This window comes from Streptomyces cinnamoneus, assembly GCF_014650495.1.
GTDB lineage: Bacteria > Actinomycetota > Actinomycetes > Streptomycetales > Streptomycetaceae > Streptomyces > Streptomyces cinnamoneus.
Genome location: NZ_BMVB01000026.1, coordinates 1 through 56,622, shown reverse-complemented (window position 1 = coordinate 56,622; position 56,622 = coordinate 1). Strand labels below are relative to the sequence as shown.

Sequence of the window (56,622 nt, the reverse complement as noted above, 5' to 3'; positions counted from 1 at the left end):
CCACGGCCCCGGCTTCCCGGAGGAACTGCTCAAGGAGGGCCCGAGCCGCTTCCGCACGGGCAGCAAGGACCGCGCGGGCAAGGGCCACGGCCTGGGCCTGACCATCGCCGCGGGCCAGGCCCGCGTCCTGGGCGCCCGCCTCACCTTCCGCAACGCCGACCCGGAGGTGGAGGAGGGCACCGGCGCCATCGCGGTGCTGTGGCTCCCGGAGTCCTCCCCGACGCGCACGGGCAGCTTCCCGATCATCCAGGTGCCGGACTAGCCGCCGGCCACGTCCGTACCGCTCACATCGGGTCGGCTCACATCGGGTCGACGCACTCGCCCCAGTCCTTGCCGAGGTCCAGCTGTTCGCGCTGCTGGGTCAGCGAGAACCAGTTGCCCGAGTCGTCGCGCAGGATGGCCTCGGTGCCGTACGGGCGCTCCTGCGGCTCCTGGAGGAACTCGACGCCCTTGGCCTTGAGCGCCTCGTAGTCGCGGCGCACGTCGTCGCTGCTGAGTACTCCGGCGCCCAGCACGCCCTTGGCGACCAGCTTCTTCACGGCCTCCGCCGACTCGGGGTCCAGGCCCGGCGGCCCGGGAGCCATCAGCGTCAGCTCGACGTCCGGCTGGTCCTTGGCGCCGACGGTGAGCCAGCGCATGCCCTTGTCGCCGCCCACGGTCATGTCCGTGCGGATCTCAAGGCCGAGCTTGTCGGTGTAGAAGTCCTTCGCCCGGTCCTGGTCGAGGACCCAGACGGTGGTGATCGCAATGCCCTTGATCATGATGCGCTCCGTACCGGTGGTGGGGTGCGCTTGCCGCACGACCACCGTAGGCACGCCTGCTGCCCCCCGGCTTCCCGAGGACACGGCTCTTTGAGGACACGACGAAGCCGGCGCACCGCCGTCAGGCGGTGCGCCGGCTTCGTGGCTCGCGGCTCGGACGACCGGCGTCAGAGGGTCTCGCCGTGGGCCTTCAGGAAGGCGACGGGCTCGACGGCGGTGCCGTAGTTCGGGGTGGTGCGGATCTCGAAGTGCAGGTGCGGGCCGGAGGAGTTACCGGTGGAGCCGGACAGGCCGATCAGCTGGCCGGTGGTCACGGTCTGGCCGATCGAGACCTTCACCTGCGACAGGTGGGCGTACTGCGAATACGTGTTGTCGCTGTGCTTGATCACGATGGCGTTGCCGTACGCCGGACCGTCACCGCCGCCGTTCGGGCCGGCCTTGACGACCGTACCGCCGTGCACGGCCTTCACGGACGTACCGGTGCCGACGACCAGGTCCTGGCCGCTGTGCTTGGCGGCCCACATCTTGCCGGAGATGCCGAAGGGCTGGCCGACCTGGTAGCCCTCGACCGGGGCGACCCAGGCGTCGGCGCGCTTGCGCGAAGCCTCGGCCTGCTTGCGGGCGTCCTCGGCACGCTTGGCGGCATCCCGCTTGGCCTGCTCGGCAGCGGCCTGCTTCTCCTGCTTCACCTTCTCCGCCACCTTCAGCTGGGTGGCGGCCTGAGCGTTCAGCGCGTCGTCCAGAGCGGCGACGGAAGCGAACGCGGGGAACCCGCCGACAGCAGCCGTGGTGTCGGCAGCGAGCGCGACCCCGGAACCGAGTGCGACCGAGGCACCGATGCCGGCGGCCACGAGGCCGGCGACGCGGGCACGAAGGACGGTCTTGCTCGTGTTACGGAAAGCGGTGCGCTTCGACATACGGATAAACCTCCAGGAAGGAACAGGTCCCGACCGCCGGCCGGGATCGCCATACCTTGGTAACCAGCGCTTCCCGCTCTTGCCAAGCAGCCCATTTACTAGTGCACGCAGTAGCCGGGGAGAGAATTCCGGGAACGGCCGCCCGGCCCCTCCCGTGGAATTCCGGGGAAATTCCCGAGATCGACTTTTCCGCTATCCGGCGTAGTAGTGGCGAATTGCTCTGTGCGCCACGTCACCGCGGAGGCCGGTCCGGACCCTGCATTCCGGGGTCGGAGACCCAAGATCGGCGGTACGCTCCGGACGGCAGATGCGTACGCACCGTGCGGGGGGTCTCGCAGTGAGCAACGATTTCGAGGACTTCGGGGACATAGAGCTGGCGGAGGCGGTACGGGCGATCCGCTCGGGCCTGACCCGCGCGGCCGCTGCCGGGGCCGGGGAGGACCTGGCCTTCGACGTCGGCGACATCGCGCTGGAGTTCACGGTCGAGCTGCGCCGCGACGCGAAGGCCGGCGGCAAGGTGAAGGCATGGATCGTCGAGGCGGGCGCGGACGCCTCGCGCGGCTCCGCCCGTACGCACAAGGTGGCCTTCACCCTGACTCCCAGGGACCGGCGCACCGGCGAGGGCTGGAAGGTCGGCAACGACCGGCCGGCGGGGCTGTCGGGGTTCGGCGTGGCACCGCCCGAGCAATGAGGTCCGTGGAGGACCGCCTGGTGGCGGTGATGGGCAGGCAGCAGGGCAGCGGGGTGCTGCTGACCCCGGAGCTGGTACTGACCAGTGCGCACATCCTGTCCGGCAACGACCGGGTGTGGGTCGTCGCGCCCGCCGGAAACGGCGGGATGTGCGACGTGGTGTGGTCGAGCGTGCTCTTCCAGTGCGACGCCGCGCTGCTGAAGGCCCGGTGGCCGATCGTCCCCGCCGACCGGCTGCCCCCGTTCCGCTGGGCGGCCCTCAGCGGGCAGCAGGCGGTGCGGGGCTGCACCGTCCTGGGCTTCCCGCAGGTCCAGCGGTACGGGGAGGAGGACGACCTGGAGGCCGTGCAGGTCCCGGGCACCCTGACGCCGCTGTCCGGCCGGATGCGGGGCCGGTACGTCCTGCAGGTCGACCACCCACCCGCGCACCGGCCCGACGGCTCGCCCTGGGCGGGCCTCTCCGGCGGCCCGCTGCTCGTCGGCCCCGTACTCCTCGGCATCGTCACCGAGGACGCCAGGGGCTGGAACCACTCGGCCATCGACGCCGTACCCGTCTCCCGCGTGCTGCGGGAGCCCGACTTCGTGCACGCCCTGCGACAGCACTGGCCGGACGCACCCGCGGTGGAAGCGCACAGCTCGCCGGACCCCCGGGATTTCGCCTACGAGCCGCTGTACGCCAAGGCCGTCAAGGCCCGCTACAGCCGCATGGAGGTCTTCGGCCTCGACGACCTCGGCACGAACGAGAACAGCTGGGACCTGGACACCGCGTACCTGAGCCTGGAGGCGCTGGCGGCACCGTCCGCCGAGCAGCGGGACGGCGGCACCCTCCCCGCCCCGCGGGCTCAGCGGATCGAGGACCTCCTGGGCACCCGCCCCCGGACAGTCCTGCGCGGCGAGGCCGGAGCCGGGAAGACGACGCTCGTGTGGTGGCTGGCCTCCCACGCCGCCTGCCGGACCATGCCGAAGCAGCTGAGCGAGCTGGACGGCCTGGTCCCCTTCGTGATCCCCATGCGCAGTCTGGCCGCCCAGGGCATCGCGAACCCCACCCCGGCCCAGCTGCCGACCATCGCGCAATTACCGGTGGACGCCGCGCCCGGCGGCTGGGCCGGCCGCGTCCTGGAGTCGGGCCGCGCCCTGCTCCTCGTCGACGGACTGGACGAGCTGCCCCGGGCCGACCGCGCAGTGGCCCGCAGGTGGCTCGCCGACCTGCTGCGCATGTATCCCCGGACCCGCTGCCTGGTCACGGTCCGCCCGCTCGCGGTCGAGCACGCATGGCTGCAGTCGGAGGGCTTCGAGGAACTGCAGCTCCTGCCCATGGGCAGCAGGGACATCCAGTCCTTCGTCGCCGCCTGGCACACGGCGGCGCGCCTGGAGTGCGGCGCGTATCCCGACGAGGGGCGCGCGGACCAGGAACGGGCCCGGCTCACCGCCCTCGAACGCGACCTCTCGCAGGAGTTCCTCCGCAACACCGGGCTGCGCGACCTGGCCCGTACGCCTCTGCTGTGCGCGGTCATCTGCGCCCTCCACCGCCGCCGCAGCGGCCTCCTGCCGCGCACGCGCTGGCAGCTCTACGACGCCGCCCTGTCGATGCTGCTGGGCAACAGGGACACGTACCGGCGCGTGGGTGCCCCCGAAGGCATATGCCTGACCATTGACGACGGCCGCCAGTTATTGCAGCGCATTGCCGTCTGGCTGGTACGGAACGGTCGCGCCGAACTCTCCGGGGAACAAGCCGTGCGTCAGCTGGAACTGGGCATGAACGGCCTGCGGCACGTCCGGGAACAGGGAACGGCGCGAGAGGTGCTGAGGCACCTCCTCAATCGCAGCGGGCTGCTCCAGGAGCGGGCCGCGGATTCCCTGCAATTCATTCACCGGACGTTCCAGGACTTTCTCGCGGCAAACGAATTCCGGGAGAACGACAGCCTGGACGAGTTGCTGGGGCACGCGGCGGAGGAGCAGTGGCAGGACGTCATCCGGCTGGTCATCGGGCACTGCGGACGCACGGAGGTGCGACGGGTCGTCGCGGGTCTGCTGGCGGCCGGCGGCGAGGCGAGTGAGCGCGAGTCGGCGTGGTCGCTGCGCACGCTGGCGGCCGAGTGCGCGATGAGCGCCGCCTATCTGGACGACGACCAGCACGAGGCGGTGTGGAAGGGGGTCGAGGCACTGGGGCCCCCGCTCTCCGAGGCGGAGGCTGACTTGCTGTCCTCACTGGGACCCGATGTGCTGCCTTGTCTGCCGGAGCCGACCGGGCTGGGCCACGTATCGGCCAGCGGGGTCGTGCAGGTGCTCGCCTCCCTGGGAAGCGCAGCGATTCCCCTGCTCAAGCGATACGCGCAGCACGAGTCGAGCATGGTCCGCGCCCGGATCGCCTATCAGTGGCAGCCTGCGAATGCCCGGGTCTTCGCGGAAGAGGTTCTCTCCTCCATGCGCCTCGACGACATCGGGCTCGACGTGGTGGATCACGAACAACTCTCCCTGCTGGCGGATCTCGGCCCCGTCGGCGCTCTGGTCATCTGGGGCAACCACTGCTCGGGCAGCCTCCGCCGGGCGCTCCGGGGCCGTTGTGTGCGGGAGATGGCCGTGGAGAACAACGCATCGCTCAGGACGCTGGAGTTTCTCGCCGACCATCCGGAGATGGAGGAGCTGTCGATCGAGTCGTGTCCCCTGCTGGGGGACATCTCCGCGCTGGCCGGCTCGGGCGTGCAGGTTCTCGGGCTGCACGCACCCTGCACCCACCTCCTGAAGGAGACGGCTCCGCTGCCGCGGGTCATCGCACTGAAGCTGCTGCTGCCCCCGGGCACCCTGATGGACGCCCGGCTCCTGACGGTCTTCCCCGGCCTGCGCGCGCTGACCCTCGACGTGGAGGGGGCCGAGGGGGACGTCGTACTCGACCTGACCGGCCACACCGGCCCGCTCCCCGCCGGCCGGCTGGCCATCGAGCCCTACCCCGGGGTGAAGCTGACCCTCCTCGGCGCCGACCGCTTCGGCGACGACCTGCACGTCAGAAGGCACCCGCCCGGCCTGTAGCGAAACGACACCGGCCCCGGTCCCCGTGGAAACTCCACGGGGACCGGGGCCGGTCCCTACCGCCTACGTACGGGCGCTACGGGCGCTGCGTGCCCTTACGCGTCCTTCGAGAGGTTCGGGCCCGCACCACCGGTGGCGGACTCGACCGGCGGGGTGTCCGGCAGGGCCGACTTCTCCTCGCCGCGGAAGGTGAACTTCTTCTCCTCGCCTTCGCCCTCCGTGCCGACGACCACGATGTGGCCCGGACGGAGCTCGCCGAAGAGGATCTTCTCGGACAGGATGTCCTCGATCTCGCGCTGGATGGTGCGGCGCAGCGGGCGGGCGCCCAGGATCGGGTCGTAGCCCTTCTTCGCCAGGAGCTGCTTGGCGTCCGCGCTGAGCTCGATGCCCATGTCGCGGTCCTTCAGCCGCTCGTCCACCTTGGCGATCATCAGGTCGACGATCTGGATGATGTCTTCCTGCGAGAGCTGGTGGAAGACCACCGTGTCGTCGACACGGTTGAGGAACTCGGGCCGGAAGTGCTGCTTGAGCTCTTCGTTGACCTTCGCCTTCATCCGCTCGTACCCGGTCTTGACGTCGCCCTGGGCGGCGAAGCCCAGGTTGAAGCCCTTGGAGATGTCCCGGGTGCCAAGGTTCGTCGTCATGATGATGACGGTGTTCTTGAAATCGACCACGCGGCCCTGGGAATCGGTCAGGCGACCGTCCTCCAGGATCTGCAGCAGCGAGTTGAAGATATCCGGGTGGGCCTTCTCGACCTCGTCGAAGAGGACCACGGAGAACGGCTTGCGGCGCACCTTCTCGGTGAGCTGGCCGCCCTCTTCGTAACCGACGTATCCGGGCGGGGAGCCGAACAGACGCGAGACGGTGTGCTTCTCGCTGAACTCCGACATGTCGAGGGAGATCAGCGCGTCCTCGTCGCCGAAGAGGAATTCGGCGAGCGTCTTGGACAGCTCGGTCTTACCGACACCGGACGGGCCGGCGAAGATGAACGATCCGCCGGGACGCTTCGGGTCCTTGAGGCCCGCACGGGTGCGCCGGATGGCCTGGGAGAGCGCCTTGATGGCGTCCTTCTGGCCGATGACGCGCTTGTGCAGCTCGTCCTCCATGCGCAGCAGGCGGGAGGACTCCTCCTCGGTCAGCTTGAAGACCGGGATGCCGGTGGCGGTGGCGAGGACCTCGGCGATCAGGTCGCCGTCGACCTCGGCGACGACGTCCATGTCGCCGGCCTTCCACTCCTTCTCCCGCTTGGCCTTGGCGGCCAGGAGCTGCTTCTCCTTGTCGCGGAGGGAGGCGGCCTTCTCGAAGTCCTGCGAGTCGATCGCGGACTCCTTCTCCCGGCGCACGTCGGCGATCTTCTCGTCGAACTCGCGGAGGTCCGGCGGCGCGGTCATCCGGCGGATGCGCATCCGGGAGCCGGCCTCGTCGATCAGGTCGATCGCCTTGTCCGGCAGGAAGCGGTCGGAGATGTAGCGGTCGGCGAGCGTGGCGGCCTGGACCAGCGCCTCGTCGGTGATGGAGACGCGGTGGTGGGCCTCGTAACGGTCGCGCAGACCCTTGAGGATCTCGATCGTGTGCGGCAGCGACGGCTCGGCGACCTGGATGGGCTGGAAGCGGCGCTCGAGGGCGGCGTCCTTCTCCAGGTGCTTGCGGTACTCGTCGAGCGTGGTGGCACCGATGGTCTGCAGCTCACCGCGGGCCAGCATCGGCTTCAGGATCGAAGCGGCGTCGATGGCACCTTCGGCGGCACCCGCACCGACCAGGGTGTGGAGCTCGTCGATGAACAGGATGATGTCGCCGCGGGTGCGGATCTCCTTGAGGACCTTCTTCAGGCGCTCTTCGAAGTCACCGCGGTAGCGGGAGCCGGCGACCAGGGCGCCGAGGTCGAGGGTGTAGAGGTGCTTGTCCTTGAGGGTCTCGGGCACCTCGCCCTTGACGATCGCCTGGGCCAGGCCCTCGACGACGGCGGTCTTGCCGACGCCGGGCTCGCCGATGAGGACCGGGTTGTTCTTGGTGCGGCGGGACAGCACCTGCATGACCCGCTCGATCTCCTTCTCGCGCCCGATGACCGGGTCGAGCTTGGATTCGCGGGCGGCCTGCGTGAGGTTGCGGCCGAACTGGTCCAGCACGAGCGAGGTCGAGGGGGTGCCCTCGGCGGGGCCACCGGCCGTGGCGGCTTCCTTGCCCTGGTAGCCGGAGAGCAGCTGGATGACCTGCTGCCGGACCCGGTTGAGGTCGGCGCCCAGCTTGACCAGGACCTGGGCCGCGACGCCCTCGCCCTCACGGATCAGGCCGAGCAGGATGTGCTCCGTGCCGATGTAGTTGTGGCCCAGCTGAAGGGCCTCGCGGAGCGAGAGCTCCAGCACCTTCTTGGCACGGGGGGTGAAGGGGATGTGGCCGGACGGAGCCTGCTGGCCCTGCCCGATGATCTCCTCCACCTGCTGGCGGACAGCCTCAAGCGAAATCCCGAGGCTCTCCAGGGCCTTAGCGGCGACACCCTCACCCTCGTGGATCAGCCCCAGGAGGATGTGCTCGGTGCCGATGTAGTTGTGGTTGAGCATCCGGGCTTCTTCCTGAGCCAGGACGACAACCCGCCGCGCGCGGTCGGTGAACCTCTCGAACATCGTTAATCGCTCCTCAGAGCGGTCAGGCAGTTAGGGGTCGGTCCCCTCCCTGTCCTTCCGCATGCTAGTCCCGTGGGACGGGACAGCTCATTCCAACTGCCGACATCCGTCCGGATCACCCCCGCGTCGGCGGGGAAACCTGCTGCCGAACAGCCGACATCTCCTCCAACCCGATGGTGGGAGACGATGTTCCCGCAGGCCAGGCATATACGCCCACCACCACTACGCCCACGGCGAACGCCCGCGTGCCCCGACACGCCCGCCCGCGGTCCCGCCACCACCCCCGGTGACGCGCCACTGGGCCCGCTATATCGCCTCTTCCCACGGGGAAGGTCCTACCCGTAGGCACCGGCACTCCATGCGGCGCGGGGACTTTCCCTCCGCTACGGGCGAACACCCTCGCGCCACCAGGAGCCCCTGTGCGCCCCTGACGTCTTATACGGAGCGTGCCCAACTATCAACGGTGCGTAACCTCTTGGGTCTTCCACAGTTGCACCGTTCATGACGGTAGCCCTCCCGTGCCCGTGCCGCCCCTCGGGCGATCCGACCCCGCCCGGGGACCAGCCCCGGGGCCCGCACCCGTGGCGCCGGTGGCGCCAGTGGTACGAGTGCGTCCTCGGCTGGCCGACCGCGCCGACCGCCTACCGGCGGCCGCCGGAGCTGATCACCGGGGTGCGGTTCGACGCGCTGGGGATGCCGGCCGAGGCGGGCTTCGCCGTGCTCGACCGGGTGGCCGCCACCGGGCCGGTCGCGCTGGACGGCCGCACCCGGACGATGTGGTTCCTGACCGCCGCGGGCAGCGCCGACGAGCTGCCGGGGCTGCTGGGCTGGCTGGAGTGGGGCGGCGTGGCCCTGGAGCTGACCGCGCGGGGCGCGGGCGGCCGGATCGTGGCGCCGGAGCCCCTGGACGGGGGCTTCTGGCCGCAGGGCGGCGACGGCGGGCCCGGCCGGGGGTGCGGAACGTCGCGGGCGTCACAGGGGCGCTACGACCCCCAGGAGGCCGCAGAGGCCGCAGAGGCCGTGTGGGTGCGGCCGCCGGAGCCGGGGCGCGACGTGGAGTCCACGCTGCCGGTGGCCGGCCTCGGGGGCGACGGCGGCGCCCCCGATCTCGTACGGCTGGTGGGCGCGGCGGCCACCGAGTGCCACCGGGCCCGGCTGCTGCGCGCCGGCGGGGCGCGCAGGGATCAGCCGCCGGGGAGTCGGCCGGAACGGCCGGGGGATCGGGCGAGAGATCCCGCAGGTGATCAGGCGTTGGCCTTCTCGTACGCCTCACGGATGTCGGCGGGGACGCGGCCGCGGTCGTTCACGTTGTAGCCGTTCTCCTTGGCCCACGCGCGGATCTTCGCGGTGTCGGGGCTGCCGGCGACGGCGGCACCGGCGCGGGCCTTCCCGCGGCCGCCGGTGGCGCGGCCACCCGTGCGACGGGCCGACTTCACGTAGTCCGCGAGCGCCTCGCGCAGCTTGTCCGCGTTGGCCGTGGTGAGGTCGATCTCGTAGGACTTGCCATCCAGGGCGAACGTCACCGTCTCGTCGGCCTCGCCGCCGTCGAGGTCATCGACAAGAAGGACCTGAACCTTCTGCGCCACGGGGGATTCCTTTCATCAGCGGAAAAGGGATTACGGAGGAATAGCAAACCGCCTTTCCCGGAAAAACACAAACCCCCCGGGAAGGTTCAGTCGGCCTTCAGCATGGGAACGATGGCTTCCGGGCCTGCACGATAGGGGCGCGATTCGGACATAGGGACCGCGCTCACAGATGCAGAAGCATCCGGCTGTTGCCAAGGGTGTTCGGCTTCACTCGTTCGAGCTCCAGGAACTCGGCAACGCCCTCGTCATAGGAACGCAGCAGCTCGCTGTAGACATCCCCGTCGACGGGGGTCTCTCCGATCTCCACGAAGCCGTGCTTCGTGAAGAAGTCGACTTCGAAGGTGAGGCAGAAAATGCGCCGCACCCCCAGCCAGCGTGCGGTCTGCAGCAGCTTGTCCAGTACCAGGTGGCCGATGCCACCGCCCTTGACGCCGGGGTCAACGGCGAGAGTGCGTACCTCCGCGAGGTCTTCCCACATCACGTGCAGCGCGCCGCATCCGATGACGGTACCGTCCTCGTCCCGCTCGGCGACCCAGAACTCCTGGATGTCCTCGTAAAGCGTCACGGTGGCTTTGTCGAGCAGGATGCGGTCGCGCGCGTAGGCGTTGATGAGCCGGCGGAGCGCGGGCACATCGCTGGTGCGGGCCCTGCGGACGGTGACGACTTTAGTGAGAGCGGACATGTCCGGACGCTATCGCCCCGGCGCTCCCTGGGGGTCGTCGGGCCCGTCGAGTTGCGCGACGCGGATGGCGTCGCGGAGGGCCTCGCGTTGTTCGGCCGACATCATGCCGAAGAAGGCGACGAGGGCGGCCGCGGGGTTGTCGCTGAGGGACCAAGCTTCGTTCATCAGTGCGGCCGAGTAGGCGGCCCGGTTGGAGACCGCCTCATATCGATAGGCGCGGCCTTCGGCTTCCCGCCGCAGCCAGCCCTTCTGATACAGGTTGTCCATTACGGTCATCACCGTGGTGTACGCGATGGACCGTTCCTGCTGAAGGTCTTCCAGGACTTCCCGAACGGTGACCGGTCGGTTCCACTCCCACACGCGCGTCATCACGGCGTCTTCCAGTTCACCCAGGCGTCGAACCACACGCGAATAATAGTGGGAGATGTCTTGAATGCCGGTTTATCGGCGCGCCCCGGCGCGGGCAAATCCCGGCGGCGAACCCATGACGGAACCGGCGGCGAAACGGCGGCGGACCGGGAGCCGGTGGGCGCAGCAAAAAGGGCGCACGCTCCGAGTAAATGCGCTCGGCCCGTACGCCCGGGTCCGGGGCCGGCGCACTCGCCGGGGCCCCGGGGGTGCCGTCGTCTCAGGCCCCGGTGGGCTTCGCCGCCTGCTCGGCGGCTTCGGCGCGGGCCAGTGCGGCGTCCACGAGGGCGTCCTCCTTGGCCTTGTTCGCACCGCCCTGGCTCTTGACGATCGTCACGACCAGCGCGATGAAGGCCGCCGCCATCACCACAGGCGGGACCAGCGCGGCGACATAGTCCATGGCCGTCGGCTCCTTCTGGATCGGGGATTGTGCCGTATTCGAGCGACCCGCCCAGATTACGCGCCCGCCGCTGCCCCGGAGCGGCCGGGTCAGGCGGGCCGGGCGGCGGCGAGACCCCGGGCGGCCGACGGCGGCGCGGGCTTGCGGCGGGGCGGGAAGACCTCGCCGGGGGTGGGGATCGGCCGGTCCGGGCGCGGCGACGACGGCTTCGGCTTGGGCTGCGGGGCCGCCGGGGGCGGCGCCGGTTTGTCGTCCGGCTTCGGGTCCGGCCCGGCGGTGCAGCCGCCCGGCAGGGCCATCAGGTGCGTGCGTGCCGGCGGGGGCGGGCACGCCGGGGGAACGGTGTCGGCCGCCCGGGCGGCGAGCCTGGCCCGCACCGCCTGCTCGGCCAGGTGCTCGCAGCGCGCCAGCAGGGCGCGGCGCCGGCTCGCCTCGACGCTGTCGTCCGCCTCGACCCCGTCGGCCGCCGCGGGTGCGCACAGCGAGCGCAGTGCGGCGAGGTCCTCGGCCCTCGGCCGGTAGCCCTCCGCGAGCGCGTCGCGCAGCCGCTGCACATAGCCGGACGCGGCGCCCGGCAGCGCCTCGCGGTAGCGGACGAGGTCGGTGAGCAGGAAGGCGCGCAACCGGGCGCCCTCCCGCCCGGCCTCGTCCACGTCCCGCGCGAGCCGCAGGCAGGCCCGCACCTCCGCCTCCCGGGCGGGGCCGGGCCGGGCGGGAACGGACTGGGGCCGGACTGCGATGTCGAGGGCACGACGCAGCACGCGCAGCTCGTCCGCGCTGAACGCCATGCCGCCGCGGGATCCATAGGGCGTGGGCATGGGCCGACTTTAAGTGCTAAGCGGACAAAATTCGCTCAGCATGCAATACCGGGCGCGGCGCCGGGGCCCTGACCGGCTCCCGAGGCCCTGACCGGTTCCCGGGGCCCTCAGTCCTCGCGGCGGCGCATTCCCAGGGCTATGGCTCCGGCCGAGAGGGCGGTGCCGGAGGTGGTGGCCAGGAGGAGGGTGCCGGACAGGGCGGCGGCCGGATGGCCGCGGGGGGTGGGCGCGGCGTCCGTCACCTCCACCCGGATCGGCGCGGAGTCGTTGCCCGGGTCCGGGTCGGGGTCCGGGTCGCCGTCGGGGTCGACGACGCGCACCCAGCCCTCGGCGTCCTCGACCTTCTCGTCGATGCGGACACGGAAGCGCAGCGTCTCGCGGTCGCCCGCCGCGAACTCCTCGCCGATGGTGCACAGGTACGTGCCGCTGTGCCCGGCGCTCTCGGCGCACCGCTGTCCGCCGTCGCGGGCCGGGTCCGGCGCCGCGGCCGAGACGATCGTGGTGCCCTCCGGGGCCGTGACCTCGTACGCCCGGCCTCCGGTCGCGGCCGGGCCGGGCCCGGCGTTGCGCACGCCGAGTTCGACGTCGACGGTCTCGCCGAGGTGGCCGGCGACGGGGTGCGCGATGGCCTGGTAGTCGGCGGTGCGCGGCGCGGCCTGCCCGGCATGGGCCTGAGCGGCCGTCAGGCCGAGGCCGGCCGTCAGCAAGACGGCGGCCGTGGCCGCCCGTTGCCGTATTCGTTTCATGCCCATCCGTCCCAGTCCCCATCGACCGCCCGGTCACGCCTGACAGCTGTCAGGACATCTTCGGGTGCGGGTTGGTTGCCCGGGGGCGGGGGAAAAGGATCTCCCCCGCCGCAACGGGTCAGCTCCGGGCCACGTTCCGCTCGTACACCAGCCGCAGGCCGATCAGCGTCAGCCACGGCTCGTGCTCGTCGATGACCGTGGCCTCGCCGAGCACCAGCGGCGCCAGACCGCCGGTGGCGATGACGGTGACGTCGTCGGGGTCGTCCGCCAGCTCGCGGGCCATGCGGCCCACGACGCCGTCGACCTGGCCGGCGAAGCCGTAGAGGATGCCGGACTGCATGGCCTCGACGGTGTTCTTGCCGATGACGCTGCGCGGACGCGCGATCTCGATCTTGCGGAGCTGGGCGCCGCGGACGCCCAGGGCCTCGGTCGAGATCTCGATGCCGGGGGCGATGACGCCGCCGACGTACTCGCCGCGCGCGCTGACCGCGTCGAACGTGGTCGCCGTGCCGAAGTCGACGACCACGCACGGCCCGCCGTAGAGCTCGACGGCCGCGACCGCGTTGATGATGCGGTCCGCGCCGACCTCCTTGGGGTTGTCCATGAGGATCGGCACGCCGGTCTTCACCCCCGGCTCGACGAGGATGGCGGGCACGTCGCCGTAGTAGCGGCGGGTCACCTCGCGCATCTCGTGCAGCACGGACGGCACGGTCGAGCAGATGCAGATGCCCTCGATGCCGTCGCCCAGCTCGTCGCCGAGCAGCGGGTGGCGGCCCATCAGCCCCTGCAGCAGCACGGCCAGTTCGTCCGCGGTGCGGCGCGGGTCGGTGGAGATGCGCCAGTGCTCGACGATGTCCTCGCCGTCGAACAGGCCGAGGACGGTCTGGGTGTTGCCGACGTCGATGGTGAGGAGCATCAGGGGGTCTCCTCGCGGAGGTCCAGGCCGATGTCCAGGATCGGGGAGGAGTGCGTGAGCGCGCCGACGGCCAGGTAGTCGACGCCGGTCTCGGCGTAGGCACGGGCGTTGGCCAGCGTCAGGCGGCCCGAGGACTCCAGCATCGCCCGGCCGGCGACGAGGGCGACGGCCTCGCGGGTCTGCTCGGGGGTGAAGTTGTCGAGCAGGATGAGGTCGGCGCCCGCGTCGAGGACCGGCTCGATCTGGTCGATGCGGTCCACCTCGACCTCGATCGGCACGTCCGGGAACTCCTGGCGCACGGCCTTGAACGCCTGGGCGACGCCGCCGGCGGCGATGACGTGGTTGTCCTTGACCAGCGCCGCGTCCGACAGCGACATGCGGTGGTTGACGCCGCCGCCGCAGCGGACCGCGTACTTCTCCAGCGCCCGCAGGCCGACCGTGGTCTTGCGGGTGTCGCGGACCGCCGCGCCGGTGCCCTCCAGAGCGTCCGCCCAGGCGCGGGTGGCGGTGGCGATGCCGGACAGGTGGCACAGGATGTTGAGCATGCTGCGCTCGCCGGTGAGCAGGTCGCGGGTGAGGGTGCGCACGGACAGCAGCTTCTGCCCGGCCTCGACCCGGTCGCCGTCCTCGACGTGCCGCTCGACCTCGAACTCGTCGGTGCACACCACGGACAGGATCGCCTCCGCGACGCGCAGGCCGGCGACGGTGCCGGCCTCGCGGGCGGTGAAGTCACCGGTGCAGACGGAGTCCTCGGGGATGGTGGCGAAGGTGGTGATGTCCTTGCCGCCGTCGAGGTCCTCCTCGATGGCCAGGTGCGCGAGGTCCTCGATCTGCAGCGGGTCGAGCCCGGCCTCGGCGATCAGGCGGGCGAGCTCCGGGTCGAGCCCGCACTCGAAGCCCTCCTCGCCGTACTCGCCGCCGGCGCAGCCGCAGGCGTCACCGCAGCCGCCGGCCGCCGCTTCCGCTTCCGCGGACTCCTGGCCGGACAGGCCGATCTGGTGCAGGGGGCGGTCGTCGTGGGTGCTCACGCTGTTCTCCTCGGGGGCGGCGGTGACGGGCGGGAAGGCGGCGGATCCGGTGGTGGAGACCGCAAGGGTACGGTCCGGGCGCAGCGCCACGAGGAGGTGACGGCGCCACTGGTCGTCCGCGCGCTCCAGGTGGTCCTCGCGCCAGTGGCAGCCGCGGGTCTCCTCGCGGCGCAGGGCGGCGGCGACGAGCACCTGGGCGACGAGCAGGAGGTTGGTGGTCTCCCACGCCTCGGTGCCGGGCTCCTCCGTCGTGGCCTCGCGCGCGATGCGGGCCAGCTCCTGTGCGGCGTGCTCCAGGCTCTTCCTGGAACGGAGCACGCCGGCACCGTTGGTCATGGTCTGCTGGATCGCGGCCCGCGCCTCGGGGTCGATCAGGAAGGCGGCCGCGCCGGCGCCCGCGGCCGGCTGGGCCGCGGCGCGGACGGGGGCGCCGTCCGCGGCCGGGGTGAGGTCCGCCGCGATGCGCTCGGCGAAGACGAGGCCCTCCAGCAGGGAGTTGGACGCCAGGCGGTTCGCGCCGTGCACGCCCGTGCAGGCCACTTCGCCGCACGCGTACAGGCCCGGCACCGTCGTGCGTCCGTGCAGGTCGGTGCGTACGCCGCCCGAGGCGTAGTGCGCGGCGGGGGCGACGGGGATGAGCTGGGTCACCGGGTCGATGCCGTGCGACCGGCAGGCGGCCAGGATCGTGGGGAAGCGCGTGGCCCACATCCGGGCGCCGAAGTGCCGCGCGTCCAGGTACATGTGCTCGGCGCCGCGCTCGCGCATGCGCCGCATGATGCCCTTGGCGACGATGTCGCGCGGCGCGAGCTCTGCCAGCTCGTGCGCGCCGACCATGAAGCGGTGGCCGTCGGCGTCGACGAGGTGGGCGCCCTCGCCGCGCACCGCCTCGGACACCAGCGGCTGCTGGCCCTTGGCGTCGGGGCCGAGCCACAGCACCGTCGGGTGGAACTGCACGAATTCGAGGTCGGAGACCTCGGCGCCGGCGCGCAGGGCCAGCGCCACGCCGTCGCCGGTGGAGACCGCCGGGTTGGTCGTCGCGGAGAACACCTGGCCCATGCCGCCGGTGGCCAGCACCACCGCGCCGGCCCGGACGGCGCCGACGCCGTCGTGCCGGCCCTCGCCCATGACGTGCAGCGAGACGCCGGCCGCGCGGCCGGTGGCGTCCTTGAGGAGGTCGAGGACGAGGGCGTGCTCGATCGTCTCGATGCCGGCGGCGCGCACGGCCTCGACGAGCGCGCGGGAGATCTCGGCGCCGGTGGCGTCACCACCCGCATGGGCGATGCGGCTGCGGTGGTGACCGCCCTCACGGGTCAGCAGGATCTCGCCGGAGTCGGCGTCGGTGTCGAAGCGGGCGCCCGTGCCGATGAGGCGGCGCACCGCGTCGGGGCCCTCGGTGACGAGGGTGCGCACGGCCTCCTCGGAGCAGAGGCCCGCGCCGGCGACGAGGGTGTCGTCCAGGTGCTGCTCGGGGGTGTCGCCCTCGCCGAGCGCGGCCGCTATGCCGCCCTGGGCCCAGCGCGTGGAGCCGTCGTCGAGCAGGGCCTTGGTGACGACGGTGACCTTCCGGCCGGCGGCGGCGCAGCGCAGCGCGACGGTGAGGCCGGCGACGCCGGAACCGATGACGACGACGTCGGCGTCGACCGACCAGCCGGGCCGGGGCGCGTTCAGTCGTATGCCGGTCATCGCCGCTCTCCGAAGGTCAGGTGGACGTTGTCGATCAGGCGGGTGGTGCCGACCCGGGCGGCGACGGCGAGGACGGCCTCCCCGCTGTGGTCGTCGGCGACCTCGGTGAAGTCCGCGGGGTCGACCAGGGCCAGGTAGTCGAGGACGACGGGCGGCTCCATGGCGGCCGCCGCGTCCAGGACCGCCCGGGCGGAGCGGCGCACCGCCGCCGGGCCGGCTTCGCGTGCCGCGGCGCCGGTCAGCAGGGCGCGCGAGAGCTCCAGCGCGGAGGCGCGGTCGGCGTCGGAGAGGTAGCGGTTGCGGCTGGAGAGGGCGAGGTTGTCGCCCTCGCGGACGGTGGGGACGCCCACGATCTCCACGGGGAAGTTGAGGTCGCGCGCCATGCGGCGGATCAGGGCCAGCTGCTGGGCGTCCTTCTGGCCGAACAGCGCGAGGTCCGGGCCGGTGAGGTGGAGCAGCTTGGCGACGACGGTGAGCACGCCGTCGAAGTGGCCGGGGCGCGAGGCGCCTTCGAGGCGCTCGCCCATGGGGCCCGCGGTGACGCGGACCTGGGGCTCGCCACCAGGGTAGACCTCGTCGGCGGCCGGGGCGAAGACGACGTCGGCGCCGGCTTGCTCGGCGAGGAGGACGTCGGCGTCGAGGGTGCGCGGGTAGCGGTCGAGGTCCTCGCCGGGGCCGAACTGCAGCGGGTTGACGAAGACGGTGACGACGACCTGCCCGTCCGGGCCGGCCAGCCGGCGCGCCTCGCGGACGAGCGTGGCGTGCCCTTCGTGCAGGGCGCCCATCGTCATGACGACGGCGCGGCGGCCCTGGCGCGGGAGGGCGTGCAGCTCCGCGGCGTCGCGGGCGAGCTGGGTGATCACTGGGTGCCTCCGTCCGCGAGGACGCCGAGGAGGTCCTCCGCCAGTTCGGGCTTGAGCAGGCCGTGCGCGAGGGCGCGGTCCGCGGTGGTCCGGGCCATCGCCAGGTAGCCGGCGACGGCCTGGGGGGCGTGGGCGCGCAGCTCGGCGACGTGCGCGGCGACCGTGCCGGCGTCACCGCGGGCCACCGGGCCGGTGAGGGCCGCGTCGCCGCTGCGCAGGGCGTTGTCGAGGGCGGCGCCCAGGAGCGGGCCGAGCATGCGGGCGGGGTGCTCGACCCCGGCCGTGCGCAGCAGCTCCATGCTCTGGGCGACGAGCGTGACGAGGTGGTTGGCGCCGATGGCGAGGGCCGCGTGGTAGAGCGGGCGGGCGCTCTCGGCGATCCACTCGGGCTCGCCGCCCATCTCGATGACCAGCGCCTCGGCGGCCAGCCGGAGCTCGTCGGGGGCGGTGACGCCGAAGGAGCAGCCGGCCAGCCGCTGGACGTCGACCGGGGTGCCGGTGAACGTCATCGCGGGGTGCAGGGCCAGCGGCAGGGCGCCGGCGCGGGTGGCCGGGTCGAGCACGGCCGCGCCGTGCCGGCCGGAGGTGTGCACCAGGAGCTGCCCGGGGCGCACGGCGCCGGTCTCGGCGAGGCCCGCGACCAGCCCGGGCAGGGCGTCGTCGGGCACGGTCAGCAGGACCAGCTCGGCGTGGGCCAGGACGTCGGCGGGGGCCATGACCGGCACGTCCGGCAGCATCGTGGCCGCCCGGCGCAGCGAGGCGTCGGAGACGCCGGAGACCGCTACCGGGCGGTGTCCGGCGAGCTGGAGCGAGGCTGCCAGGGCGGGGCCCACGCGGCCGGCGCCGACGACGCCGACGGTGAGCCGGGCAGGGCGGTCCTGAGGACTCCCGTGGTCGGGGGAGAGATGTGCGTTCACGCGGCGGGATGCCTTCCGTTCCAGTCCGCGGGGGTACCGGACGATTCCCTTGTCATGCTACGCGAGGCGGTCGCACGTCTCTCCTGGCCGTCCCCAGCCCTGTGGACAACGGGTCAGGCGCGGATCAGGCCCTGCCGGCGCTGGCCTCGCAGGGCCGCCGCCCACCGCCGGCGGCGGGTCGTGGTGCGCCCGCCGACGACGGCCTGGAAGCGGAGCCAGGTGCGGAGTTCACGGGCGGCCTGCAGGTCGCCGCTGCCCGGTGCGGGCGGGGCGCTCTCCTGGTGCTGGGCGAAACGGTAGAGATCGAGCATGTGCTGCTGGCTGGCGTTCATGTCCTCCACGGTGCGCCGCCGGCCGCACACTCTGCGCATGGATTGACGAGAGCCGTCAATCGACCGTCCGACCTGCGGAAAGGAAGGCACGATGAGCACATGAGCGTGATGATCGACATCGCGGGCCTGCCGCCCGAGCGCATCCTGTTCCGCCCCTCTCCGCTGGCGGAGCTGTGCACCGCGCTGCACGCCCTGGCCGAGCCGGGGCACCACCCCGGGCTGCACGGCTGGACGACCGCGACCAATGCCGCCCTCAAACCGGACCTCGCGGACCGGCTGTGCGAGGCGGACTTCCTGTGGACCTCCACGTTCTCGGACGTCAACATGCCGTTCGCGGCCCTGCCCGACACCCAGGGCATCCCCGGCAACACCCTCGCCGAGGACCTGGACATGCTGGACCGGCTCGACGACGAGGTCTTCGTCAACGCGGCGATGGAGATCTCCTGCTCCAGCCTCTACGCCCAGCCCGGGCCGTCGCCGCTGGTCGACGCCGGGGCGCGGGAGCACGCCCTGGAGCGCGCCACCGCCCGCGGGCCGAGGCAGCTGGAGTTCGCCAAGCGGCTGCTGGACGACCCGCCGGCCGTACGGGCCTGGCTGCGCCGCCTCTTCGAGGACTGCGCCGAGGCGTTCTTCAACGACGTCTGGCAGCGGGTGCGCGTCCAGCTCGCCGCCGACGCCCGGCACAAGACCGAGGTGCTGCGCCACAAGGGCCTGGCCGAGGCGCTGGGCCAGGTGTCGGCCGCGGTGTCCCTGTCGGAGGACGGGTCCCGGATCGTCGTCGACAAGCTCGGCAACGGCCGGACGACCGCGCTCGACCCGGCGATCGGCCAGGGCGTCACCTTCGTCCCGTCCTCGTTCGGCTGGCCCCACGTGTGGGTCCTGCACGCCCCGGGCTGGCGCCCGATGGTGCACTACCCGGTGGCCGCGCCCGAGCTGCCCGGCCCCGCCTCGCTGGACCTGCTCAAGCTGCGTCTGGAGGCCCTGTCCCACCCCTTGCGGATGCGCATGTGCCGCTTCCTGGCGCGGGCCAGCTACACCACGGGCGAGCTGGCGAGCGGCGTCGACATCACCCCGCCGGAGGTCTCCCGGCACATCGCGGTGCTGAAGAAGGCCGGGCTCGTCACCACGCGGCGGCGCGGCCGGTACGTCCTGCACCAGCTGGACCTGACCGTGGTGGCCCGGCTCGGCAGCGACTTCGTCGAAGGGGTGCTGCGCTGAGGCGCGCGGCAGCCCTGGTCAGGTCCTGTGGGAGGGGGTCCTAGCGGGCGGCCGGGCCGCCGCCACCGGCCCGGACGAGACCGCTCTCGTAGGCCATCACCACCACCTGCACCCGGTCCCGCAGCCCCAGCTTGGTGAGGATGCGCCCCACGTGCGTCTTGACCGTGGCCTCCGAGAGCACCAGCCGCGCCGCGATCTCGCCGTTGGACAGCCCCTGGGCCACCAGCAGCATGACCTCGCGCTCGCGGTCGGTGAGCCGGCCCAGCTCGGTGCCGGTCGGTTCGTTGCCGGTGCTCGGCAGCATCGGGGTGAAGCGGTCCAGCAGCCGGCGGGTGGTGCTGGGCGCCACCACCGCGTCGCCGCTGTGCACCGCCCGGATCGCGCCCAGCAGCTCCGCCGGCGGCACGTCCTTGAGCATGAAGCCGCTGGCGCCGACCTTGAGCGCCGAGAAGGCGTACTCGTCGAGGTCGAAGGTGGTCAGGATCAGCACCTTGGGCGGGTCGTCCTGGGCGCAGATGCGACGGGTCGCCTCCACCCCGTCCAGGCGCGGCATGCGGACGTCCATCAGGACGACGTCCACCGCCGTGCCGGCCAGCACCTCCAGCGCCTCCTGGCCGTCCCCGGCCTCGGCGACGACCTCCATGTCGGGCTGTGCGGCCAGCACCATGCGGAATCCGGTGCGCAGGAGCACCTGGTCGTCGACGAGCATGACTCGGATGGACATGCGGAGTCCCTTTCGGAGGTGGATGAGTTGAGCCGGTGCGCGGGAGCGGTCAGCGGCCCGACCTGATCGGCAGCAGCACGCTGATCCGGAAGCCGCCGCCCGGCCGCGGCCCCGCGTCCAGCGTGCCGCCGACCATGCCGACGCGCTCGCGCATACCGATCAGACCATGCCCCATGCCGTCGGCGCCGCCCGCCTCGTACAGCTCGTGCTGCGCGCCCCGGCCGTCGTCCTCGACCAGCAGCCCCAGCCCGTCGTCGAAATAGGTGAGCCGGACGCTGGCGCCCACGTCGGGGCCGCCGTGCTTGCGCGTGTTCGTCAGCGCCTCCTGCACGATCCGGTACGCGGTCAGCTCCACGCCGCTCGGCAGCGGCCGCGGCGCGCCCTCGACCTTGAAGTCCACCGGCAGGCCCGCGCCCCGCACCTGCTCGACCAGGTCGCCGATCTGCTCGACGTCCGGCTGCGGGACGTACTCGCCGCCCTCGCCGCTGTCGTCGGTGCGCAGCACGCCCAGCAGGCGGCGCATCTCGGCGAGGGCCTGGCGGCCGGTGCTGGAGATCGTCTCCAGGGCCTGCTTGGCCTGATCGGGCGAGCCGTCCAGGACGTAGGCGGCGCCGTCGGCCTGCACGACCATCACGGAGACGTTGTGCGCGACGACGTCGTGCAGCTCGCGCGCGATGCGGGCCCGCTCGGCGGTGACGGCGATCTGCGCCTGCTGCTCGCGCTCCTTCTCCAGGCGCGTGGCGCGCTCCTCCAGCTGCGCCCAGTAGGCGCGGCGGGTGCGCACCGAGTCGCCGAGGACCCAGGCCAGGATGAAGGGCACGGTGAGGAAGACGATCCCCGCGATGCTCTTGCCCGTCGAGGAGTACTCGGGCGGATCCGGCCAGCGGAAGGCGGTCAGGACGGGCGCGAGGAAACCGGCGATCAGCGCGTAGCGGGAGGCCCAGCGGGTGTGGCCGGACGCCACCGTGTAGATGATCACCAGCATGGCGAAGTCCCACACGTTCGGGCCCACGTCGAACACCAGCTGCGCGACCCCGGCCGCGGTCGCCAGCAGCAGCATCCGCTCGGGGGCGCGCCGCCGCAGGGTGATCACCACGCACAGGGCCACGGCCGTGCACGTCGCCACGATCTTCGACCCTTGCCCCTGACCGCTGCCTTCGATCACGGACAGGCCGCTGAGCCCCAGCAGGAGGAGAGCCCAGAAGCTGTCCACCCCGGTGGGGTGCCTGCGAAGAAAGTCGTAGAGGCGGTGCACGTCACCCAGCGTAGGCACCCCGAACCGGTGCCGGGGTCAGCCCGGCGGTCGATCCGGCCGCTTCCCGTCTACTCCCCAAGGTGGAGGCCCCCGAGCCCGCCGCCCCCGCTTACCGTGTGCGTATGGCGAGCGGAACGAACGGAACGAGAACCTGGCGGGAGGCCGCCGAGGCCGCCCTGTACGGCCCCGGCGGCTTCTACCGGCGTCCCGAGGGCCCCGCGGGCCACTTCCGTACCTCCGTTCACGCCTCCCCGCTCTACGCCGGGGCCGTCGTGGAGCTGCTGCGCCGCGTCGACGCCGCCCTCGGGCACCCCGGCGAGCTGACGTTCACGGACGTCGGGGCGGGCCGCGGCGAGCTGGTGGCCGGGGTGCTCGCGCAGTGCCCGCCGGAGCTGGCCGGGCGGCTGCGCCCGTACGCGGTGGAGCTCGCCGACCGGCCGGCGGGCCTCGATCCGCGCGTGGAGTGGACGGACACTCCCCCGGACGGCGTCCACGGCCTGCTGTTCGCCAACGAGTGGCTGGACAACGTGCCGCTGGACGTCGCCGAGGCCGACGGCGGCGGCACCCCGCGCCGGGTGCTCGTCCGGCCGGACGGCGAGGAGCTGCTCGGCGACCCGGTGACCGGTCGCGACGCGGGCTGGCTGGCCCACTGGTGGCCGCTCGAAGGAGCCCCGCCCGGCTCCCGCGCCGAGATCGGCCACCCGCGCGACGCCGCCTGGGCCCGGGCGGTGGCCACGCTGCGGTCCGGTCTGGCGGTGGCGGTGGACTACGCCCACGACCTCGCCGCGCGCCCGCCGTTCGGCACCCTGACCGGCTTCCGCGACGGACGCGAGGTCCGGCCGGTGCCCGACGGCTCGTGCGACATCACGGCACACGTGGCGCTGGACGCGTGCGCCGGGCCCGGCGCCACGCTGACCACGCAGCGCGAGGCGCTGCGGGCGCTGGGCGTGGACGGCGGCCGGCCGCCGCTCTCGCTCGCCTCGTCCGACCCGGCCGCGTACGTACGCGCGCTCGGCGCGGCGGGAGAGGCAGCGGAACTGACCTCGCCGGCGGGGCTCGGGGCGTTCGGCTGGCTGGTCCAGCCGGTGGGCCCGGCGTGCGAGGGTCTGCTGGCCCCGGCCCGTCCGCTCCCCCGAGAGGGACTCTAGGGATTCCCCCGGTTTCGGTCAGGGGTGGGTCAGGGGAGAAACTAGCCCCATGACGGAGACGACAGTCGGCATCGGCGGCGCGGCGGAGAGCACCGACATGGTGCTCAACATCGGGCCTCAGCACCCGTCCACCCACGGTGTGCTGCGGCTGCGGCTCGTCCTGGACGGCGAGCGCGTCCAGCACGCCGAGCCGGTCATCGGCTACATGCACCGGGGCGCGGAGAAGCTGTTCGAGGCGCGCGACTACCGGCAGATCATCATGCTCGCCAACCGCCACGACTGGCTGTCGGCCTTCTCCAACGAGCTGGGCGTCGTCATCGCCGTCGAGCGCATGCTCGGCATGGAGGTCCCCGAGCGGGCCGTGTGGACGCGCACGCTCCTGGCCGAGCTGAACCGGGTGCTCAACCACCTGATGTTCCTCGGCTCCTACCCGCTGGAGCTCGGCGGCATCACGCCCGTCTTCCACGCCTTCCACGAGCGCGAGGAACTGCAGACGGTCATGGAGGAGGTCTCCGGCGGCCGGATGCACTACATGTTCAACCGCGTCGGCGGCCTGAAGGAGGACCTGCCCGCGGGCTGGCTCGGCCGGGCCCGGCACGCGGTGGCCCAGGTCCGCTCGCGCATGGACGTCTACGACCGGCTGGTGCTCGGCAACGAGATCTTCCGCGGCCGTACGCGCGGCGTCGGCGTCCTGTCGCAGGAGACCGTGCACGCCTACGGGGTCAGCGGGCCGATCGCGCGCGCCTCCGGCGTCGACTTCGACCTGCGGCGCGACGAGCCGTACCTCGCCTACGGCGAGCTGGCGGACGTCCTGAAGGTCGTCACCCGCGAGGAGGGCGACTGCCTGGCGCGCTTCGAGTGCCTGCTGGACCAGACGCACAACGCGCTGGAGCTGGCCGAGGCGTGCCTGGACCGGCTGGACGACCTCGCGCCCGGCCCGATCAACCAGCGGCTGCCGAAGGTGCTCAAGGCGCCGGAGGGCTCGACCTACGTCTGGACCGAGAACCCGCTGGGCCTCAACGGCTACTACCTCGTCTCCAAGGGCGACAAGACGCCCTACCGGCTGAAGCTGCGCTCGGCGTCCTTCAACAATATCCAGGCCCTGACCGAGCTCCTGCCGGGCACGCTGGTCGCCGACATGGTGGCGATCCTGGGCTCGCTGTTCTTCGTCGTGGGCGACATCGACAAGTAGTCGCGGATCGCCCCGGGGCCGGCAGGCGCCGGCCCCGGAACGCAGGGGCGACAGCCCCTACGAGATCGCGCTGCGCAGCTCCGCGACGTCGATCTGCTCGGTCTCGTCGTGGGCGGTCAGGTCGATGATCTTTCCGTCCTTCCCGGCCGCCGCCTCCGCCTCGGCGAGCGCCTCGTCGCCGACGACGTCCGCGAGGTCCTGCTCCTCGACCGGCTTCTTCCTGGCCTTGTCGCCGCCGTTGCCGAAGAAGTCGAAGCCGCCCTGCGCACGGGAGGCGGGCCGGCGCGCGGCCGGCACGACCTCGGCCTGCGGGGCCGGAGCCTTGGCCGCCGGGGCCTTGGCCGCAGGCGCCGGCACGGCCGGGGCCTGGGCGGCGGGAGCCTTCGCGGCCTGCGTCCGGGCGGCCGGGGCCTTGGGGGCCGGGGCGTTCGCCGCGGTGGCCTTGGGGGCCGGGGCATTCGCCACGGGGGCCTTGGGGGCCGGGGCATTCGCCACGGGGGTCTTGGGGGCGTCGGTCGCCGGAGCCGGAGTCAGGGCCTTCGGAGCCCCTGCCGTCGGCTTCGCCCCGCCCTGCCGCTGCGCGGCGGCGTTGCGCTGCAGGTCGCGCAGGGCGTCGGCGGCCTTGCGGTACGCGGCGGCGTCGGGGCCGGACGCGGCCGTACCCTGCGGGCCCGCGGCCTCCAGGGCCTTGGGCGCGGCACCGGAGGCGGCGCCCTTCGCCAGCAGGCGGCGGCCCTCCATGGCGCTGGCCCGGCCCGTCTCCGCGGTGGCGTAGCGGCGCAGCAGGTCGGCGTGCTCGGTCCGCATGCGGGCGAGCTCGCTGCGCTTGGAGCGCAGCTTCGCCTCCAGCTTGGTGCGCAGCAGACGGGTCTCTTCGAGGTCCGTCTCCAGCTCGGCTATGCGCTCCTCGGTCTTCCACTCGTCGCGCGTGCGGGCGGTGGTGAGCTGGGCGACGCGCTTGCCGGCCGCGCGGTCCCAGCGGCGCATCAGCACGGAGCCGACCACGGCGGCCGCGGAGGCGGCGACGGCGAGGCCCTGGACGACGACGGTTTCGTCCACCGCCAGGGCACCGGCGGCGCAGACGACTGATGTCGCCGCGACCGTCAGCGGTGGAAGAAGCCGGTGCAGGGGTGCGGAATGGCGGTGGCGTCCTCGTGGCATGGCCTGAAACTTACCGTGCGTCGCCACAGGAGTGTGACGGCACCACCAAACTCTTCGCTTGATCTTACTTCTCCACCGCTCCCTCACCTTGTGTCACTTCGGGTGTCACTTCGACAGAAGCTTCTTGTCCTTGAGGTACCGCGCCGCAACATCGGCGGGCTTGAGCCGCTGAGCGTCGACCTTCTTGTTGAGTTCGGTGAGATCCGCGGTGGTCAGCACCCGGTTGAGCTTGCCGAGCGCCTCGGCGACCTTCTGCGAACCCGCCTTCTTCGCATTCACCACCGGCAGTACGTTGTCGGAGTTCTGCAGCTTCTTGTCGTCCTCAAGAAGTACAAGACCGAACTGTTCGAGTGTGGCGTCCGTGGTGGTGGTCAGCAGCAGCTGGTCCTTGCCCTCCTTGACGGCCTGCTTGGCCTGGGTGCTGCCGACCTCCAGCGGGTCGATGCCGGCGACCTCTATGCCGTAGGTCTTCTCCAGGCCCGGCTGGCAGAAGGGCCGCTGGGAGCACTCGTCGCCCGCTGCGAGCCGCACCCGCTCCTTGGACCTTCCCAGATCGGAAAGGGTCTTGAGCTGGTGTTTTCCCGCAAAGTCGGCCGTGACCGCGAAGGCGTTCTGGTCGACGGCCGGGCCGGCGTCGAGGACGGTAAGACCGCGCGGCCCGGCGAGATTTCGCAGCGCCTTCACGGTGGTGGCGGCATCGGCGGACGCGACCTGCGGGGCGTCCTTCCCGTTCTGCTTCTTGTTCAGGAATTCGGCGAGCGTCGCGGCGTACTCGGGCACCACGTCGATCTCGCCCTTCTCCAGGGCCGGCTCATAGAGCTCGCGCGCGTCGACGGTCTTGATCGACGTCGAATATCCGGCGTCCCTGAGCAGGCCCGCGTATATCTCCGCCAGCACCTTCGACTCGGTGAAGGAGGCCGAGCCGATCACCAGCGATTCCCGGCCGGACCCGGTGGAACTCCCGCTACCGGATTTCTCCAGGCTGTCACCGCCGCAGGCGGTGAGCCCCACCGTCAAGGCTGCGGCGCCGGCCACCGCCGGGAGGGCGCGGGCGAGCCGCGCTCGACGCGGTGTCCTGGTCATGGGGAACTCCATCCAGTCGTCAGGCCGGCCGTCGGGTGTGAGGGCCGGCGCGCAAGGTCATGCCCGGACCGTCGCCGGGTGTCCGCGCATCGGGTCCAGCAGCCGCTGCAGCAGGACGAAGGCGCCCTCGACCAGCAGCGCCAGCACGGCCACCAGCAGCGCCCCCGCCACCACCTGGGCGGTGTCGGTGAGCCGGAAGCCGGCCGTGATGATCCGGCCCAGGCCGCCGCCCCCGGGCAGGGCGGCCAGCGTGGTCGTGGCCACGACCTGCACCGCGGCGGACCGCACGCCGGTGAGGATCAGCGGGAAGGCCAGAGGCAGTTCGACCCGGGCGATGATCTGAGTGCCCGTCATCCCCATGCCCCGCGCCGCCTCGACCATGTCCCGGTCGACCTCGCGCATGCCCACATAGGCGTTGGTCAGCAGCGGGGGTATCGCGAACAGCACCAGCGCGATGACGGTCGGCCACGACCCGTGCGAACCCAGCGGGCTGAGCAGCAACAGCACCAGCACCGCGAACGTCGGCACCGCACGGCCGACGTTGGAGATGTTGACCGCCAGCGCACCGCCCTTGCCCACGTGACCGAGCAGCACGGCGACCGGCAGCGCGATCGCGCAGGAGATCAGCAGGCAGACGACGGTGAGGAAGAGGTGCTCCCCCAGCCGGTGCCAGACGCCGTCCGTACCCGACCAGTGGGCGGTGGTGGTCAGCCACTCCCAGGTGCGCTCGACGACTCCCATCAGGCCACCGCCTTCTCGGTCTTGCGCACCTTCGGCGCCGCCTTCGGCCGGCGCTTGGGCCGCGCCCACGGCGTCAGCAGCCGCTGGACGAGCAGCAGCGCCAGGTCGGCCGTGACCGCCAGCACCACGCACAGCACGGAGGCCGTGAGGACCTGCGCCTTGAAGTAGCTGCGCATACCCTCGTAGATGAGGTTGCCCAACCCGCCGTAGCCGATGATGGCTCCGACGGTCGTCAGCGACACCGTGGAGACCGTGGCGATCCGCAGACCGGCCATCAGGGCCGGTACGGCCAGCGGCAGTTCGACGGCGAACAGCAGTCTCAGCGGCCCGTACCCCATGCCGCGGGCCGCCTCGCGCGCCTCCTGCGGCACCGAGGCCAGGCCGGTGAGGATGTTGCGCACGAGGATCGTCAGCGAATAGAGCACCAGGCCCGTGACCACGACCGCCGCCGACAGCCCGAACACCGGTACCAGCAGCGAGAACATCGCCAGCGACGGGATGGTGTAGAGGATCGTGGTCATCCCGAGGACCGGCCCCGCAACCGCCCGCCACCTGCGGGCGAGCAGGGCCAGCGGGAAGGCCACGAGCAGTCCTATGGCCACCGAGGCCAGGGTGATGCCGATGTGCTGGAGCGTGGCGTCCGTCAGCTCCTGGCCGCGTGTGCGCACGTACTCACCGCAGACCCAGTCGTTGGAGATCAAGCAGTTGTCGTCCGCCATCCGCGCCCTCACCTCCCCCTCGGCCTTCACGGTCGGTCACTGGCGACCCTAACCCGGGGCACTGACATTCGCCTCCGACGGACATCCGCCTGCAACATTGTTCGAGAGAGGTACGGCCACAATGGGGAGCCATGATCCGCTTCGAGCACGTCACCAAGAGCTACGCCGACGGTACGACCGCCGTGGACGACCTGTCCTTCGAGGTGGCGGAGGGCGAGTTGGTCACCCTCGTGGGCCCGTCCGGCTGCGGCAAGACCACCACGATGAAGATGGTCAACCGGCTCATCGAGCCGACCTCGGGCCGGATCCTCGTGAACGGCGAGGACATCTCCACCGTCGACCCCGTCGAACTGCGCCGCCGCATCGGCTACGTCATCCAGCAGGTGGGCCTCTTCCCCCACAAGACCGTGCTGGACAACACCGCCACCGTGCCGCACCTGCTGGGCTGGCAGCGCAAGCGGGCCCGGGCGCGGGCCGCCGAGCTGCTGGACCTCGTCGGGCTCGACCCCTCCGTCTACGGGGACCGCTACCCCGACCAGCTCTCGGGCGGGCAGCGCCAGCGGGTCGGGGTCGCGCGGGCGCTGGCCGCCGACCCGCCCGTCCTCCTGATGGACGAGCCCTTCGGCGCCGTCGACCCGGTCGTGCGGGAGCGGCTGCAGAGCGAGTTCCTGCGCCTGCAGTCCCAGGTCCGCAAGACGGTGCTCTTCGTGACGCACGACATCGAGGAGGCCGTCCGGCTCGGCGACCGGATCGCGGTGTACGGCAACGGCCGCATCGAACAGTTCGACGCGCCGGCCGCGGTCCTCGGCGCCCCCGCCACGCCGTACGTCGCCGACTTCGTCGGCGCCGACCGCGGGCTCAAGCGGCTGTCGGTGACCCCGATCGAGGCCGACGACCTGGAGCAGCCGCCGGTGGTCCACCTCGACGACCGGCTGTCGGAAGCGGCCGGGCTCCTCGCCCGCAAGGACGCGCGCTGGGCCGTCGTCCTGGACGACTCGGACCGGCTGCACGGCTGGATCTCGGCGGAGGCCGCGGCCTCGGGCGAGGGCCTGGTGCGGGAACGGGCGCGGCGGATGGACGCGTGGCTGCCGCTGGGTGCCTCGCTCAAGCGGGCGTTCAGCACGATGCTGCAGCACGACGCCGGCTGGATCGCGGTGCTGGACGGTGAGCGCGCCGACCACTTCCTCGGCGTCCTGACGCCCGCGCGGCTGCACGAGGCGCTGCGGCGCTCGATCGAGGCCGACGCCCGGGGCGGCTCACGCAGCGAGGTGGAGCTGGAGACCGTGCCGGGCGTGTAGGAGGACACCGGCCAAGGCGGCCGCCGGCCCCCGCCGGCGGCACCCGCGGCGCGAGAGCCCAGGCCGTGTCCGCAAAGTCCCGCCTGGCCCGCGACTCCCCCAGCTACCGCTGGGAGGCGCCCCCGGCACGCACGCTCGCTGCGTTGTCGGGGTCGCCCGAGTACGCCCAGTACGAGGACGACCCTCCGCCTTGCGATCTCCCCCAGCTACCGCTGGGAGGTGCCCCCGGCACCAGACGCCGCGGGCCACGCCCTTCGGGCGTACGGCGCTACTTTGCGGACACGCCCTAGGCGCGGGTGGTGCCGGCGCCGCCGGGGCCGTTCTCGTCGTCGTCCTCCGGCAGCTTGCAGACCCGCTCCATGAAGAAGGCGGCCGCTATGACGCAGGCACCGGCCAGCACCGACGCGCCCGCGTAGATCGCCTGGTCGCGGCGGACCTCCACGTCCAGGCCCTCGATCAGGAGGAAGACGCCCACGCCGCCGTACATCCCCGCGACCAGCGCCGCGACCAGCGCGCTGGCCTGGCCGAAGACCACCGCCCGGGCCGCCAGCAACGGATCGACGCCCTTCGCTCCGGGCCTCCGCTCGCGCTGCGCCCGCAGCCGGGCCCGCAGCGACAGCGCCGTCGCGGCCAGGACCACGGCGATGACCGCCAGGACGATGGGCGCCGCCACCGGCACGCGCGGCAGCGTGCCGAAGGAGTCCCACAGCCGGGCGGCGGCCCAGGAGAGCACTCCGGCCACGGCGAACAGGCCGACCAGCACCCCGATCCGAAGTTGCTTCACCGAGCTGTCGCCCCTCGTCGTCGTTCGGTAGATCTGCGTAGAGCCAACGCCTACTCGGGCAGTCGCAGTTCCAGGTCGGCCCGCTGGGCGACGCCGGCACGGCTCATCCCGGCCAGCAGCTCGGCCACCGCGCCATGGCCCGGAACAACGGCTTCCGGATCCACGTCGTACCACGGCACGAGCACAAAGGCGCGCTCATGGGCACGCGGGTGCGGCAGCGTCAGCCCGGGGTCGTCGGAGACGACGTCCTGATACGTGACGATGTCGACATCAAGGGTGCGCGCGCCCCAGCGCTCCTCGCGCACCCGCTCGAACGCCTCCTCGATGGCGTGCCCGCGCTCCAGGAGCGAATCCGGCGGCAGCGTCGTCTTCACCAGCACGACCGCGTTGAAGTACGACGGCTGGCTGCCCGGCTCGACGCCCCAGGGATCGGTCTCGTACACCGGCGACACGGCCTTGACCCGCAGGCCGGGCGTGTCCTCCAGCGCGTCGATCGCACCCTGCAGGATCTCCAGGCGGTTGCCCAGATTGCTGCCGATCGAGATCACGGCGCGCTTGGGATTGCTCAACGTCACATCGGCGGCGTCCACCCGCTCCACCACGGAGGCGGGCACCGGCTGCACGGTCGGGTCGCTGCTGCTCATACTCGGCTCCGGGTAATAGTGATCGTCACGTCGTCGAAGGGAACGGTGATCGGGGCGTCCGGCTTGTGCACGACGACCTCCACCTCCCGCACCGGCTCGTGCTTGAGGCACTGCTGGGCGATCCGCTCGGCCAGCGTCTCGATGAGGTCGACCGGCTCGCCCTGGACGATGTCGACGACCTCCTCCGCCACGATGCCGTAGTGCACGGTCTTCGTGAGGTCGTCATCGGCCGCGGCAGGCCGGGTGTCCAGGCTCAGCACCAGGTCCACGACGAAGGTCTGCCCCTCCTCGCGCTCCCGGGGAAACACCCCGTGGTGCCCGCGAGCCTTCAAGCCGCGCAGCGCGACACGATCCACCCGAATCACTCCTGCTGGTCGTCGGTAAGGGCCGGTGTAGGAGCGCACCGGCCACCGCCGGCACCGCACCCGTCCCTGCCTTCGGCCGGGTAGCCCACCTTCGAATCTACCTGCGGGCACCGACAGCGCCCGTTCGCGGGTGCCCGGCGACCCCCGCCGCGCTTACCCGAAGATCCCGCGCCCCACCCCTACCCGAACGGCAAGCAGCTCGAACGAGTGGCCACTTGTCCTCACACTGACGCGCGGGACGACGTGACGACCGTCACGCCGTCGGCTCGGCCGAGTCGTCCTCGTCCTCCTCGTCCCGGCCGGCGAGCACCGGGGAGCCGTGGTGCGACCACACCTTCCACTCGTCGCCCGCCCGCCGGAAGACGTTGGTGGCCACGACCAGCTGGCCCACCAGCGGTCCCAGCTCGCCCTCGTTCTCGGCCGGGGCCCCGCTGAGGATGTTCTCCGTGCAGGTCACCATCGCCGTGTCCCCCGCGACCGACACCTCCACGTCGGTGAGGAAGAACTGGATGTAGTCCGTGCTCGCCATGATCAGCGCGTACGACCGCAGGACCTCGCTGCGCCCCCGCAGCACCGGCCACCCCGGGTGCACACAGGAGACCTCGGTGCCCGGCACGTTCAGCCAGAGCCGGTCCATGGCCGCCGTGTCGCCGCGCTCGACCGCCTCGTACAGGGCGGTGTTCGCCAGCTCCACCCGCTCGCTGTCCGTACGGGCGCCGCTCACACCGCCCCCTTCGCACCGGCCGTGCCCGCCGCGTCGTCGACCGCCCGCACGACCCGTACCGCGTCCGCGCTCGCACGCACCTCGTGCACCCGCACCGCCCACGCTCCCTCCCGTGCTGCCAGCGTCGATACCGCGGCCGTCGCCGCGTCCCGCTCACGGGCCGGCGGCGGATCGCCCTCGGGCCCCGCCAGGACCCGGCCCAGGAACCGCTTGCGGGAGGCGGCCACCAGCAGCGGCAGGTCCAGCTCCCGGCGGAAGCGGCCCAGCCCGGCCACCAGGGCCAGGTCGTGCTCGGCGTTCTTGGCGAAGCCCAGGCCCGGGTCGACCACGAGCCGGCCCGGGTCGATGCCGCCGTCGACCACCGCGTCCACCCGCTGCCGCAGCTCGGCGAGCACCTCGCCGGTGACATCGGGCCCGTAGACCGCCCGGCTGTTCATGTCGGCGCTGAAGCCGCGCCAGTGCATCACCACGAACGGCACCCCGGCCGCCGCCACCACCGGCACCATCGCCGGGTCGGCGAGCCCGCCGCTCACGTCGTTGACCAGCGCCGCGCCCGCCTCGACGGCGGCCTCGGCGACCGAAGCGCGCATGGTGTCCACCGACACCACCACCCCCTCGCCCGCCAGCTCGCGGACCACCGGCACCACCCGGCGCAGCTCCTCGTCCTCGTCGACCCGGGAGGCGCCCGGACGGGTGGACTCCCCGCCCACGTCGACCAGGTCGGCACCGGCGGCGACGAGCTCCAGGCCCCGCTTGACGGCCAGGGCGGTGTCGAACCAGTGCCCGCCGTCGGAGAACGAATCGGGGGTGACGTTGACCACGCCCATCACCGCACAGCGGCCCCACTCGGGCAGTCCGACCGGCCCCACACGACCGCGCGACGTACTCATACGGTCCAGCCTAGGGCGTACGGCCGACCGGGCACCGCACCGCACGGGGGCCGCGAAGGCCGAAGCCCTCCCCGGACGGTGTCCGGGGAGGGCTTCGCAAGGGGCGGGCGTGCGGCGCGTGCCGCGCGCGTCAGGCCGCGCGGGTGACCTCGCTCTGCGCGGGCGCGTCGTCCTCGTCGTGCGGGCACGGCTTGGGCTCGGCCGGGCGGCGGCGCAGCAGGCGCGGCAGCTCCAGGAAGCCCTCCGCCTGCATCATGGCGAAGCCGATGCGGGGCAGGTCGCGGCTGGTCGGGAAGACGATGAAGCGCGGCTCCCAGCGCGGCCGGAACTTCTCGTTGAACTTGTACAGCGACTCGATCTGGAACCAGCGCGAGAGGAAGAGCAGCAGCCCGCGCCAGCCGCGCAGCACCGGGCCGGCGCCCAGACGCTCACCGCGCTCCAGGGCCGAGCGGAACATCGCGAAGTTCAGCGAGACGTGCTTGATCTTCAGTTCGGGAGCGGCCTGCAGGGACGCGACGATGAGCAGCTCGTTCATGCCCGGGTCGGCGCTGCGGTCACGGCGCATCAGCTCCAGCGACATGCCGTCCTTGCCCCACGGCACGAAGTGCTGCATGGCCTTGAGGTCGCCGAACGGGCCGGCCTCCTCCCCCTCCTCGGGTGCCTTGTGGGCGGTGGCGATGACGGCGTCGAGGTCCTTGGGGTCGCCGATGCGGCCCAGCGCCATGGAGAAGCCGCGCTCGGTCTCGGTGTCGCGCCAGGCGTTGGCCGCCTCCTGGACGACGGCGAGCTCCTCGGGGCTCAGGTCGCCGACCCGGCGCACCTGCGTGGTGTAGCCGTTGCGCTCGATGCGCTTGACCATCTGGCGGACGTTGCGCATGGAACGACCAGTGAGGGTGAAGTCGGCCACGTCGACGATGGCCTCGTCGCCCATCTCCAGCGCGTCGAGCCCGGTCTCGCGGGTCCAGACCTCGCCGCCGGTCTCGCTGCAGCCGTTGACGGCCGGGGTCCAGGAGTGGCGCTTGGCCAGCTCCATGAACTTCTCGATGGCGCCGGGCCACGCCTCGACGTCGCCGATGGGGTCACCGCTGGCGAGCATCACGCCGGAGACCACGCGGTAGGTGACGGCCGCCTTGCCGGAGGGCGAGAAGACGACGCTCTTGTCGCGGCGCAGCGCGAAGTGGCCGAGGGAGTCGCGGGCGCCGTGCTTGGCGAGCAGCTCGCGCAGCCGGTCCTCGTCCTCCTCGGTGAGGACGGCGGCCGGGTGCTCGGGGCGGAAGGCCAGGTAGGCGGTGGTGGCGACGGTCAGCAGACCGAGGGCGCCCAGGGAGTAGCCGACGGTGTAGTCGACGCCGCCGGTGTAGCGGATCGATCCCTCGAAGCCGAAGAGGCCCCAGAGGACGTGCTCGATCTGCTCCAGCACCGGCGGGTCGCCGACCATCTGCTTGGGGTGCGAGCCGACGATCACCCAGCCGAGGGCGAAGCTGACGCCGCCCAGCAGGATGAAGTTGGCCACCGCCTTCCAGCGGCCGCGCGGGTCGGGCAGGGCCGCGAAGGCGCTCTTGTGCTTGAGCAGGTAGCCGAAGAGCAGCAGCGAGAGCACGGTGCCGACGCGGGAGTGCTGGTAGATCAGCTGCGCCGCGGCGCCGAGCGGGAGCAGGACGACGGCGGCCAGCCAGGCGCGCCGCTTGGCGCGCTTGAGGCCGTGGGACAGCATCAGCAGCAGGATGCCGATGATGATGGAGCCGGCCGCGGCCAGCTGCGTCACCGTGCCGGGCAACACCTCGGTGAGGGCGTGGACCTTGCTCCAGCGGTAACGGGGAATGACCCCGGCCGCGATGTCCGCGAGACCGATGAGGGCCCCGACCGTACCGACGACGGCAGGCACGCGCTCGGGCTTGGGGCCCTTCGCGATACGTGCAAGTACCGACAGCCACTTCGGCCTCTGAGGAACCTCGTCGGACTTTTTGCCATCTACCCTGACAGACATCTCTTCCCGTCGTCCTGTCGAGTGGGCCTGCGCCATTTGGCAGCAGCACCCGTGCAATGTGCGCCCTGTAGGACGACGGTTTCGGGGTTGAGGTTCCGCGGGGGGCCGAGCCCGGAAAGAAGTAACCATTCCGCGACTCGGCGCCGGGTCGCTCGGCAGAAAGCACCTCATGGGTCTCACCAGCATGGCAGTACTGCTGATTGCCATCGTGGCTGCGGTAGTGCTCTTCGCATTGACGATCTGGCTCTGGCCTCGCCTGAGCAAGAAGGGCATCGGCTCGGTCCTTGCCCGGGTCGGGATGATGCTGGCCACGCAGCTGTCGCTGTTCGCCGCCATCGGCCTGTGGGCGAACCAGTCCTTCGGCTTCTACGGTTCCTGGGCCGACCTCTTCGGCCAGGTCAAGAACGAGGGCGTCGTCGTCGACCACAGCGCGGGCGCCAAGCGGGTGCAGGTCATGAGCGCCCAGGCGGTCAAGGTCCCCCGCGGTGACGTGCCGCGCGTCGGCGGCAAGATAGAAAAGATCAACATCGTCGGCGTCGAGTCGAAGATCAGCAGCCCGGCGTACGTCTACCTGCCGCCGGAGTACTTCCAGCCGCAGTACGCGAACAAGACCTTTCCCGCCTCCGTCGCCCTGACCGGCTACCCGGGCACCGCCGAGGCCCTGATCAAGGGGCTGGACTACCCGGTCCGCGCGCACAAGCTGGCCAAGGAAAAGAAGATGCAGCCCACCATCCTCGTGATGATGCGGCCCACCGTCGCCCCGCCGCGCGACACCGAGTGCATCGACATACCCAACGGCCCCCAGACCGAGACCTTCTTCACCAAGGACCTGCGCAAGGCCATCTCGGAGCACTACCGGGTCGGGACCAAGGCCGCAAACTGGGGCATCATCGGCGACTCCACCGGCGGCTACTGCGCCCTGAAGTTCGCCATGCGCCACCCGGACTCGTACTCCGCCGCCGCCTCCCTGTCCGGCTACTACAAGGCCCCGCAGGACGCGACCACCGGTTCCCTCTTCGGCGGCAGCAAGAAGCTGGAGCAGGACAACGACCTGCTGTGGCGGCTGAAGAACAAGGACCTCCCGCCGGTCTCCCTGCTGGTGACCACCAGCAAGAAGGGCGAGCACAACTACAAGGACACCCTGAAGTTCATCGACATGGCGTCGAAGTCCCCGACCCGGGTCTCCTCGATCATCCTGGAGAGCGGCGGCCACAACTTCAACACCTGGCGCCGCGAGCTGAACCCCACCCTGAAGTGGATGGGCAGCCGCCTCAGCGCGTGACCGCGCCGCAGCAGCAGAACCGAGGGCCCGCCATGAGCGGGCCCTTTTCCGTTCCTCCGGGTGCTCCCGGCTAGCGGGCCATGATCAGGCTCATGGCCTCGGCGCGCGTCGCGGGGTCGCGCAGCTGGCCGCGGACCGCCGAGGTGAGCGTCTTCGCGCCGGGCTTGCGGATGCCGCGCATGGACATGCACATGTGCTCGCACTCGATCACCACGACGACACCGCGCGGCTCCAGGATCTCCATCAGGGAGTCCGCTATCTGCGTGGTGAGCCGCTCCTGGACCTGCGGCCGGCGGGCGTAGACGTCCACCAGGCGGGCCAGCTTCGACAGACCGGTGATCTTGCCGGTGGTGGCCGGGATGTAGCCGACGTGCGCCACGCCGTGGAAGGGCACGAGGTGGTGCTCGCAGGTGCTGTACACCTCGATGTCCCGGACCAGCACCATCTCGTCGTGCCCGAGGTCGAAGGTGGTGGTGAGGACGTCCACCGGCTCCTGGCGGAGACCGGCGAATATCTCCTTGTACGCCCGCGCCACCCGGGCGGGGGTCTCCCTGAGACCCTCCCGGTCCGGGTCCTCGCCCACCGCGATCAGAAGTTCCCGTACGGCGTTCTCGGCCCGCTTCTCGTCGAACTCGCCGATGGTGCCCTCGGCGTCCAGCGTCACCGGGTCGGTCATGGGCTTGCCTCGTTCTCTCGGTTCTCTGGTACGTGCGCGCCAGTGCGGCCCTCGGGCGCGCGCATATGCGCGATGCCGCGCCCCCAAGGCTAAAACCTGGGGGACGCGGCATCCATTCCGGGCCCCGTCCGGGACCGGATCGCACGGTGCGGGGGATCAGCTCTCCGGCGTACCGGAGCTGTCCCTCGGGAGGTCGACGTTGTCGACCGTGTTCACGCCGTTGTTGCCGGCCGGGGCGAGCTCCTTGGGGGAGAGCACCGGCGGGCGGGTGGAGGGGGTGCGGCGCGAGGAACCGGTCCACGCCGGGCGGGCCGGGCGCTTCACGATGTGCTTGAAGATCTCGGCGATCTCCTCCTTGTTCAGCGTCTCCTTCTCCAGGAGCGCCAGAACCAGGTTGTCGAGCACGTCGCGGTTCTCGACGAGGATCTCCCACGCCTCGTTGTGCGCGGTCTCGATGAGCTTCTTGACCTCTTCGTCGACCAGCGCGGCGACCTCTTCGGAGTAGTCCCGCTGGTGCGCCATCTCGCGGCCCAGGAAGGGCTCGGAGTTGTCGGAGCCGAACTTGATCGCGCCGAGGCGCTCGGTCATGCCGTACTGCGTGACCATCGCGCGGGCCGTGGCGGTGGCCTTCTCGATGTCGTTCGCGGCACCCGTGGTCGGGTCGTGGAAGACGAGCTCCTCCGCCGCGCGGCCGCCCAGCATGTAGGCCAGCTGGTCGAGCATCTCGTTGCGGGTGGTGGAGTACTTGTCCTCGTCGGGGAGGACCATGGTGTAGCCGAGCGCACGGCCCCGGGACAGGATCGTGATCTTGTGGACCGGGTCGGAGTTCGGGGAGGCCGCCGCGACCAGGGCGTGTCCGCCCTCGTGGTACGCGGTGATCTTCTTCTCCTTGTCGCTCATGATCCGGGTCCGCTTCTGCGGGCCGGCCACGACGCGGTCGATCGCCTCGTCCAGCATGTGGTTGTCGATCAGCTTGCGGTCGCTGCGGGCCGTCAGCAGGGCGGCCTCGTTCAGCACGTTCGACAGATCGGCACCGGTGAAGCCGGGGGTCCGGCGGGCGACGGCCGCGAGGTCGACGTCCGGGGCGACCGGCTTGCCCTTCTGGTGGACCTTGAGGATCTCCAGACGGCCCTGCATGTCCGGACGGTCGACGGCGATCTGCCGGTCGAAGCGGCCCGGGCGCAGCAGCGCCGGGTCGAGGATGTCCGGGCGGTTGGTGGCGGCGATCAGGATGACGCCGCCCTTGACGTCGAAGCCGTCCATCTCGACGAGCAGCTGGTTGAGCGTCTGCTCGCGCTCGTCGTGGCCGCCGCCGAGGCCCGCACCGCGGTGCCGGCCGACGGCGTCGATCTCGTCGACGAAGACGATGGCGGGTGCGTTGGCCTTGGCCTGCTCGAACAGGTCGCGGACCCGGGAGGCACCCACACCGACGAACATCTCGACGAAGTCGGAGCCGGAGATCGAGTAGAAGGGCACGCCCGCCTCGCCGGCGACGGCGCGCGCGAGCAGCGTCTTGCCCGTACCGGGCGGGCCGTAGAGCAGCACACCCTTGGGGATCTTGGCGCCGACGGCCTGGAACTTCGCGGGCTCCTGGAGGAACTCCTTGATCTCGTGGAGCTCCTCGACGGCCTCGTCGGAGCCGGCCACGTCGGCGAAGGTCGTCTTCGGGGTGTCCTTGGTGATCAGCTTGGCCTTGGACTTCCCGAAGTTCATGACCCGGGAGCCGCCGCCCTGCATCTGGTTCATCAGGAACAGGAAGACCACGACGATCAGTACGAAGGGCAGCAGCGAGAGCAGGACCCCGACCAGGGGGTTCTGCTTCGACGTCGAGACGTTGTAGCCCTCGGGCAGCGTCTTGGGGTCGTCGTCATCGGCCTTGGCCTGCAGATCCTTGGAGATCTCCACGCCCTGGTCGCCGATGTAGTTGGCCTGGACCTTGCTGGAGCCCTTGATCTTCTGGCCGTTGATCAGCTCGACCTTGATCTTGTTCTCGTCGCCGGTCGTCAGCTCGGCCGACTTCACCAGGTTCTTGTCGATCGCATGCACGACCTGACTGGTGTCCACCGACTTGTAGCCGCCGGACGAGCCGACGACCTGCATCAACACGACCACGGCGAGGACGGCCAGCACGATCCACATGACCGGCCCACGGAAGTAGCGCTTCACGTCCATCCATACGGGGCGCGAGCGCCCCGTCCCTCCTGCCACAGTGAGGCACGGTCACCCCGGAATGAGGTGCCTGTGCGTGCGGTGTCCTGCTCGACCTTGAAAGGTTGAGTTGAAAGCTTGAAAAGACTGACCTTCGGACGGTACCCCAGCATTGTCACCCGACGCCGCCGTGGACGGTCAATAAACCCGCCCTCTCCTGCTCCAACGGCGGGAAACCGGGTGTGGTTCCCGCGCGCCGGAGTGTCCCGCGAGGACCCGGTCCGGAGACCGGGCCGGGCTCAGCCGCCGTAGACGTGCGGGGCGAGAGTGCCCACGAAGGGCAGATTGCGGTACTTCTCCGCGAAATCGAGACCATAACCGACGACGAACTCGTTCGGAATGTCGAAACCGACCCACTTCACGTCGATCGCGACCTTCGCCGCCTCCGGCTTGCGCAGCAGCGTCACGACATTGAGCGACGCCGGCTCGCGGGAGCCGAGGTTCGACAGCAGCCACGACAGGGTGAGGCCGGAGTCGATGATGTCCTCGACGATCAGGACGTGCTTGCCCTTGATGTCGGTGTCGAGGTCCTTGAGGATCCGCACCACACCGGAGGACTGGGTGCCCGCGCCGTAGGAGGACACGGCCATCCAGTCCATGGTGACGGGGGTGGACAGCGCGCGCGCCAGGTCCGCCATCACCATCACGGCGCCCTTGAGGACGCCGACGATGAGCAGGTCCTTGCCCGCGTACTCCGCGTCGATCTTCGCGGCCAGCTCGGCCAGCTTCGCGTCGATCTCTTCCTTGGTGATGAGCACCGACTTCAGGTCGGTGCCCATGTCCTTCTCGTCCACCCGCGCCACTCTCGCTCGTTCAAGACTCGTCCGGCCTACGGAGCGCGCTCGCCCCGTTCGAATCAGCCCTGCCGGAGAACCAGTCTGCCACCCTGCCTGCGAACCGCGACGCGCCCGGGGAGGTTGATGGCGCCCTGGCCCCGCCAGCCGGTGATCAGCCGGTCGACTTCTTCGAGGTGCCGGGCGAAGAGCGAACCGGCCGGGGAGCCCGCTGCGATGGCCGCGCGGCGCAGCACGCGGCGGCGGACCGCGGGCGGCAGGGCGTAGAGCTTCGCGACCTCGAGGTCGCCGGAGTCGTCCCGGACGGACGTCTCGACGGCGGCGGCCCAGGAGTCGAGCGCGTCGGCGTCGTCGCGGGAGAGCTGGGCCGTGCGGGCGAGGGCCTCGACGACGCCCTTGCCGAGGGCCTTCTCCAGGACGGGCAGGGCCTCGTGGCGGACCCGGGAGCGGGTGTAGGCCGGGTCGGCGTTGTGCGGGTCGTCCCAGACGGGCAGCGACTGGACCATGCAGGCCTTCCGGGCGGTCTGCCGGTCCAGGCCGAGGAAGGGCCGGCGGTAGCGGCCGCCGACGCCGGAGGCGGTGGCCATGCCGGAGAGCGAGCGGATGCCGGAGCCGCGGGCGAGGCCCAGCAGAACCGTCTCCGCCTGGTCGTCGCGGGTGTGGCCGAGCAGGATGGCGACGGCGCCGTGGCGCTCGGCGACGGCGTCCAGCGCGGCGTAGCGGGCGTCGCGGGCGGCGGCTTCGGGACCGCCCTCCCGGCCGACGTCGACGCGGACGGCCTCGACGGGGTCCAGGTCGAAGGCGGTGAGGCGGCTGACGACCTCGGCGGCCCGGAGGTCGGAGCCCGGCTGCAGGCCGTGGTCGACGGTGACGCCGCCGGCGCGGATGCCGAGCCGGGGGGCCTCGAAGGCGAGGGCGGAGGCCAGGGCCATGGAGTCGGCGCCGCCGGAGCAGGCGACGAGGACGAGCGGCGCCCGGCCGGGCGCGGAGGAGGACGCCGCACCGGGCACGGCGACGGACGCCGGGGAGACGGGGGGGTGCAGGGTGAGGACGTCGTGGAGTACGCGGCGGACCGCCAGGCGTATCGCCGCGACCGCGGGGTGTGGACCCATGTCCGTGTGTCCAATCGTTCCAGTCGGAGGGCCGTTGGGAGAGGGCCGTAGCCGTTCGACTTCGAGCCTCAGTCACGCTGTGTGCGTCGATGGTGACAGAGACGAGCCATTACCCGAGCATCGCACGCCCACCCTTGGCAAACGGTCCCTCGGACGGGTGATTACGGGAGCGTTCTTCCGGTACGGGGAGTGACGGGTTCACCCGCCGGTCCGCCCGTGCACCCGGGCGACCCAGTCCGCCGGTTTGGCGATCTCGGTCTTGGTGGGGAGCGTGTTCGGCGACGTCCAGACCCGGTTGAAGCCCTCCATGCCGACCTCGTCGACGACCGCCCGTACGAACCGCTCGCCATCACGGTACTGCCGCAGCTTGGCGTCCAGGCCCAGCAGCTTGCGCAGGGCCGCGTCCAGCCGTCCGGCACCGCTGGCCCGACGCTTCTGGAACTTCTCCCGGATCTCGGCCACGCTCGGTACGACCTGCGGACCGACCCCGTCCATCACGTAGTCCGCATGGCCCTCCAGCAGGGACATCACGGCCGTCAGCCGTCCGAGGACCTCGCGCTGGGCGGGCGTCTGCACCAGGTCGACGATGCTGCGGCCCTCCCCCTCCGGCGGCCTGCCTCCGGCCAGCGCCTGGACGGCCTCCCGCACCCGCTCCAGCAGGGTGGCGGGGTCGACCTCCGTCTCGCTGAGGAAGGTCTGGATCTCGCCCTCGACGTGGTCGCGCAGCCAGGGCACCGCCGTGAACTGGGTGCGGTGCGTCTCCTCGTGCAGGCACACCCACAGCCGGAAGTCGTGCGGGTCGACCTCCAGCTCCCGCTCCACGTGCACGATGTTGGGGGCGACGAGCAGCAGCCGGCCGCCGGCGGCGGCCCCGGGCAGGTCGCGGGTGACGGGCGCGAACGTCTCGTACTGCCCCAGCACGCGGGAGGCCAGGAACGACAGCAGCATGCCGAGCTCCACGCCGGTCACCTTGCCGCCCACGGCCCCCAGCACCGCGCCGCCGGGCGCGTTCCCCCGCCGGTCCTGCATCTTCGCCAGCAGCGGGCCGAGCAGCGCCCGGAAGCCCGCCACGTTCGCCTTGATCCACCCGGCCCGGTCCACCACCAGCACGGGCGTGTCGCCGGCCGGGTCCCCGGCCGGCGGCGCCATGCGCGTGAACGCCCGTACGTGCTCCTCCGACGAGCGCGCGTGCCGTCGCAGCTCCGCGACCACCTCGCGCGCCTCGTCCCGGCTGACCTCCGGCCCCGGCCGTACGAGCCGGGTCGCGGTCGCCACCGCGAGCTTCCAGTCGACCATCTCCGCACCACCGACGCTCGTCATGACTTCACCGTACGTGCTGCGCGGCGCTTGGGGAGAGGGGTTGCGGGGCCCGGGAGCGGGCCCGGCAGGGCTCAGTCGGTCGTCGCCGCGACCGCCGAGGCGAGGCGGTCCAGGGCCTGCTGGGCACCGTCCGGCGAGGAGGTGCCCGATGCCATGAACGCGAACGCCAGCAGCCGCCCGGACGGCGTCACGGCCGTCCCGGCGAGGGTGTTCACGCCGGTCAGCGTGCCCGTCTTGGCGCGGACCGTCGCCCGGCCCACCGTCTCGCGCGGGTAGCGCTGGCGCAGCGTGCCGGTGAAGCCGGCCACCGGCAGCCCGGTCAGCACCGGGCGCAGCCGCGGCGTGGCCGGATCGGCCGTACGGGCCAGCAGCCGGGCGAGGAACTCCGCCGTGGCCTGGTCGGCGCGGTCCAGGCCGCTGCCGTCGGCGATGCGCACCCCGGCCATCGGCAGCCCCAGCGCCGACAGCCGGTCCGTCACGGCCTTGCCCGCGCCCTCGAAGCTCGCCGGCTGCCCGGAGGCGAGGGCGGTCTGCCGCGCCAGCGCCTCCGCGATGTCGTTGTCGCTGTTGGTGAGCGCCCGTTCGACGAGGTCGGCCAGCGGCGCGGAGGAGACCGCGGCGAGGCGGGCGGCGCCGGGCGCCGCCCGGCCCTCGGACGGCTCGCCCTCGACCTCCACGCCGCGTTCCTGCAGCAGCGCGGCGAACCTGCGCGCCGCGTCGGCGGCCGGCTCGGCGCTGCGGTCCGCGGGCCCGCGGTCCGAGTCGTCCAGCCGCCCCTCGTCGACCATGAGGGCGCTGACGGGCGCGATGTTCTCGTTCGGCCCGATCACGTGCTGTGCGGGGCCGGTGTAGCGCGAGGCGTCGTAGGCGAGGCGGGTCCGCCGGGCCCCGGCCGTCTTCAGGGCGCGCGCGGTGGCGTCCGCCAGCTCCGTCAGGCTCGCGGAGCGCGGCCCGCCGCCCGCCGCCGGGCGGGCGGTGAGCGTCGGGTCGCCGCCGCCGACCAGCACGATGCCGTCCCCGGAACGGACCACCGTCGTCTCGATGCGGTGCTCCGGCCCCAGCGCGGCCAGGGCCGCGGCCGCCGTGGCCGCCTTGATGGTGGAGGCGGGGGTGTACGGGACGTCCTGCGCAGAGCCGTGGAGCGGCTCTCCCGTGGCCACGTCGACGACGGACGCCGAGCGGTCCGGCCCGAGCGCCGGGTCCTGCAGGAGCGGTTCCAGCGCCGCGGTGAGGCCCTCGCGGGTGCCGGGACGGCCGGCACGCAGCGCGCCCAGCACGGGCGGGGCGGCGGCCGGCGCCCGGCCGGCGGCGCCGGGACGGCCCTCGTCACCGGCTTGTGCCGCGGCAGCGGCGACGGCCCGTTCGGCCGTACGCTGACCTCCGTCCCAGGGGCCGGCGGCCGTCACGGCTCCGGTCGCGACCACGAAGCCGGCCACGGCGGACGCGGCGACGAACCGCACGGTACGGCGCTGCGCGGGGGGAACGTCCTGCCACCACCTGACCTGCCAGCGTCCGGACTCCGGCACCACGGACCAGCCCCTTTCGCCACCACACACCTGCGTGGGGGACACTTAACCACCAGACGTATGTGTTGATCATGAAGGAGCCACCCGTGGAGTTCGACGTCACCATCGAGATCCCGAAGGGTTCGCGGAACAAGTACGAGGTGGACCACGAGACCGGTCGCATCCGTCTGGACCGCCGTCTCTTCACCTCGACCAGCTACCCGGCCGACTACGGCTTCGTCGAGAACACCCTCGGCGAGGACGGTGACCCGCTGGACGCCATGGTCATCCTGGACGAGCCGACCTTCCCCGGCTGCCTCATCAAGTGCCGCGCCATCGGCATGTTCCGCATGACGGACGAGGCCGGCGGCGACGACAAGCTGCTGTGCGTCCCGGCGAACGACCCCCGCGTCGAGCACCTGCGCGACATCCACCACGTGTCGGAGTTCGACCGCCTGGAGATCCAGCACTTCTTCGAGGTCTACAAGGACCTGGAGCCGGGCAAGTCCGTCGAGGGTGCCGACTGGGTCGGCCGTGCCGAGGCCGAGGCCGAGATCGAGGCGTCGTACAAGCGCCTGGAGGCCGCGGGCGGCTCGCACCACTGAGCCCTGCCGCTCACCCGGACGCGCGGCTAGAAGCCGCGCGTCCGCTTCGCTGCCCGGCGCGCCGCCGCGCCGGGCACCGTGAGGAACATCCGGGACATCTCGGACCCGAGATTCACTCCGATGGCGATCGCCAGCGCCAGGGCCGCCGCCTTGGTGAGACTGGAGATGCCGGTGCTCAGCTCGTTCTTGGCGAAGTTCAGCAGCGCGAAGTAGACCGCACTACCGGGCAGCAGCGGCCCGATCGCCGCCGTGACGTACGGCAGCGCCGACGTGTGGTGGTAGCGCGCGAGCAGCTGCCCGAAGAGGCCCACGAGCCCCGCGGCGACGGCCGTGGCGGGCACCGGATCGACCCGCATCGTGTCGGCGAGCGCCCCGTAGACCACCCAGGCGACCCCGCCGTTGAGCGTGGCCACCCATACGGTGTGACGTTCCTGCTGCAGCAGCACCGCGAAGGCGAAGGCCAGCAGCATGGCCGCGACGATCTGGATGACGGGCCGCTCCCGGTGCTGCAGCGCCGCCTCCGGGTTGAGCGTCCTGCCGCCGATGTGGACGCCGCCGTAGAGGACGACGAGCACGCCGCAGACGATCCCGACGATGAGGTAGCCGACCTCCAGCAGCCGGGCCGCCGCCGTGATGTAGAAGCCGGTCAGACCGTCCTGCACGCCCGCCACGAGGGCCCGTCCGGGGATCAGCGCGAAGAGCCCACCGGTGATCACCGCCGACGCCTGGACGTGCGCGGGGGTGGCGCTGAGCGCGACGCCCATCGCCGCGGGCGGCAGGGCCGCGGCCACGAACTGGTAGAACTCCGGCAGCCCGCGCCCCGCCGCCAGCCACGCCAGCCGGTCGCCGAGCATCGCCCCGACGGCCGCCGCGAGGAAGACGACGAGACCGCCGCCCACGAGCATGCTCGCCGCGCCGGCGAGCAGCCCTGACGCGGCCGTGAGCCCCCAGCCGGGGTAGGGGTGGCGGTTGCGCCGTATCTCGGCCAGCCGGCGGTACGCCTCCTCCAGGGTCAGGCCCTGGGTGGCGATGTCGTGGACGAGCCGGTAGACGGCGTTGAGCCGGGTGTAGTCGGTGCCGCGCCGCCGCACGGTGCGGTTGGCGGTGACCGGATCGTCGACGAGGGACGGCTGGTAGCTGACGGTCAGCAGCGTGAACGTGACGGTCGGCTCGCAACGGGCGAGCCCGTAGGCGTGCGCGACGCCGAACATGGCGGCCTCGACGTCCTCGGCCCCCTCGCCGCCCGCAAGCAGCAGCTCGCCGATGCGCAGCGTCAGGTCCAGGACGCGCGGTACGGCCGGCCCGGCCTCCTCCTCCTGCTTCTCCAGGCGCTCGGGCACCGGCCGCTCGCCGACCGGCATGCGCAGCATGGTGCGCATGCGGTCCTGCCAGGGGGCGGCCTCCTTGACGAGGCTGACCTTGGGTATGCCGTACGGCGGGGTGAAGGCAGGGTAGGAGGCGCCGCCGGGCGGCGTGAAGGCCGACCCCTCGGGCGCTTCCTCCGGCTCGGCGGTCACGCCGGAGGGCAGGGCGAACTCGGAGGTGGGGTGCTCCCCCTCGGGCGGGGGCGGCAGGGGAACCCCCAGGGGCGGAGTGAAGGCGCTGTGCGCCTCGTCGGAGTGCGGCTTGCGGTCCTCGGAGGGCGGGTCGGGGTCCGGGTCGCCGCCCGGACTCGCTGTTCCGCTGCCCCGCTGCCGTTCCACCACCACGTACTCCTCGGTGCGCCCTCCTGGTACGGCCAGGATGCCTGCCGGGCGAGGGGCCCGCGCACTGGGGGCGGGAAATGCGGAGCGTCGGGCTCCTTAACGGCTCTCCCGTGTGCCGTTAAGGCCGTTGATGCGGTGAATACCGGGAATGCGGTGGGGCGTCAGCGCCGTGCGTGGCCGCCGTGGCCGTGCTGCCCGTCGTCGTAGCCGCGGTGGCCGTAGCCGCCGTCGCCGTAGCCACCCTCGTCGTAGCCGTCCTGGCCGTAGCCGTCCTGGCCGTAGGCGCCGTCGTAGCCGCCCTGGGGCTGGTACTGGCCTGGGGCCTGGTACTGACCTTGCTGCTGGCCCTGCTGCTGGCCCTGGTACTGACCCTGGTGGTGGCCTTGCTGGTGCTGCTGCCCCTGGTACTGACCCTGACCTTGGTACTGGCCCTGGTACTGGCCCGGCTGCTGCCCCTGACCCTGGTACTGGCCCTGCTGCTGGCCGTAGCCGCCGCCGTAACCGGCCTGGTTGCCGTAGCCGCCCTGGCCCGCGTAGCCGCCGCCCTGGTTGCCGTAGCCACCCTGGTTGCCGTGGTAACCGGCCTGGCCCGCGTAGCCACCGGCTCCGGCGTAGCCACCCTGGTTGCCGAAGCCGCCCTGGTTTCCGTACCCCCCGTGACCGCCCTGACCCCGGTCCTGACCCTGGTCCTGGCCGTAACCGCCCTGGCCGCCATGACCGCCCTGGCCGTAACCGTTCTGGCCACCGGGGCGAGGAGCGGACGGGGCCTGCGGGGTGAACGGAGCGTGCGGGGTGAAGGGGGCCTGCGGGGCCGCCGGACCCGCGGCACCGGCTTCCGGACCGGCCTCGTCGTCGACCTCGGTCTCCGGGCCGGCCTTCTTGGCCTTGGAACGGGCCCGCAGGAACTCGATGGCGATCGGCACGACCGAGATCAGCACGATCGCGACGAGCATCGCCTCGATGTTCTTGTGGACGAACTCGACCTTGCCGAGCGACGCGCCCAGCAGCGTCACGCCGCCGCCCCACAGGGCACCGCCGATGATGTTGAACGTGAGGAACGAGCGGTAGTTCATCCCGCTCACGCCGGCGATGATCGGCGTGAACGTACGGATCACCGGAACGAAACGAGCCAGAACCAGCGATTTCGGGCCGTACTTCTCGAAGAACTCGTGCGCCTTCTCGACGTTCTCCTGCTTGAACAGCCGGGAGTCCGGACGCCGGAAGAGGGCGGGACCCACCTTCCGTCCGAAGAGGTAGCCGGCCTGGTCGCCGAGGACCGCCGCGAGGATCACCAGCCCGCACACCGCCCACAGCGGGTGGTCCAGGCTGCCCGTGGTGACCAGCAGACCGGTCGTGAACAGCAGCGAGTCACCCGGCAGGAAGAAGCCGATGAGCAGGCCCGACTCGGCGAAGACGATGGCCAGGACGCCCCACAGGCCGAACTGGCCGATCAGGTAGTCCGAGTTCAGCCACTGGGGGCCGAGCGCGAGAGTGGTGGGGGTCACGGGTGACAGGCTCCTGGGTCGAGGGCGCAGGCTCGTTGCGAGGCCCGGGCACAGGCGGGGAGGAGGTGATGTGCCGCCCCAAGCTATCAACGCCACCGCGGCCCGCCGGGTTCCATGCGGGCACCCACCGTCCCGCACGGACCGTAGATGATCATGTACTCGAACGGCGCAACCCCACCGCCCTGGGGTGCGTCACGGACAACAACCGGCAAAACTGCACAGACGGAGGTGGATGCGATGGGCATCGAGGAGTTCGGCGGCGGTCAGCACGAAAAGTCCGATGTGCTCGTGGTCACGACCAACGATGTTCCCGGATACCGGGTGGAGCGCGTGATCGGCGAGGTCTTCGGCCTCACCGTACGCTCGCGCCACATCGGCAGCCAGATCGGTGCGGGCCTGAAGTCCCTGGTCGGCGGCGAGCTCAAGGGCCTGACCAAGACGCTGGTCGAGACCCGCAACCAGGCCATGGAGCGCCTCATCCAGCAGGCCAAGGCGCGCGGCGCCAACGCCGTCCTCATGTTCCGCTTCGACGTCACGGAGGCGGCCGACGTCGGCACCGAGGTCTGCGCGTACGGCACGGCAGTGGTGATCGCCCCGCAGGCGTGACGCCGCGCCGGGGCGATCACCACGCGGTCGCCCCGGTCAGCTGTTGCGGACGGCGTTCGCGAGGATCGCGTCCCGCAGGTACGGGGCCATACCGGGCCGGACGGCCTCGTACGTGGCGGTGAAGCGCTCGTCCGCCACGTACATCTCGCCGAGCGCGGTGTGCATCTCGTACGAGCAGGCGTAGTAGTGCTCCAGAATCTGCCGCCGGTGCTCCTCGGCGAGATCCATGGCCTCCTCGGACTCCGCGGCCACCCCCGACTCCATGAGCGCGGCGATCCGCGCGTTCAGCCCGTCGGCCTGCTCCTTGATCCGCAGCCAGTCCTCCTTGGTGTACGAGGACGTCCGGCGCACCGACTCCTCGTAGGCGCCGGTGCCGCCCCATCGCCGCTCCGCCTCCGCCGCGTGCGCGTCGGGGTCGAAGTCCCCGAAGACCTCGAACTTCTCCTCGGGCGTGAGAGAAATGCCCATCTTGCGTGCCTCCATGGCGTGCTCGACGGCGGCGGCCATGCGCTGGAGCCGACCGATCCGCTCCGCCAGCAGCTCGTGCTGCCGCCGCAGGTGCGCCATCGGATCGACGCCGGGATCGTCCAGCAGGACCGCCACCTCGTCGAGCGGAAACCCGAGCTCCCGGTAGAACAGGATCTGCTGCAGCCGGTCGAGGTCCACGTCCTCGTACCGCCGGTGCCCGGCACGGCTGCGCCCGGACGGCACGAGCAGACCGATCTCGTCGTAGTGGTGCAGCGTCCGCACGGTGACCCCGGCGATCGCCGCCACCTGTCCCACGGAGTGACTCACGTCCCCGCTCCCTTCTGTGTGCACGCTCCACGGTGGGGGCTCACGCGGCGTGAGGTGCAAGTCCGGGGGCGCACCGGAAAAACGGTCCGCCCTCACCCGGCCGGGTGGCGCTACCGTCGAGTGCGAGAAACCTGTCCACGACCTCGCACACGATCCGGTCCATGGGAGCAGTGATGGCCGCAGAAGCCAGGTATCAGCAACCGGAGCGGGCCACGCCGGAGAACTGGATGTACCCGCCGGCCGACGGCTGGACGTACGACCAGGTGAAGGAACTGGTCCTGCCGTTCGACTGGGAACTGGTGGATGGGGCGATCGTGGTACGCGGCATGGCGAATCAGTGGCACGACGATGTGCGCGACGGGCTGCTGGTCGCCCTGCGGCTGGCCAACCGGCCCCCCTACCGGGTCAACTCGGAACGCTGCGTCCTCGTCGACGAGGCCAATCCGGCGAAGCCCGACGTCATCGTCTTCGACACACGCGATCTCGACCGGCGGAGCATCGAATGCGTCCCCGTCCAGCGCGTGCTCCTCGCTGTCGAGGTCGTGTCCAAGGGCTCGCGCACCGACGACCGATTCCGCAAGCCAGGGATGTACGCCGACGCCGGCATCAGTTACTTCTGGCGCGTCGAACGAGGCGAGGACGACGTTCCGGTGGTGCACGAGTTCTGGCTGCACCCGGAAGCCGGCGTCTACGCCCCCAGCCCCGACCGCCCCACCCATACGGGCACACTCAAGACGGATGTCCCGTTCCCGGTCGAGATCGATCTACGCGGTCTGATCGAAGGCTGAATCGCGGTTCGCCTCCTCTGAACAGATACAGTCCGTCGCTGCGCCATCTGGCGGTCCCGGCGTAGCACAGCGCAAGGGCCTGGCCCACGATGGCCGTTATGCCCCTTTCTTGCCGGCCGAAGAGGCCGACTGAGTCGATCCGCCCAGAGGGCGTCGTCGAGGTCCACGTGGTCGACTCGATCAAGGAAGGGGCGGTAGCCGACTTCAGCGGGGACGGGCCGCCACAGGAGCGGGGGCGACACCCCCGGGTGCGGGGACCGCTGATCCGGGAGCTCTGCCTGGGCAAGGACCCCAGCACCCCGCGGGGGATGCACGGCAAGGACACCGTCCACATCAAGGGCCTGACGATCACAGGCCAGATCGACCTGGTGGATGCCGACATCCCCTGCCGGATCCTCCTGACCGACTGCATCTTCGAATGCGGCCTGGACCTCAGGAACGCCCACGCCAAGCAGTCGATCCGGCTGACCGGCTGCCGGCTTCCCTCGTTCGCGGCCGACCGGATGTTCAGCCCCGGCGACCTGGAGCTTTGCGCCGTCACCGTGCAGGGTGAGGCGACGTTCGTGGAAACCCACCTTCACGGCGACCTCCGCTGTACCGGGAGCACGTTCGAGAACCCCAAAGGCTCCGCAATCGACTGCACGGGCATGACTATCAAGGATTCCGTCCACTTCGACGGCCTCAAAGCCACAGGCGTCGTCTCACTGACCTCTGCCCACATCTCGGGCAACCTGGACTTCCGCAGATCGACGCTGCACAACCCGCAGGGACAGTGCCTGGACGGGACGCATCTCACCGTGGACGGCGACCTGATCTGGGAGAACGATTTCAAGGCCCACGGCGAAGTGTGCCTCAGGTGGGCACGCCTCAAAGCACTCCGCGGGTCGGGTGCCTCGTTGACCGCCCAGAGTACGCCGGCATTGCAGGCGGAAGGCATCCACGTCACCGAAAACATCATCCTCGACGAAGGATTCACGGCTCGTGGCGAGGTACAGATGGTCGCCGCACGAGTAGAGAACAAGATCCGCTTCAGCAATGCGACCCTCGAAAGATCAGGCGGGCGGGCTCTCCACGCCGAGAGGATCGAAGCCGGTGAGGTGTACCTGAACGAAACGCAGATCAGTGGCGAAGTCTGCCTGGTCGGAGCGGAGATCCAGTCACAGCTCAACTGCACGGGGGGAACCTTCAATCGCGACGGCGGGAAGTACGCGCTGAACGCCGCGCTTCTGGTGTGCAGAGGAGAGGTCTATCTCGACGACGGGTTCACCGCCGCTGGAGAAGTCCGCCTGACCGGCGCCGAGGCCAAGCGCGAGCTGAACTGCACTGGCGGAACGTTCGAGAACGAAGCCGGGTGCGCGCTGAACGCCGACGGCATGACGACGCAGGGCAGCGTCTTCCTCGACAAGCGGTTCAGCGCCGTCGGCGAGGTCCGGTTCGCGAGAGCCACGGTCGGCCGCCAGCTCGACTGCGCAGGCGGCACGTTCAAGAACATCGGCGGGATGGCTCTCGACGTCAGCGGCATGGTGTGCGAGGGCGACGTCAAGCTGAGTGAAGGGTTCAGTGCGGCGGGCACGGTCAAGCTGGAGGGAACCCGCATCACCCGTGACCTCGACTGCCAGAGAGGAACGTTCTATGCGGCCAACGGCACTGCGTTCCTGGGCACAGAGCTGCAGGTCGGAGGGTCGTTCCTCTGGAAGTCGGTAGAACTCGACGCCGGGACGGTGGACCTCTCCTTCGCATCAGTGAGGATCTTCAAAGACGACAGGGAAAGCTGGCCTACGAACGACGGCAGAAAACATGAACTGACCGGGTTCACCTACGAGTCGCTTGTCAGCGAAATGACCGCCGATAACCGGGAGACATGGCTGGAGAACACCCCGACGTACTCGGCGCAGCCCTACCAGCAGTTGGCGTTGGTACACCTGCAGGGCGGGCAGACCGACCGAGCGATGCACATCACGATGGCCAACCACAGGGACCGGCGCAAGCGCGGCGAATGGGGGAAGGCACGCCGAGGAAAGAAGCTTACGCCCGGCATTTGGGCAGCCAAGTCGTGGGATGTCTTCATCGGATGGACCGTTCGCTACGGGTACCAGTTCCACCGCCCATTGCTGACACTCCTGGTGATCGGGCTCACCAACATCGTCTTGTTCTACATCGCCAACAACACCGGAGTGATGCATCCGACGAGCCGCTCCTTGGCGGAGGGCAAGGCATTGTCGGACAAGTGTGACGGAAACTATCCGTGCTTCGTCCCACCGGTCTACGCCTTCGAGATCCTCACACCGGTCCTCAACCTCCGCCAGATCAACTACTGGCTGCCCACCCCGACCGACCCCTGGGGAAAGTTCCTGTTCGCCTGGGTCGTTTTCAATATCGCCCTGGGATGGCTGGCGAGCATCGCCATCGCCGGCGGCCTCACCTACTACTTCAGCGGCGACCGGCGAGCGCGCTCCTGAGCGGCGCAGCTGAGCTCGCACCAGACCGTCTTGCCGATGCCGTGCGGGCGGGGACAGAAGCCCCACCGGTCCGCGAGGGCGGCTACGAGCCTCAGGCCGCGGCCGGCCTCGTCCTCGGCCGACGCGCGGCAGCGCCGGGGAATGCCGTCGCCCGCGTCCGAGACCTCGATGCGCAGCGTTCCGTCGGTCACGATGCACAGGGCGTGGATCTCACGGCCGGGCGACATGCGTGCGTGCTTGCACGCGTTCGTCATCAGCTCACTGAGGAGCAGCACGGCGGTCTCGACGAGCTCGTCGTCGACCGCCTCCCATGCGCGCGCCTGTTCGCGCAGCAATCGGCGGGAGAGAGCCACGTTGCGGGGGTGACGGGTGAAGCGCCACCAGACGTACGAGGGCGGTGTGTCGAGTCGCACGGCAGTCATCGGTGTCCTTGGGGCACGGGCGTCGCTCGGGAGCGGGGAGTTTCGGCGTTCAAGGCCCAAACAGTGCTGGCCACGGGCCAGAATCGGCAGTATCGACGTGGGTACAGGGCGCTGCCGTCCCAGACGCGGCGCCCGGGGAGGGGGCAGCACGGTGGCGACCGAGAGCTCACAGCCGCCGATGGCCTGGCGGTACTGCGGCAACCAGATCAAGTTGTGGCGCACGCTGGCGGGCGTGACCCGCGAGGAGCTGGGCAAGGAAGCGGGGTACGAGTACGAGTCCGTGAAGTCGATGGAGCAGGGACGGCGCCGACCGAGCGTGCGGCTGCTCGAAGTCGCGGACGAGATGTGCGGGGCGAAGGGGTTGTTGGTTGCGGCTCGCGACTACCTTCAGCCCGAAAAAGAACCCTCCCATCACCGTGAGTTCATGGCGATCGAGGCCGAGGCCATCGCCGTCTCCTCGTACGAGCCCCTGCTCGTCCCGGGCCTCCTTCAGACCGAGGCGTACGCACGAGTTCTCATGCGGGGTCATTGGCCGCCACCCGACGACGAGACACTCGATGAGCGCGTGGCGGTTCGTTTGAATCGCCAGGAGAAACTGACCCATAGGCCGGCGCCGCTGTTCACATACGTGATCTACGAGGGGGCTCTACGCAGCGGAGTCGGTGGTGCGGCCGTCATGAAGGAGCAACTGGCCCACCTGCTTGCGACAGCCGAGCTTCGTAACGTCTCCCTCCACGTCCTTCCTGTCGACTGGTACGCGACCAACCACCTCAACGGCTCACTGACCTTGATGGAGACCGCCCAGCACCAGCACTACGCCTACGTCGAGGCTCACAGCACACGCGTGCTGTACAGCGACACCGAAACGGTCAGCAATCTCACGAAGGGCCTCGACGTGATCTCCAGGCAAGCCCTGAGCACCGGGGATTCTCACGTGTTCATCCGAAAGGTTATGACCGAGCTATGAGCGGCAAGCTCGACTGGTTCAAGTCCAGTTACAGCGACGACTCCGTGGGCAACTGCGTCGAAATAGCCAGACACCACGGGGAGGTGCACGTCCGGGACTCGAAGCTCGGGGGCGACACCCGAATAACAATCCCGCCCGTCACCTGGGCCGCCTTCACGGCCGAGCTTCGGGGGTCGAGGGTCGAGCGACCTCTCTAAGGAATGGGTGGTGGGCCTGAACCCACCCACCCTCCCAACTCGCCCGTGAGCACACATGGATGACTTTCCGCAACCGAGTCGCCGCGGCGCGCGATGACGCGCTAGCGTGCGCAGCAACAAGCAACCCCCGCCGGTGCGCCAACACCGAAACGGGGGTCTGACCACCAAGATCGAGCACCTAGAAAGCGATCCAGTGGCTGAAGCCAACATTAGCCCCGCCCCGCCCATGGCCGCACCGGGCTACGGAAAGCGAACCGCACCCGGCCAGGCACCCCGCACCCGCGAGGCGTTCGCGCATCTGCCCGCCCGCGAGGCGTACATCGCCTCGCACCTCGACCGCCTCCCCGAGGGCGCGGCCATGGACGTGAAGACGCTGGCCAAGGAGCTGCCCTACGGCCAGCAGGCCCTCGGCACGGCGCTGAACGCCCTGTCGCAGGCCGGGCACCTGCGGCGCGTGCGCGAACGGGTCAGCAAGGACCGTACGCAGTGGGTGTTCCGCACGTACTTCTCACGGACGGCACGCGACGACGCATGGTGGAACCGCTTCCTGACCGGCGACGTCACGCCGGAGCAGGAGGCGGCGGCGTCGCCACCCGCCCGCTCGGAGGCGTACGACGCACTGGCGGCGCTGGGCCGGGCGGACGCCCGCCTGGCGCTGTCGGCGGCGGACTGCGCGGAGCTGGAGCCGCTGGCGGCGAAGTGGCTGAGCCGGGGCACGTCCAGAGCGGAGCTCATCCGGACGCTCACGGCGGGGCTGCCGCCCGACGTCCACTCGCCGGCGGCGCTCACACGCACACGGCTGACGGTGAAGATGCCACCGGAACGGGTGATGCCGATGGGCAGCCGTCTGATGGAGTGCACGTCCTGCCGTACGCCGGGGCGGCCGGAGGCCCTCTCGGGCGGCCTGTGCCGCGCCTGCCACGGCGACCATGAGGCGACGTCCCGGCCGCCGTCGGTGGATGTCCGGGACCGGGCGGCGGCGGTGAGAGCCGCGAGCCGGGCGGGGAGGGACAAGTTCCTTAAGGGAAGGAAGCGCTGAGCGCTACGTGATACGTTCGGCGCCGCTGTGCGCTACTGCGAACCGAGGAGGTGAGACCGATCAACGCTGTGACAGGTCGGGGCTCCCTTCATCGCATGGCCTAGGGAGTGCCCGCAGAAGGCATCCCGAAAGGCTCGAAACGCTATGCGCTTCACCTCTGAAACGTCGTCCGACGGCGTCTTTGAACAGCTCTTCACCCTCGGTGAGATTCCCGGCGTGCTGTGGACGCCGGAAGGCGCCACCGGTACGCGTCCCCTGATCCTGATGGGACACGGTGGCGGCCAGCACAAGAAGGCCCCTGACATCGTGGCCCGTGCCTGCCGTTTCGTGGCCGAGTGCGGTTTCGCAGTGGCGGCGGTCGACGTGCCCGGCCATGGCGACCGGCCGAAGGAAGAGGAGTACGACCGGCTCGCGACCGAGAACCAGGCTCGCGTGAACGCCGGAGAGGAACTGGCCCCGCTGATCGCTGGTTTTCAGGCGCTCGTGGCCCGCCGGACCGTCCCGGAATGGCAGGCGGTCCTGGACGCGGTCCAGGAACTCGACCACGTCGGCGCCGGCCCGGTGGGCTATTGGGGGGTCTCGTTGGGTTGCGGACTCGGCGTTCCGTTCGTCGCCGCCGAGCCTCGCGTCCGCGCGGCGGTACTGGGCTTGGGCGGAGCGTCGGCATCCGCGTCGGCATCGGCGTCGGCATCCGCGTCGGCATCGGCATCGGCATCCGCGTCGGCATCGGCATCGGCCGAGGCCGCCACGCGGATCACCATCCCGGTGGAGTTCCTGGTGCAGTGGGACGATGAGCGGGTGCCGCGGGCCCAGAGTCTGGCGCTGTTCGACGCCTTGGCCTCGGCCGAGAAGACGCTGCACGCCAACCCCGGAAAACACGGAGACATCCCGGCATTCGAGTTGGACAGCACGCTACGGTTCTTCGCCCGGCACCTCGGCTGATACCGCCGCCTGTGGTCCGCGACGCGCCGATCGGGGGGGGCATCCCGATCGGCGCGAACGGCCCCGCGGTGATCGGCGCGGACGGCCTCGCGATCACTGCCCGGCTGCGTCGAGGAGGATCGGGGTGCGGCGTCGCGCCGCCCACGATCCGGGCGATCTGCTCACCGGTGAAGCCCTGACCTCTGTAGCCGGCCTCGGTCAGCAGTGCCCAGAAGCCGCCGTTCCCGGCGAGGGCGGCTTCCAGCTTCGCCGGGCCCTCCCACCAGGTGGAGACGAACGACTCGCCATCGACCGGAACGTTGGAGTCGGCAAAGGCCACGCGGGCCGGCCGAGCCACGCGTCCGCAACCAGTACGAAGTTCGCCATGGCCGCACCGTAACGAAGGGGTCTGACAACGCCCGGCCAACACATTCGATTCAGGCGTCCGGCGGGCGCAATGGCAGGATGTCGGGATGGCGACGAACCACCCGTGGGCAGGGCTTCACGCTGACCTGCTGGCCGCGAAGACGCTGGTGTACGACCCGAGCGGCTTTGCCTGCTCACAGCCGGTGCCGGAACCGGAGAGCGCCGAGTACGCGGCTCACGGGTTCACGCTCGACGGGCTGACGGTCAGGTTCCGCGTGGCCAAGACCACCCCGACGAAGGCCGGCCAGTTCGTCACCGTGTGGCAGCGGTCCGCGGAGGGTCCGATCCGGCCGTTCGACGCCGATGACGGGGTGGACCTCTTCGTCGTCAGCAGCCGTGACAGCGGGCAGTTCGGACAGTTCGTGTTCCCGCGGGACGTGCTGTGCGAGCGCGGCATCGTGTCCCGGAACGGCACCGGCGGGAAGCGGGGGTTCCGCGTGTACCCGCCGTGGGTGACCACGACCAGCCGTCAGGCGGGCGGCACGCAGGCGTGGCAGGTGAGGTACTTCCTGCGTCTCGCGGAGGACGCACCTCTCGACGCGACGCGAGCGCAGGCCCTCTACCACCCGTAGGTGCCCGCCGGGTTGCCGGCGCCTGCCCGATGGGTCGCGTGACGGCTGGGCAGCGCTGGTCGTTCCGGTCGGTACGGGCCGAGGAAGACCCCGAGGCTTCCCCGGCCCGACGCCACGGGCAGTGCACTGCTCTCAGAGCAGGCCGGTCACGTGGCTGATCACGCCTCCGACGAAGGCGTGGAGCCCTGCCACGACCAAGCCCAAGAGCTGACCGACAATGGGCAAGAGCATCGCTGCACTCCTGTCATATGGGCCGCTCATCATCGCGGCCTGGTGACCGGATCAACGACGCCTCGTCCGGTCGGACACGTCCTAGTAGTGCTTTGTTAGGTGGCCCTTGTCGTGGTGGGTGGGCGGTAGTTCGCTGGCTGTATGAGGGCTGGGGAGCT

General features: G+C 71.2%; 54 protein-coding genes and 1 pseudogene (1 of these 55 only partly in view). 18 read left to right on the top strand and 37 right to left on the bottom strand.

Translation table 11 applies throughout. The features are described from left to right. Positions 1-262, top strand: partial view of a two-component system sensor histidine kinase CseC gene (cseC, locus tag IE182_RS27065; protein ID WP_190112574.1) — the final stretch only. The gene continues 1,040 nt to the left of window position 1, outside the view; 262 of the gene's 1,302 nt are visible here — the last part of the coding sequence; its start codon lies beyond the left edge, outside the window; the stop codon is at positions 260-262. Between the two features lie 37 nt (positions 263-299). On the opposite strand, the gene IE182_RS27060 is transcribed toward cseC, so the two are convergent. Beyond that, complete coding sequence (locus tag IE182_RS27060) at positions 300-761, bottom strand: VOC family protein (protein WP_190112573.1); 462 nt, start codon at positions 759-761, stop codon at positions 300-302. Positions 762-928: 167 nt separating this feature from the next. Beyond that, complete coding sequence (locus IE182_RS27055) at positions 929-1,678, bottom strand: M23 family metallopeptidase (protein ID WP_190112572.1); 750 nt, start codon at positions 1,676-1,678, stop codon at positions 929-931. Positions 1,679-2,015: 337 nt separating this feature from the next. Between IE182_RS27055 and IE182_RS27050 the strand changes: the two genes are divergently transcribed. Beyond that, positions 2,016-2,369: a trypco2 family protein gene (locus tag IE182_RS27050; RefSeq protein WP_308432171.1), complete on the top strand. Its 354-nt coding sequence runs from the start codon at positions 2,016-2,018 to the stop codon at positions 2,367-2,369. After that, positions 2,366-5,395: a serine protease gene (locus IE182_RS27045; protein WP_190112570.1), complete on the top strand. Its 3,030-nt coding sequence runs from the start codon at positions 2,366-2,368 to the stop codon at positions 5,393-5,395. The genes IE182_RS27050 and IE182_RS27045 overlap by 4 nt, the downstream gene beginning before the upstream one ends. 95 nt (positions 5,396-5,490) lie before the next feature. Here IE182_RS27045 and IE182_RS27040 read toward each other — a convergent pair whose 3' ends face one another. After that, the gene (locus IE182_RS27040) at positions 5,491-8,016 is read right to left on the bottom strand and encodes an ATP-dependent Clp protease ATP-binding subunit (RefSeq protein ID WP_190112569.1); all 2,526 of its coding nucleotides are present in this window, start codon (positions 8,014-8,016) and stop codon (positions 5,491-5,493) included. 501 nt (positions 8,017-8,517) lie between these two features. On the opposite strand from IE182_RS27040, the gene IE182_RS27035 reads away from it, so the two are divergent. Further along, complete coding sequence (locus IE182_RS27035) at positions 8,518-9,330, top strand: SCO3374 family protein (protein ID WP_229845142.1); 813 nt, start codon at positions 8,518-8,520, stop codon at positions 9,328-9,330. Here IE182_RS27035 and IE182_RS27030 read toward each other — a convergent pair. From IE182_RS27030 to IE182_RS26980, 12 genes and pseudogenes are all read right to left on the bottom strand, one after another. Further along, on the bottom strand, positions 9,261-9,602 hold the full coding sequence (locus IE182_RS27030; RefSeq protein WP_190112568.1) for a histone-like nucleoid-structuring protein Lsr2: 342 nt from the start codon (positions 9,600-9,602) through the stop codon (positions 9,261-9,263). The genes IE182_RS27035 and IE182_RS27030 overlap by 70 nt on opposite strands. 163 nt (positions 9,603-9,765) lie before the next feature. Further along, the gene (locus IE182_RS27025) at positions 9,766-10,284 is read right to left on the bottom strand and encodes an amino-acid N-acetyltransferase (protein WP_190112567.1); all 519 of its coding nucleotides are present in this window, start codon (positions 10,282-10,284) and stop codon (positions 9,766-9,768) included. A gap of 9 nt (positions 10,285-10,293) precedes the next feature. Further along, positions 10,294-10,689 (bottom strand): BlaI/MecI/CopY family transcriptional regulator, encoded by a 396-nt coding sequence (locus tag IE182_RS27020; protein WP_190112566.1) that lies wholly within the window; start codon positions 10,687-10,689, stop codon positions 10,294-10,296. Between the two features lie 223 nt (positions 10,690-10,912). After that, on the bottom strand, positions 10,913-11,092 hold the full coding sequence (locus IE182_RS27015) for a hypothetical protein (RefSeq protein WP_190112565.1): 180 nt from the start codon (positions 11,090-11,092) through the stop codon (positions 10,913-10,915). Between the two features lie 89 nt (positions 11,093-11,181). Then, entirely contained in the window at positions 11,182-11,910 is a 729-nt protein-coding gene (locus tag IE182_RS27010; protein WP_190112564.1) for a hypothetical protein, read from the bottom strand. A 107-nt stretch (positions 11,911-12,017) separates the two neighbouring features. Then, positions 12,018-12,656 (bottom strand): DUF11 domain-containing protein, encoded by a 639-nt coding sequence (locus tag IE182_RS27005; RefSeq protein ID WP_190112563.1) that lies wholly within the window; start codon positions 12,654-12,656, stop codon positions 12,018-12,020. Positions 12,657-12,774: 118 nt separating this feature from the next. Beyond that, positions 12,775-13,572 (bottom strand): type III pantothenate kinase, encoded by a 798-nt coding sequence (locus IE182_RS27000; protein ID WP_190112562.1) that lies wholly within the window; start codon positions 13,570-13,572, stop codon positions 12,775-12,777. Continuing rightward, positions 13,572-14,600 (bottom strand): carboxylating nicotinate-nucleotide diphosphorylase, encoded by a 1,029-nt coding sequence (gene nadC, locus IE182_RS32240; RefSeq protein ID WP_229845145.1) that lies wholly within the window; start codon positions 14,598-14,600, stop codon positions 13,572-13,574. The genes IE182_RS27000 and nadC overlap by 1 nt, the downstream gene beginning before the upstream one ends. Positions 14,601-14,612: 12 nt before the next feature. Beyond that, positions 14,613-16,283, bottom strand: a pseudogene (locus IE182_RS32235) (L-aspartate oxidase); the annotation flags it as partial. Continuing rightward, positions 16,280-17,146 (bottom strand): pantoate--beta-alanine ligase, encoded by an 867-nt coding sequence (panC, locus tag IE182_RS26990; protein WP_190112560.1) that lies wholly within the window; start codon positions 17,144-17,146, stop codon positions 16,280-16,282. The pseudogene IE182_RS32235 and the gene panC, both read right to left, overlap by 4 nt. Beyond that, the gene (locus tag IE182_RS26985) at positions 17,143-18,063 is read right to left on the bottom strand and encodes a Rossmann-like and DUF2520 domain-containing protein (RefSeq protein ID WP_190112559.1); all 921 of its coding nucleotides are present in this window, start codon (positions 18,061-18,063) and stop codon (positions 17,143-17,145) included. Before IE182_RS26985 ends, panC begins: the two co-directional genes overlap by 4 nt. A 113-nt stretch (positions 18,064-18,176) precedes the next feature. Then, on the bottom strand, positions 18,177-18,395 hold the full coding sequence (locus tag IE182_RS26980; protein ID WP_190112558.1) for a hypothetical protein: 219 nt from the start codon (positions 18,393-18,395) through the stop codon (positions 18,177-18,179). 99 nt (positions 18,396-18,494) lie between these two features. On the opposite strand from IE182_RS26980, the gene IE182_RS26975 reads away from it, so the two are divergent. Then, complete coding sequence (locus IE182_RS26975; protein WP_190112557.1) at positions 18,495-19,613, top strand: DUF5937 family protein; 1,119 nt, start codon at positions 18,495-18,497, stop codon at positions 19,611-19,613. A gap of 40 nt (positions 19,614-19,653) precedes the next feature. Here the strand turns inward: IE182_RS26975 and IE182_RS26970 are convergent, their stop codons facing one another. Together IE182_RS26970 and IE182_RS26965 are read right to left on the bottom strand one after the other, a co-directional pair. Next, positions 19,654-20,337, bottom strand: a complete 684-nt coding sequence (locus tag IE182_RS26970; protein ID WP_190112556.1) for a response regulator transcription factor — start codon at positions 20,335-20,337, stop codon at positions 19,654-19,656. Between the two features lie 49 nt (positions 20,338-20,386). Then, positions 20,387-21,592, bottom strand: coding sequence for a sensor histidine kinase (locus tag IE182_RS26965; RefSeq protein ID WP_190112555.1), 1,206 nt, complete (start codon positions 21,590-21,592; stop codon positions 20,387-20,389). Between the two features lie 122 nt (positions 21,593-21,714). Between IE182_RS26965 and IE182_RS26960 the strand changes: the two genes are divergently transcribed. Further along, positions 21,715-22,740 (top strand): SAM-dependent methyltransferase, encoded by a 1,026-nt coding sequence (locus IE182_RS26960; RefSeq protein WP_190112554.1) that lies wholly within the window; start codon positions 21,715-21,717, stop codon positions 22,738-22,740. A 49-nt stretch (positions 22,741-22,789) separates the two neighbouring features. Then, positions 22,790-23,932, top strand: a complete 1,143-nt coding sequence (locus IE182_RS26955; protein ID WP_190112553.1) for an NADH-quinone oxidoreductase subunit D — start codon at positions 22,790-22,792, stop codon at positions 23,930-23,932. A gap of 57 nt (positions 23,933-23,989) precedes the next feature. On the opposite strand, the gene IE182_RS26950 is transcribed toward IE182_RS26955, so the two are convergent. The 4 genes from IE182_RS26950 to IE182_RS26935 all read right to left on the bottom strand — a co-directional run bounded on the left by IE182_RS26950 (position 23,990) and on the right by IE182_RS26935 (position 27,636). Next, positions 23,990-25,093, bottom strand: coding sequence for a hypothetical protein (locus tag IE182_RS26950; protein WP_190112552.1), 1,104 nt, complete (start codon positions 25,091-25,093; stop codon positions 23,990-23,992). Between the two features lie 105 nt (positions 25,094-25,198). After that, on the bottom strand, positions 25,199-26,176 hold the full coding sequence (locus tag IE182_RS26945) for an ABC transporter substrate-binding protein (protein WP_190112551.1): 978 nt from the start codon (positions 26,174-26,176) through the stop codon (positions 25,199-25,201). Between the two features lie 57 nt (positions 26,177-26,233). Continuing rightward, positions 26,234-26,917: an ABC transporter permease gene (locus IE182_RS26940; protein WP_190112550.1), complete on the bottom strand. Its 684-nt coding sequence runs from the start codon at positions 26,915-26,917 to the stop codon at positions 26,234-26,236. Further along, a complete protein-coding gene (locus IE182_RS26935; RefSeq protein WP_190112549.1) occupies positions 26,917-27,636 on the bottom strand; it encodes an ABC transporter permease in 720 nt (239 codons plus the stop codon). The genes IE182_RS26940 and IE182_RS26935 overlap by 1 nt, the downstream gene beginning before the upstream one ends. A 131-nt stretch (positions 27,637-27,767) precedes the next feature. Between IE182_RS26935 and IE182_RS26930 the strand changes: the two genes are divergently transcribed. After that, positions 27,768-28,934: an ABC transporter ATP-binding protein gene (locus IE182_RS26930; RefSeq protein ID WP_190112548.1), complete on the top strand. Its 1,167-nt coding sequence runs from the start codon at positions 27,768-27,770 to the stop codon at positions 28,932-28,934. Between the two features lie 286 nt (positions 28,935-29,220). Here the strand turns inward: IE182_RS26930 and IE182_RS26925 are convergent, their stop codons facing one another. The 6 genes from IE182_RS26925 to IE182_RS26900 form a co-directional block, all read right to left on the bottom strand. Beyond that, positions 29,221-29,718, bottom strand: coding sequence for a DUF3180 domain-containing protein (locus tag IE182_RS26925; protein WP_190112547.1), 498 nt, complete (start codon positions 29,716-29,718; stop codon positions 29,221-29,223). 50 nt (positions 29,719-29,768) lie between these two features. Continuing rightward, positions 29,769-30,362, bottom strand: coding sequence for a 2-amino-4-hydroxy-6-hydroxymethyldihydropteridine diphosphokinase (folK, locus tag IE182_RS26920; RefSeq protein WP_190112546.1), 594 nt, complete (start codon positions 30,360-30,362; stop codon positions 29,769-29,771). After that, entirely contained in the window at positions 30,359-30,718 is a 360-nt protein-coding gene (gene folB / locus IE182_RS26915; protein WP_229845141.1) for a dihydroneopterin aldolase, read from the bottom strand. Before folB ends, folK begins: the two co-directional genes overlap by 4 nt. A gap of 262 nt (positions 30,719-30,980) precedes the next feature. Further along, a complete protein-coding gene (locus tag IE182_RS26910; protein ID WP_190112544.1) occupies positions 30,981-31,451 on the bottom strand; it encodes a nuclear transport factor 2 family protein in 471 nt (156 codons plus the stop codon). Further along, positions 31,448-32,341, bottom strand: a complete 894-nt coding sequence (gene folP, locus IE182_RS26905; RefSeq protein WP_190112543.1) for a dihydropteroate synthase — start codon at positions 32,339-32,341, stop codon at positions 31,448-31,450. Before folP ends, IE182_RS26910 begins: the two co-directional genes overlap by 4 nt. 130 nt (positions 32,342-32,471) lie before the next feature. Further along, a complete protein-coding gene (locus IE182_RS26900; protein WP_190112542.1) occupies positions 32,472-34,328 on the bottom strand; it encodes a phosphatidylglycerol lysyltransferase domain-containing protein in 1,857 nt (618 codons plus the stop codon). Between the two features lie 169 nt (positions 34,329-34,497). Between IE182_RS26900 and IE182_RS26895 the strand changes: the two genes are divergently transcribed. After that, positions 34,498-35,610: an alpha/beta hydrolase gene (locus tag IE182_RS26895; RefSeq protein ID WP_190112541.1), complete on the top strand. Its 1,113-nt coding sequence runs from the start codon at positions 34,498-34,500 to the stop codon at positions 35,608-35,610. Between the two features lie 70 nt (positions 35,611-35,680). Here the strand turns inward: IE182_RS26895 and folE are convergent, their stop codons facing one another. The 6 genes from folE to dacB all read right to left on the bottom strand — a co-directional run bounded on the left by folE (position 35,681) and on the right by dacB (position 43,249). After that, complete coding sequence (gene folE, locus IE182_RS26890; protein ID WP_190112540.1) at positions 35,681-36,286, bottom strand: GTP cyclohydrolase I FolE; 606 nt, start codon at positions 36,284-36,286, stop codon at positions 35,681-35,683. Positions 36,287-36,442: 156 nt separating this feature from the next. Continuing rightward, positions 36,443-38,458: an ATP-dependent zinc metalloprotease FtsH gene (gene ftsH, locus IE182_RS26885; RefSeq protein ID WP_190112594.1), complete on the bottom strand. Its 2,016-nt coding sequence runs from the start codon at positions 38,456-38,458 to the stop codon at positions 36,443-36,445. 275 nt (positions 38,459-38,733) lie between these two features. Further along, positions 38,734-39,273 (bottom strand): hypoxanthine phosphoribosyltransferase, encoded by a 540-nt coding sequence (hpt, locus tag IE182_RS26880; RefSeq protein ID WP_185942466.1) that lies wholly within the window; start codon positions 39,271-39,273, stop codon positions 38,734-38,736. A gap of 77 nt (positions 39,274-39,350) precedes the next feature. After that, complete coding sequence (tilS, locus tag IE182_RS26875) at positions 39,351-40,400, bottom strand: tRNA lysidine(34) synthetase TilS (RefSeq protein ID WP_190112539.1); 1,050 nt, start codon at positions 40,398-40,400, stop codon at positions 39,351-39,353. 198 nt (positions 40,401-40,598) lie between these two features. Beyond that, positions 40,599-41,720 (bottom strand): Rv3626c family coenzyme F420 biosynthesis-associated protein, encoded by a 1,122-nt coding sequence (locus tag IE182_RS26870; protein ID WP_190112538.1) that lies wholly within the window; start codon positions 41,718-41,720, stop codon positions 40,599-40,601. A 71-nt stretch (positions 41,721-41,791) separates the two neighbouring features. Beyond that, positions 41,792-43,249, bottom strand: coding sequence for a D-alanyl-D-alanine carboxypeptidase/D-alanyl-D-alanine endopeptidase (dacB, locus tag IE182_RS26865; RefSeq protein ID WP_229845140.1), 1,458 nt, complete (start codon positions 43,247-43,249; stop codon positions 41,792-41,794). 83 nt (positions 43,250-43,332) lie between these two features. Between dacB and IE182_RS26860 the strand changes: the two genes are divergently transcribed. Further along, positions 43,333-43,830: an inorganic diphosphatase gene (locus tag IE182_RS26860; RefSeq protein ID WP_071962293.1), complete on the top strand. Its 498-nt coding sequence runs from the start codon at positions 43,333-43,335 to the stop codon at positions 43,828-43,830. A 26-nt stretch (positions 43,831-43,856) separates the two neighbouring features. On the opposite strand, the gene IE182_RS26855 is transcribed toward IE182_RS26860, so the two are convergent. Continuing rightward, positions 43,857-45,536, bottom strand: coding sequence for a threonine/serine exporter family protein (locus tag IE182_RS26855; protein WP_373303622.1), 1,680 nt, complete (start codon positions 45,534-45,536; stop codon positions 43,857-43,859). 161 nt (positions 45,537-45,697) lie between these two features. Beyond that, entirely contained in the window at positions 45,698-47,041 is a 1,344-nt protein-coding gene (locus IE182_RS26850) for a DedA family protein (protein ID WP_308432170.1), read from the bottom strand. Between the two features lie 237 nt (positions 47,042-47,278). Here IE182_RS26850 and IE182_RS26845 point away from each other — a divergent pair, with 237 nt between their 5' ends. After that, the gene (locus IE182_RS26845; RefSeq protein WP_190112535.1) at positions 47,279-47,647 is read left to right on the top strand and encodes a YbjQ family protein; all 369 of its coding nucleotides are present in this window, start codon (positions 47,279-47,281) and stop codon (positions 47,645-47,647) included. Between the two features lie 36 nt (positions 47,648-47,683). On the opposite strand, the gene IE182_RS26840 is transcribed toward IE182_RS26845, so the two are convergent. Beyond that, positions 47,684-48,442, bottom strand: a complete 759-nt coding sequence (locus IE182_RS26840; RefSeq protein WP_190112534.1) for a MerR family transcriptional regulator — start codon at positions 48,440-48,442, stop codon at positions 47,684-47,686. A 161-nt stretch (positions 48,443-48,603) separates the two neighbouring features. On the opposite strand from IE182_RS26840, the gene IE182_RS26835 reads away from it, so the two are divergent. Both IE182_RS26835 and IE182_RS26830 read left to right on the top strand, forming a co-directional pair. Beyond that, complete coding sequence (locus IE182_RS26835; protein WP_229845138.1) at positions 48,604-49,230, top strand: Uma2 family endonuclease; 627 nt, start codon at positions 48,604-48,606, stop codon at positions 49,228-49,230. A gap of 167 nt (positions 49,231-49,397) precedes the next feature. Then, positions 49,398-51,689: a hypothetical protein gene (locus tag IE182_RS26830; protein ID WP_190112533.1), complete on the top strand. Its 2,292-nt coding sequence runs from the start codon at positions 49,398-49,400 to the stop codon at positions 51,687-51,689. Here the strand turns inward: IE182_RS26830 and IE182_RS26825 are convergent. Beyond that, complete coding sequence (locus IE182_RS26825) at positions 51,656-52,111, bottom strand: ATP-binding protein (RefSeq protein WP_190112532.1); 456 nt, start codon at positions 52,109-52,111, stop codon at positions 51,656-51,658. The two genes, IE182_RS26830 and IE182_RS26825, sit on opposite strands and share 34 nt — an antisense overlap. Positions 52,112-52,262: 151 nt before the next feature. On the opposite strand from IE182_RS26825, the gene IE182_RS26820 reads away from it, so the two are divergent. The 5 genes from IE182_RS26820 (at position 52,263) to IE182_RS26800 (ending at position 56,233) form a co-directional block, all read left to right on the top strand. Then, positions 52,263-53,078, top strand: a complete 816-nt coding sequence (locus IE182_RS26820; RefSeq protein WP_229845137.1) for a helix-turn-helix domain-containing protein — start codon at positions 52,263-52,265, stop codon at positions 53,076-53,078. Then, the gene (locus IE182_RS26815; RefSeq protein WP_190112531.1) at positions 53,075-53,275 is read left to right on the top strand and encodes a DUF397 domain-containing protein; all 201 of its coding nucleotides are present in this window, start codon (positions 53,075-53,077) and stop codon (positions 53,273-53,275) included. Before IE182_RS26820 ends, IE182_RS26815 begins: the two co-directional genes overlap by 4 nt. A gap of 193 nt (positions 53,276-53,468) precedes the next feature. Continuing rightward, a complete protein-coding gene (locus tag IE182_RS26810) occupies positions 53,469-54,314 on the top strand; it encodes a Holliday junction ATP-dependent DNA helicase RuvA (protein WP_308432169.1) in 846 nt (281 codons plus the stop codon). Positions 54,315-54,458: 144 nt separating this feature from the next. Beyond that, positions 54,459-55,256, top strand: a complete 798-nt coding sequence (locus IE182_RS26805; protein ID WP_190112530.1) for an alpha/beta hydrolase family protein — start codon at positions 54,459-54,461, stop codon at positions 55,254-55,256. Between the two features lie 452 nt (positions 55,257-55,708). Then, complete coding sequence (locus IE182_RS26800) at positions 55,709-56,233, top strand: MepB family protein (RefSeq protein WP_190112529.1); 525 nt, start codon at positions 55,709-55,711, stop codon at positions 56,231-56,233. Positions 56,234-56,622 lie beyond the last annotated feature (389 nt).

Coding starts and splice junctions, on each gene's coding strand:
- IE182_RS27060 (WP_190112573.1), bottom strand. CDS start 761: ATGATCAAGGGCATTGCGATCACCACCGTCTGGGTCCTCGACCAGGAC.
- IE182_RS27055 (WP_190112572.1), bottom strand. CDS start 1,678: ATGTCGAAGCGCACCGCTTTCCGTAACACGAGCAAGACCGTCCTTCGT.
- IE182_RS27045 (WP_190112570.1), top strand. CDS start 2,366: ATGAGGTCCGTGGAGGACCGCCTGGTGGCGGTGATGGGCAGGCAGCAG.
- IE182_RS27040 (WP_190112569.1), bottom strand. CDS start 8,016: ATGTTCGAGAGGTTCACCGACCGCGCGCGGCGGGTTGTCGTCCTGGCT.
- IE182_RS27035 (WP_229845142.1), top strand. CDS start 8,518: ATGACGGTAGCCCTCCCGTGCCCGTGCCGCCCCTCGGGCGATCCGACC.
- IE182_RS27025 (WP_190112567.1), bottom strand. CDS start 10,284: ATGTCCGCTCTCACTAAAGTCGTCACCGTCCGCAGGGCCCGCACCAGC.
- IE182_RS27015 (WP_190112565.1), bottom strand. CDS start 11,092: ATGGACTATGTCGCCGCGCTGGTCCCGCCTGTGGTGATGGCGGCGGCC.
- IE182_RS27010 (WP_190112564.1), bottom strand. CDS start 11,910: ATGCCCACGCCCTATGGATCCCGCGGCGGCATGGCGTTCAGCGCGGAC.
- IE182_RS27005 (WP_190112563.1), bottom strand. CDS start 12,656: ATGAAACGAATACGGCAACGGGCGGCCACGGCCGCCGTCTTGCTGACG.
- IE182_RS27000 (WP_190112562.1), bottom strand. CDS start 13,572: ATGCTCCTCACCATCGACGTCGGCAACACCCAGACCGTCCTCGGCCTG.
- IE182_RS26980 (WP_190112558.1), bottom strand. CDS start 18,395: ATGAACGCCAGCCAGCAGCACATGCTCGATCTCTACCGTTTCGCCCAG.
- IE182_RS26975 (WP_190112557.1), top strand. CDS start 18,495: ATGAGCGTGATGATCGACATCGCGGGCCTGCCGCCCGAGCGCATCCTG.
- IE182_RS26970 (WP_190112556.1), bottom strand. CDS start 20,337: ATGTCCATCCGAGTCATGCTCGTCGACGACCAGGTGCTCCTGCGCACC.
- IE182_RS26960 (WP_190112554.1), top strand. CDS start 21,715: ATGGCGAGCGGAACGAACGGAACGAGAACCTGGCGGGAGGCCGCCGAG.
- IE182_RS26955 (WP_190112553.1), top strand. CDS start 22,790: ATGACGGAGACGACAGTCGGCATCGGCGGCGCGGCGGAGAGCACCGAC.
- IE182_RS26950 (WP_190112552.1), bottom strand. CDS start 25,093: ATGCCACGAGGACGCCACCGCCATTCCGCACCCCTGCACCGGCTTCTT.
- IE182_RS26945 (WP_190112551.1), bottom strand. CDS start 26,176: ATGACCAGGACACCGCGTCGAGCGCGGCTCGCCCGCGCCCTCCCGGCG.
- IE182_RS26940 (WP_190112550.1), bottom strand. CDS start 26,917: ATGGGAGTCGTCGAGCGCACCTGGGAGTGGCTGACCACCACCGCCCAC.
- IE182_RS26935 (WP_190112549.1), bottom strand. CDS start 27,636: ATGGCGGACGACAACTGCTTGATCTCCAACGACTGGGTCTGCGGTGAG.
- IE182_RS26930 (WP_190112548.1), top strand. CDS start 27,768: ATGATCCGCTTCGAGCACGTCACCAAGAGCTACGCCGACGGTACGACC.
- folK (WP_190112546.1), bottom strand. CDS start 30,362: ATGAGCAGCAGCGACCCGACCGTGCAGCCGGTGCCCGCCTCCGTGGTG.
- folP (WP_190112543.1), bottom strand. CDS start 32,341: ATGAGTACGTCGCGCGGTCGTGTGGGGCCGGTCGGACTGCCCGAGTGG.
- IE182_RS26900 (WP_190112542.1), bottom strand. CDS start 34,328: ATGTCTGTCAGGGTAGATGGCAAAAAGTCCGACGAGGTTCCTCAGAGG.
- IE182_RS26895 (WP_190112541.1), top strand. CDS start 34,498: ATGGGTCTCACCAGCATGGCAGTACTGCTGATTGCCATCGTGGCTGCG.
- folE (WP_190112540.1), bottom strand. CDS start 36,286: ATGACCGACCCGGTGACGCTGGACGCCGAGGGCACCATCGGCGAGTTC.
- ftsH (WP_190112594.1), bottom strand. CDS start 38,458: ATGGACGTGAAGCGCTACTTCCGTGGGCCGGTCATGTGGATCGTGCTG.
- hpt (WP_185942466.1), bottom strand. CDS start 39,273: ATGGGCACCGACCTGAAGTCGGTGCTCATCACCAAGGAAGAGATCGAC.
- tilS (WP_190112539.1), bottom strand. CDS start 40,400: ATGGGTCCACACCCCGCGGTCGCGGCGATACGCCTGGCGGTCCGCCGC.
- IE182_RS26870 (WP_190112538.1), bottom strand. CDS start 41,720: ATGACGAGCGTCGGTGGTGCGGAGATGGTCGACTGGAAGCTCGCGGTG.
- IE182_RS26845 (WP_190112535.1), top strand. CDS start 47,279: ATGGGCATCGAGGAGTTCGGCGGCGGTCAGCACGAAAAGTCCGATGTG.
- IE182_RS26835 (WP_229845138.1), top strand. CDS start 48,604: ATGGGAGCAGTGATGGCCGCAGAAGCCAGGTATCAGCAACCGGAGCGG.
- IE182_RS26825 (WP_190112532.1), bottom strand. CDS start 52,111: ATGACTGCCGTGCGACTCGACACACCGCCCTCGTACGTCTGGTGGCGC.
- IE182_RS26815 (WP_190112531.1), top strand. CDS start 53,075: ATGAGCGGCAAGCTCGACTGGTTCAAGTCCAGTTACAGCGACGACTCC.
- IE182_RS26805 (WP_190112530.1), top strand. CDS start 54,459: ATGCGCTTCACCTCTGAAACGTCGTCCGACGGCGTCTTTGAACAGCTC.
- IE182_RS26800 (WP_190112529.1), top strand. CDS start 55,709: ATGGCGACGAACCACCCGTGGGCAGGGCTTCACGCTGACCTGCTGGCC.